This is a genomic window from Bradyrhizobium sp. USDA 4504 (assembly GCF_054063995.1).
Genome location: NZ_JBSSGV010000001.1, coordinates 6,257,700 through 6,314,494, shown reverse-complemented (window position 1 = coordinate 6,314,494; position 56,795 = coordinate 6,257,700). Strand labels below are relative to the sequence as shown.

52 protein-coding genes and 1 pseudogene (1 of these 53 only partly in view) are annotated in these 56,795 nt (G+C 60.5%); 22 read left to right on the top strand and 31 right to left on the bottom strand.

The features are described 5' to 3' along the window. Both ACVMB1_RS29780 and ACVMB1_RS29775 read left to right on the top strand, forming a co-directional pair. Positions 1 to 699 carry the 3' portion of an IS110 family RNA-guided transposase gene (locus tag ACVMB1_RS29780; protein WP_456849499.1) on the top strand. 366 nt of this gene lie to the left of the window's left edge, so 699 of the gene's 1,065 nt are visible here — the last part of the coding sequence; the start codon falls outside the window, past its left edge; it ends in the stop codon at positions 697 to 699. An 853-nt stretch (positions 700 to 1,552) separates the two neighbouring features. After that, positions 1,553 to 2,935 carry a serine hydrolase domain-containing protein gene (locus tag ACVMB1_RS29775; RefSeq protein WP_456849497.1) on the top strand — a complete coding sequence of 461 codons (1,383 nt, stop codon included), beginning with the start codon at positions 1,553 to 1,555 and terminating at the stop codon, positions 2,933 to 2,935. Positions 2,936 to 2,985: 50 nt separating this feature from the next. On the opposite strand, the gene ACVMB1_RS29770 is transcribed toward ACVMB1_RS29775, so the two are convergent. Next, positions 2,986 to 3,390, bottom strand: coding sequence for a hypothetical protein (locus tag ACVMB1_RS29770; protein ID WP_456849495.1), 405 nt, complete (start codon positions 3,388 to 3,390; stop codon positions 2,986 to 2,988). 79 nt (positions 3,391 to 3,469) lie between these two features. Here ACVMB1_RS29770 and ACVMB1_RS29765 point away from each other — a divergent pair, with 79 nt between their 5' ends. Further along, positions 3,470 to 3,700, top strand: a complete 231-nt coding sequence (locus tag ACVMB1_RS29765; RefSeq protein WP_063709270.1) for a helix-turn-helix domain-containing protein — start codon at positions 3,470 to 3,472, stop codon at positions 3,698 to 3,700. A 448-nt stretch (positions 3,701 to 4,148) separates the two neighbouring features. On the opposite strand, the gene ACVMB1_RS29760 is transcribed toward ACVMB1_RS29765, so the two are convergent. The 6 genes and pseudogenes from ACVMB1_RS29760 to ACVMB1_RS29735 form a co-directional block, all read right to left on the bottom strand. After that, positions 4,149 to 4,619: a hypothetical protein gene (locus tag ACVMB1_RS29760; protein WP_316398240.1), complete on the bottom strand. Its 471-nt coding sequence runs from the start codon at positions 4,617 to 4,619 to the stop codon at positions 4,149 to 4,151. Positions 4,620 to 4,634: 15 nt separating this feature from the next. Beyond that, positions 4,635 to 5,297 carry a hypothetical protein gene (locus tag ACVMB1_RS29755; RefSeq protein WP_456849492.1) on the bottom strand — a complete coding sequence of 221 codons (663 nt, stop codon included), beginning with the start codon at positions 5,295 to 5,297 and terminating at the stop codon, positions 4,635 to 4,637. Between the two features lie 79 nt (positions 5,298 to 5,376). Continuing rightward, a complete protein-coding gene (locus tag ACVMB1_RS29750) occupies positions 5,377 to 6,837 on the bottom strand; it encodes an ATP-dependent nuclease (protein ID WP_456849490.1) in 1,461 nt (486 codons plus the stop codon). A 183-nt stretch (positions 6,838 to 7,020) separates the two neighbouring features. Beyond that, positions 7,021 to 7,684 (bottom strand): annotated as a pseudogene (locus tag ACVMB1_RS29745) (SOS response-associated peptidase). Between the two features lies 1 nt (position 7,685). Continuing rightward, a complete protein-coding gene (locus ACVMB1_RS29740) occupies positions 7,686 to 8,333 on the bottom strand; it encodes a hypothetical protein (protein WP_456849488.1) in 648 nt (215 codons plus the stop codon). Positions 8,334 to 8,365: 32 nt separating this feature from the next. After that, positions 8,366 to 8,725: a hypothetical protein gene (locus ACVMB1_RS29735; RefSeq protein ID WP_456849486.1), complete on the bottom strand. Its 360-nt coding sequence runs from the start codon at positions 8,723 to 8,725 to the stop codon at positions 8,366 to 8,368. A 169-nt stretch (positions 8,726 to 8,894) separates the two neighbouring features. Between ACVMB1_RS29735 and ACVMB1_RS29730 the strand changes: the two genes are divergently transcribed. Further along, positions 8,895 to 9,647, top strand: a complete 753-nt coding sequence (locus tag ACVMB1_RS29730; protein ID WP_456849484.1) for a hypothetical protein — start codon at positions 8,895 to 8,897, stop codon at positions 9,645 to 9,647. Positions 9,648 to 10,121: 474 nt separating this feature from the next. Here the strand turns inward: ACVMB1_RS29730 and cydB are convergent, their stop codons facing one another. The 14 genes from cydB to pqqA form a co-directional block, all read right to left on the bottom strand. Next, a complete protein-coding gene (gene cydB / locus ACVMB1_RS29725; RefSeq protein ID WP_456849482.1) occupies positions 10,122 to 11,132 on the bottom strand; it encodes a cytochrome d ubiquinol oxidase subunit II in 1,011 nt (336 codons plus the stop codon). Then, positions 11,132 to 12,532, bottom strand: a complete 1,401-nt coding sequence (locus ACVMB1_RS29720; RefSeq protein ID WP_456849480.1) for a cytochrome ubiquinol oxidase subunit I — start codon at positions 12,530 to 12,532, stop codon at positions 11,132 to 11,134. The genes cydB and ACVMB1_RS29720 overlap by 1 nt, the downstream gene beginning before the upstream one ends. A gap of 256 nt (positions 12,533 to 12,788) precedes the next feature. Continuing rightward, entirely contained in the window at positions 12,789 to 13,217 is a 429-nt protein-coding gene (locus tag ACVMB1_RS29715) for a hypothetical protein (protein WP_456849478.1), read from the bottom strand. A gap of 55 nt (positions 13,218 to 13,272) precedes the next feature. Beyond that, positions 13,273 to 14,634: an NAD(P)/FAD-dependent oxidoreductase gene (locus tag ACVMB1_RS29710; protein ID WP_456849476.1), complete on the bottom strand. Its 1,362-nt coding sequence runs from the start codon at positions 14,632 to 14,634 to the stop codon at positions 13,273 to 13,275. Positions 14,635 to 14,955: 321 nt separating this feature from the next. Continuing rightward, positions 14,956 to 15,741, bottom strand: a complete 786-nt coding sequence (locus ACVMB1_RS29705) for an enoyl-CoA hydratase (protein WP_456849474.1) — start codon at positions 15,739 to 15,741, stop codon at positions 14,956 to 14,958. A gap of 31 nt (positions 15,742 to 15,772) precedes the next feature. Next, positions 15,773 to 16,996, bottom strand: a complete 1,224-nt coding sequence (locus ACVMB1_RS29700; RefSeq protein WP_456849472.1) for a CaiB/BaiF CoA transferase family protein — start codon at positions 16,994 to 16,996, stop codon at positions 15,773 to 15,775. 27 nt (positions 16,997 to 17,023) lie between these two features. Then, complete coding sequence (locus ACVMB1_RS29695; RefSeq protein ID WP_456849470.1) at positions 17,024 to 17,791, bottom strand: enoyl-CoA hydratase-related protein; 768 nt, start codon at positions 17,789 to 17,791, stop codon at positions 17,024 to 17,026. 92 nt (positions 17,792 to 17,883) lie between these two features. Next, the gene (locus ACVMB1_RS29690; RefSeq protein WP_456849468.1) at positions 17,884 to 19,086 is read right to left on the bottom strand and encodes an acyl-CoA dehydrogenase family protein; all 1,203 of its coding nucleotides are present in this window, start codon (positions 19,084 to 19,086) and stop codon (positions 17,884 to 17,886) included. 55 nt (positions 19,087 to 19,141) lie between these two features. Continuing rightward, positions 19,142 to 20,344 (bottom strand): acyl-CoA dehydrogenase family protein, encoded by a 1,203-nt coding sequence (locus tag ACVMB1_RS29685; RefSeq protein WP_456849465.1) that lies wholly within the window; start codon positions 20,342 to 20,344, stop codon positions 19,142 to 19,144. 55 nt (positions 20,345 to 20,399) lie between these two features. Next, entirely contained in the window at positions 20,400 to 21,371 is a 972-nt protein-coding gene (locus ACVMB1_RS29680; RefSeq protein WP_456849463.1) for a 3-hydroxyacyl-CoA dehydrogenase NAD-binding domain-containing protein, read from the bottom strand. Positions 21,372 to 21,392: 21 nt separating this feature from the next. Continuing rightward, a complete protein-coding gene (locus ACVMB1_RS29675; RefSeq protein ID WP_456849461.1) occupies positions 21,393 to 22,307 on the bottom strand; it encodes a 3-hydroxyacyl-CoA dehydrogenase in 915 nt (304 codons plus the stop codon). Between the two features lie 36 nt (positions 22,308 to 22,343). Further along, entirely contained in the window at positions 22,344 to 22,661 is a 318-nt protein-coding gene (locus ACVMB1_RS29670; protein ID WP_456849459.1) for a DUF3551 domain-containing protein, read from the bottom strand. Positions 22,662 to 22,858: 197 nt separating this feature from the next. Then, positions 22,859 to 25,324: a membrane-bound PQQ-dependent dehydrogenase, glucose/quinate/shikimate family gene (locus ACVMB1_RS29665; protein WP_456849457.1), complete on the bottom strand. Its 2,466-nt coding sequence runs from the start codon at positions 25,322 to 25,324 to the stop codon at positions 22,859 to 22,861. 96 nt (positions 25,325 to 25,420) lie between these two features. After that, a complete protein-coding gene (pqqA, locus tag ACVMB1_RS29660) occupies positions 25,421 to 25,573 on the bottom strand; it encodes a pyrroloquinoline quinone precursor peptide PqqA (protein WP_456849455.1) in 153 nt (50 codons plus the stop codon). 259 nt (positions 25,574 to 25,832) lie between these two features. On the opposite strand from pqqA, the gene ACVMB1_RS29655 reads away from it, so the two are divergent. Beyond that, positions 25,833 to 32,162: an AAA family ATPase gene (locus ACVMB1_RS29655; RefSeq protein WP_456849453.1), complete on the top strand. Its 6,330-nt coding sequence runs from the start codon at positions 25,833 to 25,835 to the stop codon at positions 32,160 to 32,162. Here the strand turns inward: ACVMB1_RS29655 and ACVMB1_RS29650 are convergent. Continuing rightward, positions 32,128 to 32,520 carry a response regulator transcription factor gene (locus ACVMB1_RS29650; RefSeq protein ID WP_456849450.1) on the bottom strand — a complete coding sequence of 131 codons (393 nt, stop codon included), beginning with the start codon at positions 32,518 to 32,520 and terminating at the stop codon, positions 32,128 to 32,130. The two genes, ACVMB1_RS29655 and ACVMB1_RS29650, sit on opposite strands and share 35 nt — an antisense overlap. A 583-nt stretch (positions 32,521 to 33,103) precedes the next feature. Here ACVMB1_RS29650 and ACVMB1_RS29645 point away from each other — a divergent pair. Both ACVMB1_RS29645 and ACVMB1_RS29640 read left to right on the top strand, forming a co-directional pair. Then, positions 33,104 to 33,319: a hypothetical protein gene (locus ACVMB1_RS29645; RefSeq protein WP_456849448.1), complete on the top strand. Its 216-nt coding sequence runs from the start codon at positions 33,104 to 33,106 to the stop codon at positions 33,317 to 33,319. 232 nt (positions 33,320 to 33,551) lie between these two features. Further along, the gene (locus ACVMB1_RS29640; protein WP_456849446.1) at positions 33,552 to 34,187 is read left to right on the top strand and encodes a response regulator transcription factor; all 636 of its coding nucleotides are present in this window, start codon (positions 33,552 to 33,554) and stop codon (positions 34,185 to 34,187) included. Between the two features lie 255 nt (positions 34,188 to 34,442). Here ACVMB1_RS29640 and ACVMB1_RS29635 read toward each other — a convergent pair whose 3' ends face one another. Continuing rightward, the gene (locus tag ACVMB1_RS29635) at positions 34,443 to 34,595 is read right to left on the bottom strand and encodes a DUF1127 domain-containing protein (protein ID WP_456849444.1); all 153 of its coding nucleotides are present in this window, start codon (positions 34,593 to 34,595) and stop codon (positions 34,443 to 34,445) included. A gap of 243 nt (positions 34,596 to 34,838) precedes the next feature. Beyond that, positions 34,839 to 35,000, bottom strand: a complete 162-nt coding sequence (locus ACVMB1_RS29630) for a hypothetical protein (protein ID WP_456849442.1) — start codon at positions 34,998 to 35,000, stop codon at positions 34,839 to 34,841. 576 nt (positions 35,001 to 35,576) lie between these two features. Between ACVMB1_RS29630 and ACVMB1_RS29625 the strand changes: the two genes are divergently transcribed. The 15 genes from ACVMB1_RS29625 (at position 35,577) to tnpC (ACVMB1_RS29555) (ending at position 49,850) form a co-directional block, all read left to right on the top strand. Further along, positions 35,577 to 36,047: a winged helix-turn-helix domain-containing protein gene (locus ACVMB1_RS29625; protein WP_456849440.1), complete on the top strand. Its 471-nt coding sequence runs from the start codon at positions 35,577 to 35,579 to the stop codon at positions 36,045 to 36,047. After that, positions 36,025 to 37,911 (top strand): FUSC family protein, encoded by a 1,887-nt coding sequence (locus ACVMB1_RS29620; protein WP_456849438.1) that lies wholly within the window; start codon positions 36,025 to 36,027, stop codon positions 37,909 to 37,911. The genes ACVMB1_RS29625 and ACVMB1_RS29620 overlap by 23 nt, the downstream gene beginning before the upstream one ends. Beyond that, positions 37,911 to 38,117: a DUF1656 domain-containing protein gene (locus ACVMB1_RS29615; protein WP_456849437.1), complete on the top strand. Its 207-nt coding sequence runs from the start codon at positions 37,911 to 37,913 to the stop codon at positions 38,115 to 38,117. The genes ACVMB1_RS29620 and ACVMB1_RS29615 overlap by 1 nt, the downstream gene beginning before the upstream one ends. A gap of 11 nt (positions 38,118 to 38,128) precedes the next feature. Then, positions 38,129 to 39,313 (top strand): biotin/lipoyl-binding protein, encoded by a 1,185-nt coding sequence (locus ACVMB1_RS29610; protein ID WP_456849435.1) that lies wholly within the window; start codon positions 38,129 to 38,131, stop codon positions 39,311 to 39,313. 241 nt (positions 39,314 to 39,554) lie between these two features. Continuing rightward, positions 39,555 to 39,863, top strand: a complete 309-nt coding sequence (locus tag ACVMB1_RS29605; RefSeq protein WP_456849433.1) for a hypothetical protein — start codon at positions 39,555 to 39,557, stop codon at positions 39,861 to 39,863. Between the two features lie 218 nt (positions 39,864 to 40,081). Then, positions 40,082 to 40,315, top strand: a complete 234-nt coding sequence (locus tag ACVMB1_RS29600; RefSeq protein WP_456849431.1) for a DUF6894 family protein — start codon at positions 40,082 to 40,084, stop codon at positions 40,313 to 40,315. Positions 40,316 to 40,444: 129 nt separating this feature from the next. Next, entirely contained in the window at positions 40,445 to 40,627 is a 183-nt protein-coding gene (locus ACVMB1_RS29595; protein WP_456849429.1) for a hypothetical protein, read from the top strand. Further along, positions 40,624 to 40,833, top strand: a complete 210-nt coding sequence (locus ACVMB1_RS29590) for a hypothetical protein (protein ID WP_163160724.1) — start codon at positions 40,624 to 40,626, stop codon at positions 40,831 to 40,833. Before ACVMB1_RS29595 ends, ACVMB1_RS29590 begins: the two co-directional genes overlap by 4 nt. Before the next feature lie 320 nt (positions 40,834 to 41,153). Beyond that, the gene (gene hemA / locus ACVMB1_RS29585; RefSeq protein WP_456849426.1) at positions 41,154 to 42,383 is read left to right on the top strand and encodes a 5-aminolevulinate synthase; all 1,230 of its coding nucleotides are present in this window, start codon (positions 41,154 to 41,156) and stop codon (positions 42,381 to 42,383) included. 102 nt (positions 42,384 to 42,485) lie between these two features. Continuing rightward, complete coding sequence (locus tag ACVMB1_RS29580) at positions 42,486 to 42,845, top strand: hypothetical protein (protein ID WP_456849424.1); 360 nt, start codon at positions 42,486 to 42,488, stop codon at positions 42,843 to 42,845. A gap of 611 nt (positions 42,846 to 43,456) precedes the next feature. Beyond that, complete coding sequence (locus tag ACVMB1_RS29575; protein ID WP_456849422.1) at positions 43,457 to 44,917, top strand: hypothetical protein; 1,461 nt, start codon at positions 43,457 to 43,459, stop codon at positions 44,915 to 44,917. A 10-nt stretch (positions 44,918 to 44,927) separates the two neighbouring features. Further along, the gene (locus ACVMB1_RS29570) at positions 44,928 to 46,142 is read left to right on the top strand and encodes a phospholipase effector Tle1 domain-containing protein (RefSeq protein WP_456849420.1); all 1,215 of its coding nucleotides are present in this window, start codon (positions 44,928 to 44,930) and stop codon (positions 46,140 to 46,142) included. A 1,276-nt stretch (positions 46,143 to 47,418) separates the two neighbouring features. Beyond that, complete coding sequence (gene tnpA, locus ACVMB1_RS29565) at positions 47,419 to 47,892, top strand: IS66-like element accessory protein TnpA (RefSeq protein ID WP_253625971.1); 474 nt, start codon at positions 47,419 to 47,421, stop codon at positions 47,890 to 47,892. Next, positions 47,873 to 48,226: an IS66 family insertion sequence element accessory protein TnpB gene (gene tnpB / locus ACVMB1_RS29560; RefSeq protein WP_076834308.1), complete on the top strand. Its 354-nt coding sequence runs from the start codon at positions 47,873 to 47,875 to the stop codon at positions 48,224 to 48,226. Before tnpA (ACVMB1_RS29565) ends, tnpB (ACVMB1_RS29560) begins: the two co-directional genes overlap by 20 nt. Positions 48,227 to 48,278: 52 nt before the next feature. Continuing rightward, positions 48,279 to 49,850: an IS66 family transposase gene (gene tnpC, locus ACVMB1_RS29555; protein WP_310885563.1), complete on the top strand. Its 1,572-nt coding sequence runs from the start codon at positions 48,279 to 48,281 to the stop codon at positions 49,848 to 49,850. A 687-nt stretch (positions 49,851 to 50,537) separates the two neighbouring features. On the opposite strand, the gene tnpC (ACVMB1_RS29550) is transcribed toward tnpC (ACVMB1_RS29555), so the two are convergent. From tnpC (ACVMB1_RS29550) to thpD, 7 genes are all read right to left on the bottom strand, one after another. Then, entirely contained in the window at positions 50,538 to 52,073 is a 1,536-nt protein-coding gene (gene tnpC, locus ACVMB1_RS29550) for an IS66 family transposase (RefSeq protein WP_456849417.1), read from the bottom strand. 121 nt (positions 52,074 to 52,194) lie between these two features. Then, a complete protein-coding gene (tnpB, locus tag ACVMB1_RS29545; RefSeq protein ID WP_038975078.1) occupies positions 52,195 to 52,542 on the bottom strand; it encodes an IS66 family insertion sequence element accessory protein TnpB in 348 nt (115 codons plus the stop codon). Further along, positions 52,539 to 52,919 carry an IS66-like element accessory protein TnpA gene (gene tnpA, locus ACVMB1_RS29540; protein WP_456849415.1) on the bottom strand — a complete coding sequence of 127 codons (381 nt, stop codon included), beginning with the start codon at positions 52,917 to 52,919 and terminating at the stop codon, positions 52,539 to 52,541. The genes tnpB (ACVMB1_RS29545) and tnpA (ACVMB1_RS29540) overlap by 4 nt, the downstream gene beginning before the upstream one ends. A gap of 45 nt (positions 52,920 to 52,964) precedes the next feature. Further along, complete coding sequence (locus ACVMB1_RS29535; RefSeq protein ID WP_456849413.1) at positions 52,965 to 54,176, bottom strand: MFS transporter; 1,212 nt, start codon at positions 54,174 to 54,176, stop codon at positions 52,965 to 52,967. Further along, complete coding sequence (locus ACVMB1_RS29530) at positions 54,173 to 55,423, bottom strand: MFS transporter (protein ID WP_141342790.1); 1,251 nt, start codon at positions 55,421 to 55,423, stop codon at positions 54,173 to 54,175. The genes ACVMB1_RS29535 and ACVMB1_RS29530 overlap by 4 nt, the downstream gene beginning before the upstream one ends. Before the next feature lie 20 nt (positions 55,424 to 55,443). Beyond that, entirely contained in the window at positions 55,444 to 55,896 is a 453-nt protein-coding gene (locus tag ACVMB1_RS29525; RefSeq protein ID WP_057017674.1) for a hypothetical protein, read from the bottom strand. Further along, positions 55,893 to 56,771: an ectoine hydroxylase gene (thpD, locus tag ACVMB1_RS29520; protein WP_283812345.1), complete on the bottom strand. Its 879-nt coding sequence runs from the start codon at positions 56,769 to 56,771 to the stop codon at positions 55,893 to 55,895. Before thpD ends, ACVMB1_RS29525 begins: the two co-directional genes overlap by 4 nt. Positions 56,772 to 56,795: the final 24 nt, after the last annotated feature.

The window sequence follows — 56,795 nt, the reverse complement described above, 5'->3', positions numbered from 1 at the left end:
ATGCGCACGTTGCTGACCAACCGGAAGCTGCTCAAGCGCAAATTGGTCGACCTCGAGAACCATGTTCGCGGGGCACTGCGGGCCTATGGATTGCTCGTCGGAGCGGTCGCCCGGGGGGCTTACGAAGCTCGGATCCGCGAGCTGATCGAGCACTGCGGCCCGGTCTTTGCGATGTCCATTGAGGTCATGCTGGACGTGCGCCGCGCGCTTCTCGAGGGCTACGAACGGCTGCATCGCGTGCTGCTGCAGGTGGTCCAGCATGATCCCGTTTGCCGCCGTCTGATGACGGTTCCAGGCGTCGGTCCGGTCGTCGCCTTGTCCTTCAAAGTTGGCGTTGATGACCCTCATCGCTTTGCCCGATCACGCACGGTGGGCGCCCATTTTGGCCTGACGCCGAAGCGCCACCAATCTGGAACATCGATCGATTTTGAGGGCCATATCAGCAAACAAGGCGATATCTCCGTGCGAGAGGCGCTCTGTGAGGCGGCTGCCAGCCTGCTGCTCCGGGTCAGAAAATGGTCGGCACTGCGGGCATGGGGCCTGCGGATCGCCAGGCGGTCGAGCATGCTGTGCGCGATTGCCGCGGTGGCGCGGAAACTCGCATGCATTCTGCATCGGATGTGGGTTAGCGAGACCGATTTCCACGTCGGATTCGGTGCCAAGATCACGCAACGGCTGCGCTTAAAGCCTGCGCAATAGCCTCCGCGCCGGCGAGCCAGGAAAGCGCTGGGGACACGCCCCAGCATTGTTGAGGAGGAACGAAGCTAGAGATCCGCGCGCGCGGTGAGCGTCCCCTGGCGGGGCCGCGAAACGGGGAATGTCCGCTATCTCTTGCCTGCTGCCGCCCTTCGGGGACGAGAGCGCAAAACTGCTTGGACGGCCCTGTTTACGAACCTGGTGAAGAGCATGCGACGGCCCAAGTGCTGAACGCGAAGGAACGCATGGACCCCGCCTGGTGAATGCCACTGCAACGCGGTGTGGTGACGTTTGTGCGTCGTGGATGGAGGGAAGCAGCGATGCTTATTCTGCGAGGAGTCGAAGAAAAGCGTAGGAATGAGTTGACTTTGAACGCCCGATTAGGAAGGCAAGATAAAAGCACTGTCGCCGAAGGGCGGCCAAGTGGTTGTCTGCACATCCAAGATTTGTCGCCAAGGGCGCGCTACGTATCACCATAACGTATCCAAGTGGCTCAGTCTCCGTGTGAAAATCGTCGGCATGCTCCGTTGGGGTTTGTTGTTCGGAGAATTCCGGAATCTCGTCGGCGGCAGCGCAAGCGAATATCTCGGAATAGGCCTTCATGTCGACGGAGCCCACCGCGCAACGGTTGCTTCCAAGCCACGTCCAACTGTTCTCAGGACCGTTCGATCGGTCGCTACTGTATGGCCCGCCTCGAGCTTCTCGGAGTTGGCGTGCCGGCGCTCTTTGAAGGGCCGAGCAAAGTACGATGATGAAGCGCGGGCTTGAATCGAGGGCTTGACGGCGCGTTCGATCCAGCCTGCAGTATGTTGTAGAATGGCTCGAAGGCTTCACTTTCTATAGGTTCTAAGCATCCATGTCAGACTGGCTCTCTTCTGCTCTCGACTACATCCCCACATGGATCGACTATCAGCGGGAACTATTCGATCAGCCCGGTGTGTCGCTGGCGATCGCTCACAAAGGCCAGGTGCTGCTCGAACACGCGAGCGGCATGGCCGATCTCGCAACCCGCGAACCGCTCACCCCCCGTCATCGCTTTCGTGTCGCCTCGCACTCGAAGACGTTCACGGCGGCTGGGATCATGTTGTTGCGCGAGCGCAATAAGATCCGGCTTGACGACCGCCTGGGTGAGTATCTGGCAGATCTTACGCCGCAGGTTTCCGACGTCACCATTTCGCAGCTGCTTTCGCATGCGGCCGGCCTGACCCGCGACGGGCCTGACGGCGGTCAGTTTTCGGACCGCCGTCCCTTCCTGAGCGAGGCGGAGTTTCGTGCCGATCTCTCCGCGCCACAGCCGCTCGGGCCCGGCGTTACGTTCAAATACTCCAATCACGGTTTCGCGTTGCTAGGCAAAGTCATCGAGAAGGTGACCGGTGAGCCCTATGGCCGCTGGACCTATGATCACGTCGTCGCCCCAGCGGGCCTGACAGAGACGACGCCCGATTTCGATCCGACCGTCTGTCGTCCATTCGCCCGTGGCCACTCGACGCGCCAACCCTATGGTCGGCGCTTCGTCATCCCCGGGGACAATGTGACGAACGATTTGGCCTCGGCGACAGGCTTTACGGCTACCGCCGGCGACCTCGCGCGGTTTTTCGGCCAGCTTTCTCCCGGCGCCCAATCGAGCATATTGACGGCGGCAAGCCGCCGCGAGATGACGCGACGCCATTGGCGCGATGCCCACTCACAGCTGGAGCGTTACTACGGTCTAGGCACGATTTCAGGTCCGCCAGGTCCGTGGGGTTGGGTTGGTCATGCCGGTGGCTTCCAGGGAACGCTGACGCGCTCGGTGGTTCTGCCGGAGCAGGATATCGCGATCAGCATCCTCACCAACGCCATAGACGGTCTCGCGAATGTCTGGTTCGAGGGCGTGATCCACATACTAAAGACCATCCACGATGTCGGTGCCCCGGGACCCGAGACCGCTCACTGGCGCGGCCGCTGGTGGACCCTGTGGGGTCCGTTGGATCTTGTGCCCGGCAAAGACAGGGTGTTAGTTGCGACGCCGAGCCAGCTGTCCCCTCTCTTGGACGCGACCGAACTAAGTCCGTCCGGTATCGACAAGGCAGTCGTGACGTCGGCGCAGGCATTCGGGGATCTCGGTGAGGCCTGTCGCCTTTTCCGTGGCCCTGCCGGCATGGTCGAAGAGGTCAGGATCGGCGGCAAACACTTGGTGACTGAAGACGCGATCCGGTCCGAAATACGACACCGGTACCAGCCGAGCTCAGGCGCAGTTTAGACGACGTTCTGTCTCGATAGATGTTAACGCGTCTTGAAGGCCAAGTTGGGTCAACTATTTGATGCCCGATCTATGGCGGTTCTTACCAAGGCGATCGCGCGTTCGAGCCGGCTGGACAGAAGTGCGAGGTCTTCCGGGGTTGCCTCCTCCATTCGTAGCGTTTCCGCGCTCAATGTGTCGCTCATAAGGTCATCAATCGAAAAGACGATCTCCGCTGCGTGGCCAACTTCACCAAGAACATTCGATAGTCCTGGGACAATCTCGCCACATGGCGTGATGCGCACCGACAGCCTCGTTTTCGAGATTAAGAGGTTCTCGACCGTCTCTGCCGGCAGATCGACGGCCGAAACGATTGCCCCGTCCAACCGATACCCAAACCGGTACACGCCGGCGTGGGGCGAGGCCACACCGGGTGCTTCAATGAACGGCTCTAGGTCTGACGCTTGAGACTTCATGAGTTTTCGATAGCTGCGCGCTGTCCATATCGCAAAAAAGAGGCGATATGGACTATATTCCCTAGAGACTATATGCCCCATGGTGCCCGATCCTGCAATGCAGGATTGGTGCAGCATCGTAGGGGGAAACGTGCGACGGCTGCGGCAATCGAGGCGCATGACGCAAGAGGAGCTCGCATTCGAGGCGCAAATAGATCTAACTTACGTCGGTGGCATTGAGCGGGGCCGTCGAAATCCCAGTTTGTTAGTCATGGCGAGAATCGCACGGGCGCTTTCCGTGCCCATCACTAAACTATTTGTGGAATCCTGAAATCGGCAAAGGCGACGAGGCTACGTGCCCCTCCGCCAGACCTTGGTTAGCGCGCGCGCTTCTCGAAGGGCCAAGGGAGGCCTCCGAAAGCGCGGGAGCTCTATTGGGAGGTTTGGTAGGGACGGCCTGTCGCAGAACGCCTCACTCGTGCCAGCGCTGGCCCCTGGCTACGCCTCCTTGGCAGCGATAGCCTATCGGCGGCGCAACGGTTGACGCGGGTGAGGGTTACGATGGTCTGGTTTGGGGGCTCATTGTCTGTGGCGACTCGATCTGCGGCCCTTGGGCATGGTCGATCAGCCACAATGGTGCGGGCGCGCGAGAAGCTTTTCGGCGCGCCGCTCCTACCGCCGCGCCCTAAATATCGCGAGGGAAAGCCGGCGAAGATCGTTTACATCCGAGGACCGATGTTCCCGAGATAGGCGAGAGTAGTGCGATGGCTGCGTCGATCCTAGTTGGGCGCCGGCGGCAGGCACTTGTTAATGCGGGCATCCTGTCTCGTCTTCACGAAGCGGCAGACACCGAGCAAGGATTCCTCGAAGAGCTGATCGACCGATGGCGTGACGCCGGTCGTATCGTACATCATGCCGAGGGGAATCCCTCGACTGCATTCATTCGCGTTGCGGGTCCGATAGACGAGGTCGTCGCAGCGCTGTTGGTGTGCACCAATATCCTGCAGCGCCTTAGCGCGCAGCTCTTTGTCGTAACGTTTTAGGTTTTCCTGTTCTGCGAGCGCATCAGCACGCAATTTTCGAATCTCTTCGTCCGACATCTGCGAGACGCGGTAGGCCCGCATCTCTGAGAGATCGGCAGCGGCCCAATCGTCGCGCTTTGCTTGATAGACGATGCCACCGCCAATGAAGCCAACGAGCGCGACCGCGACGGCAATTCCGAGAGCTGGCCAACTGATCAAACGGGCCATTGGTGGATTCCCCGGCTACGGTAGAAAAGCGCCGACCAAAGCTTTCATGAATCCCTCGAGCGATGTTCGGGCAAGAATGAGCGCTAGAAGCGCGAACGCAGCTGGAACGCAGACCTCCGCACCCTTGCGCACCTGCCTTAGAACGCGAGGTAATTGTCTGACCCCGATGCGGCGCTCCGCCTTTTTTACGGCAGCATTTGCGGCATCTTCCACCTTGCCATACGCATCCCACCAAGGTTCAGGGTCCGGTTCATAGTGGCCGTCGCGTATCTCGCGTTCCTGTTGGACCATGTCGTCATCGGCGGACTGAGCGGAGGCGAGAGCGGCCTTTGTGCGCTCTCCTTCGATATATCGAGTCACTAGCACGCCGGTCTCACGATCACGCATCAAGTCGGTCGATGCACGGAGCATGAAACTAACCAGCAGCAAGAGGACGCCGAGTGCTAGCAGCATCGATAGCACGTCAGAGCGTCCTCCGAAGTCTAACGGGATAAGGCTCGTAGGTAGAAGACGGACATTGAAGAGAACAGCCGTCATGCAGATTGCCGATGTTACGACCAGATGTCGAGCCGTGCGCATGGTTTCTTCGCTGAGCGGGTCTCCGTAGAGGTTCTCCAAGAAAGTGCTCGCGGACACTGCGTCGGCGTTCGCATCGTTGTTATTTTTTTCGTCGGCCACTTAATGCAAAATTCCGAATAATGGGTCTGAGTCTTAAGATTGAGGATAGGTTGGCATCGCGGGATGACGACCTGCAGCATCACTTTCGCAGTGGCTCCTCTTCGGCCTTGCCGGCAATAAAATCAGCTATTCGGCGTGCCTCGGCTGGATTGCCAGCCATCCAGAGACCGATGAAGGCTGACGAGACTATCGCGACCGGGATCAATCCTGCCTTTTGCCCGACTTGGCTGAACAGCAAGTGAGGATCGCGATTTGTTTGATTTACCTCGATAACGATTCTCCGTACCTTTTCTTCCTGATCGGGCTGGAGATGCAGGGCAACGGCGAGCTTCATCGATAGCGTGTCGAGGTTTGAGGCTACGTAGTTGAAAACCTCGGCCTCGGGAGCTTGGCCCGGCAACTTGATGACGCCAGCGGCTTCATCGGCGGGCTTTGGGCTGTCACCGTCTAGGATGCAGGCCGATTTCAACTTCCCTGAAACTGCCGGATTGCGCTGGTGCGAGGTGTGGATGCCATAGGCCTGCCCATCGCCACTGACGGCATAAACTCCGATCTCGTCGATGTGCTCTGGGACGAGATTTCGGATTATGCTTTCGACCCATTCCTTGGCGAAGGAGTCCTCTACAAAGATCGCGAGCGACTCGTCGATCCGGCCCGTGATCGCGCGGAGAGCTTGGATTGAAATCCGTCCCTGTCGTACCTTGCCGTCAATCGATGACCAAATCGCTTCGGGTGGTAGCGGCAACAGAGCATCTTCCGAATGCGTCGTAAAAATTGACTGCGTCGATTTGCGTCCCGCCACGTCGATTAAGTATTCGACCATTCGGCGAACGGCCACAGGATGCAAGCCGTTCTCGATTTCTTCGATCAGGATGAGGGTATTGTCGGGCGCGGACTCGATTTCGCTCACCATGCGGATGACAGACGACTCTCCGGCACCAAAGTGGAATTCGGAATACGTGATCGTTCCGTCACCGCCAACGTAGAAGCTCTGCGAGTTGGATATCGCCGCATGCTCGAATCTCGAAACATCTTTGCCGAGTATTTTTGCGACCTGTTTTTGGACCTCTGCCGTCAGTTGGCTGCGTTTGCCAGAGAACTTGTAGTTCACAGTAGCCAGCTTCTTAAACTCCCGCCGTTCGCCAGCTGGAACTGTTCGTTGGATACCGAAGTACAAGACCGGCCTTTCAATCAGGTCGTCTCTCACCCACTTTGATCGCTTGAACTTTGCGCTGCGTTGAATGAGCTGAGTGGGGTTTTTGCTCTTTTGGACAATGTCGAAGCTGATGCCCCAATCCGACATGGTCTCGTCGCCTATGAAGCTTTTGGGAAAGAATAGTGCGGGGCGAATAGATTTATGAGCGATCGCCGCAGCGCCGAGGATCGTCGACTTTCCGCCTCCATTAGTGCCGATCAATGCAGTAACGGGGAACTCGAAATCGACGACCTCGCCCGCGAATGCCCTCGCTTTCGCGAGCTTCATCCGCCTAAGATACGAACCGTAGCTGTTTGATTTGACCTTTTGCAGCAGGGCGCGCACCTCGCTGTCTCGGATTTCTGATTGATATGGCCCCATTATTCCTCCAAACCCCGGCAGCCCGGCGCGTTCCACCTAGCTTTGGCACAATAGTGTCAGGGTGCAATCGGGGATAGGTCGGACTGACCGATGACGCTTTTGGCGGGTAAGAAATCCACAAGCCTAAAGTAGTGGGGCGGAATGCCGTCACACGGCCAACTTGTCCTCTTTGTCCGCGCCGCGCATCACGATCTTGAGCGCGTCATCCGGCAATGACCGCTGCAGCGCCTTGGCCTCATCCCAAGGCGCGCGCATCCACACGTCGCGCTCCTCATCGGTCGTCAGGATCACCGGCATGGCCTTCTCATGGATCGGGGCGACCACCGCGTTGGGCACGGTGGTCAGGAAGCCGTAGACCAGATGAGGCCCGGGGATGGGTTTGGATTTGGTGCCCCGGTCGCCCTTGAAATCGGTCCAGATGCCGGCGAACGCGGTGAGGGGCCGATCGTCCGCGAGCGCGAACCAAACGACATCCTTCTTTTTTGTCTCCAGGTTCGGCTCCGGCGCATACTCGGCGAAGCTGTTGAACGGGACAAGGCAACGGTTCTCCGGCTTGAGCCAGCCGCGCCAGTGCGGTGACGAGGTGTTGCGGATGTTCGTGACCGGTGGCCCGCCTGTGCGCGGCGGGGGGCATGCCCCAGCGCATCATGATCATCTCGCGCTCTTCGGCGGCGGCATTCCGGATCACGGGGGCAGGGTAGTCAGGAAACACGCCGGGCATCGGCGCGAGGTTACCGACGTAACGGTTGACCACGCGGAAGAGGTTGAGGATCGCGGCTTGGTTTGTAGTTATTGAATATAGATTGCACATGTCATCGAAAGACCCGGAACAACGCTGCGATGCTCTCCCAAATGGTCGCACGCACGACCGTTTCGGCGGCCACTTGAGCTAATCGACCGGTGGATCTCGATGAAGCGAGCTGAACGGTGGCGTGCGACGAGGGAGGCAGACCCAATCTGACTTTCAACGCTCCTCGGTCTAGCTCCGCGAGTTTGGTGTACTCTTCGTTTTTTGCGTAGACCAGCCAAAGCAGCGCGTCTTGTTCCGCTTTTGGCAGGTGGGAAACCTGATCGTGCATCCTCTTGATGAACGCGGTGTATCTCGTCTCGATGAACTTCCTATCGCGCCCGAGGATTTCGCGCCAGAACTCATCCACCTGCGGCGTAACGTCGATAGTTTCGACGGCAGCTTGAGCAAGACGATCAGCCGAGCCTGCGGTGGTGGGAGGACTCAAACCCAGCCTGACCTTCAGTCCTTCCGGGTCATTCTGCTGCAAACTTTCATAGATGGCCATCTGTCGCATGATCGGCTGAGGTGCCTCTGCCTGTTGCGCCGCTGGTAGGCGCGCAACCTGAGGTTCCAGCCTATCCATGAACTCTCCGAATTTCCTTTTCTTGGTTTCGGGATCGTCCTCCAGACTATCGCGCCAGACCTCATCCAGTTGCTCCAAAAAATTCATAGGTGATGCTCCAAAGTAAAAATCTGAAATTTCTATCTCTCTCCCAGCCACCACGTCGAAGGTGGGTCATTGGCGGAAATCGTCGTGGCCCGCAGCGCCACGAGGTGGCTGCGCTTGTAGGGATAGCCCTGGACCGCCGAGCAATCCTTGCAGCGCATGCGGCGCTCCAGCTCGTGCACGGCTGTCGATTTTGGTTTGCGGACGATGGTGAAGCCCGCATTGAGCGCGTCGCCGAGGGCAGGGGACGGCTGCGCCGGTCCCTGAAAGCCGAGCACGCGCGCGTTCCACGCCTCGCAGGCCAGTCGGTCGGCTTTCCGGCGCGCCTCGGCGGCTTGCTCGGCCGCCGCGCGGACGGAGGCGCCGTAGATTCGTTCCCGGGATTTGCTGCCCATGCAGAGAACAATGCGCCGGGAGGAGCAGTGAGAGCAAGCCGCCAGCGGTTGGGGCCGTGCGTGCGGCTTGGCACACGGGCTTGGTCAACGGAGCAAAGCTAAGAGCCAGCTCACCACGTCGTCGCTTTTTGGTGTTACAACAATGCCTTGAGGAGCGCTGGAGGGGGCGATGCCAAAGCAATGGGGGGCCGTGCTTCAAGGGCACGAGTTCGATCTGCAAGACTGGCGTGACATGCTCAAGCCGCCGTTTGATCCGTGGGTCGAGGTGCATGGAGCCGATACAGTATTGCGATCAAACTCGTTTGGTGACCTCACATCTGCGAATGAGGTGCGCGACCGGGCAGTCACTCACATCGAGCGGTTGAACGGGGCTATGTTTGTCGCGATGCAGGGGCAGCCGCTTCAATTCGGCGGGGTTATCGAATTTGCATCCGATGGCAAGCATAGTAGGACGCTGTTCGCTGAGGGGTTTGTTGAGCGCGCTCGGTTGAGAATGCACGCAGTGGCCGTCGTGATAGGGCCGGACGACGTGCCGAAGCCGAACCCGCCTCCTAAAGAGAGCGACGTCCAAAGATGGGCGGCCATCGCTGACACGGACGATCTCTTGGAAGATGCGTTGATCTTTTTCGGCCGGGCTTCTCCGTCCGATCACGGTTCTCCACCGACCTTTTGGTTCGACATTTACAAAGCCCTCGAATGCCTGATCGAGAAATTCGGCGGCGCGCACAAATTCTGCACTCTCAATTGGGCTCCCAAGGCACAGATTGAGAACCTAAAACGGACCGCCGATTGGGGCAGGCACGCCAGCCGGAGCCGGAGGCATCCCCCGCCGCCCAATCCGACAACCAAGCAAGAAGCCTACGAACTGATGGCAAAGCTGCTGCGAAAAGTGTTTGAGGCTGGCGACGCCTCACGGCCTTGAAAGCTGGGATGCGATACTCGACGAGCAGGCGTGCAGCTTACCGGGCCACGGTGGCAGTTAGGGTGCTGGCGCGCTCGGAGAGATTCCAACTCCCGACCCGCGGAATCGAAATCCATGAGTCAGCTGGCAGCCAGATCGCGTCAGGTCGTTGGGAAGACTGTCCAAAGGCATTTAGACGCCGGAAATGCACCCAAGCTCGTCATCTACCTCCGCAACCCGTTGAAATCACATATAATGCGAACTCCCTCCGAGCGCACCATAAACCCAAATCATCATCGGGCGAGGGCCACTTGGGTGATCGATGTACTGATCCCTGACACCAGGTCTCGCTAGTTCGTCGGAGCTGTCGAGCTTTGCTATCGCGCCATCCGATAGAACGAAACCAAATTGCGGTGCGCTGCTGACCCATCACGGTGTACGTAGGCCAATGATGGGTCGATCATCACTCGACGTCACAAAGCTGGCGAGAGCCGATCATTCATAACCGACCTCGGACCGCACCTTTCCGCGGAACACCCAATACGACCAGCTCGAATAGGTCAGGATGACCGGGAGCAGGAATAGCGTTCCGACCAGAAGGAAAGCTTGGGTGCGCGGCGAGGAGGCGGCCTCCCACAGCGTCAGCTGATAGGGCACTATCATCGGATACAGGCTGATGGCCATGCCAATGTAGGTCAGGACGAACAGCCCCACCGAAGCAAAGAATGGCGTCGCCTCGGCCTCGCTGTTGAGCGACCGCCATATCCTGAGCGCGATCACGCCGGACAACACCGGCACTGGGGCGAACAGCGCGATGTTGGGCCAGCTGAACCAGCGCGCCGCCACTGCGGGGCTCATGATGGGCGTCCAGATACTCACGATCGCGATTGCGCCCACAACTCCGATGAGGCAGACGCTGCCCTGGCGACGAGCGGCGGCTTGAACGTCACCTTCGGTCTTCAGGATGAGCCAGCCGGCGCCGAGCAGGCCGTAGCCGAACATCAGGGCGACGCCAGTCAGAACGGAAAAGGCCGTGAGAAACGCAAAGGACGTTCCCGCGAATTGCCCGTTCTGAACCGGAAAACCCTGGACGAATGCGCCAAGCACGACGCCTTGCGCGAAGGTAGCGATGGCAGATCCGTAGCAGAATGCGCAGTCCCAGAACGTCTTGTTCTCGGCGTCGCGAACGCGAAATTCGAACGCAACGCCGCGGAACACCAGTCCAAGCAGCATAACCAGGATGGGGAAATACACGGCCGGTATGATGACCGCAAAGGCCTTGGGGAACGCGGCGAGGAGCCCAAGGCCGCCAAGCACCAGCCAGGTCTCGTTGCCATCCCAGATGGGGGCGATCGAGTTCATGATAGTGTTGCGGGAGCGCTTGTCGCCCGCCAGGCCATAGAGCATCCCGACGCCGAGATCGAAGCCGTCCAGCAGCACGTAGAAGAACACGGCCGCGGCCAGGATCACTGTCCAGATCGGGACCAAATCGAGGACCTGGGTCATTACACTTCTCCTTTGACGACGTTGATGGCCGGGGTGAGGACCGGCGCGGAGGCAATACCAGCCTCGATGGCCGAAGCCGTTTCATTGATCTCGACCGGGCCCTTGCGAATGAGCCGGGCAATCAGCATGACCCCGCAGGGATAGATCATCAGGTAGACCGCCATGTAAGCCAACAACGAGAGCGTCACGTCGGAGCTCGTCAGGGATGGCGACACCGAGGCTGCCGTGCGGAGGAGCCCATAGACCGTCCAGGGCTGCCGGCCGACCTCGGTCACGAACCATCCGGCGACGACGGCGATGAAGCCGAGCGGAAGCGCACACTGACATGCCAACAGGTACAACCGCGTGTCGTAGAGTTGTCCGCGCCACCGCAACCAGCCGCCCAGCAGCACTAGCCCCAACATCAGGCCCGCGCATCCCACCATCGCGCGGAAGGCGAAGAAGGGGATCGCCACCGGCGGCCGCTGATCGGCGGGGAAGTCCTTCAGACCCTTGACCTCGCCATGGAGATCGTGTGTCAGGATCAGGCTTCCGAGGAATGGAATTTCGATCGCGAACTTGTTCTGCTCGGCCTTGTCATCGGGAATCGCAAAGACCGTCAGCGGCACGCCCTTGCCGGTCTCCCAGCGAGATTCGATGGCCGCCAGCTTTGCAGGCTGATATTTGCGGGTGTTAAGGCCGTGCATATCGCCGATCAGCATCTGCATCGGCACCAGCACGGTCAGCGCCCACAGCGCCATCGAGAACATGATGCGCGCTTCCCGAACCGAGCGGTTGCGCCTCAGTAGGTATGCGCCGACACCAAGGATCACGAAGCCGGTGGTGGTGAAGAATGCGAATGCAGTGTGCGCCAGCCGATAAGGAAAGGACGGATTGAAGATCACCTTGATCCAGTCTATCGGAATGAACTGGCCATTGACGATCTCGTAGCCGGCTGGCGTCTGCATCCAGCTGTTGGCGGACAGGATCCAGAACGTGGAAAACAACGTCCCGATTGCCACCATGAGAGCGGCGAACAAGTGCGCCCACGGCGGCACCAGCTTGCGGCCGAACAAGAGGACGCCGAGGAAGCCGGCTTCCAGGAAGAAGGCAGTAAGGCCCTCATATGCAAACAGCGGCGAGAGGACGTCGCCGGCGGCGGCCGCATAGCGGCTCCAGTTGGTGCCGAACTGGAACGGCATGACGAGCCCGGTCACGACGCCCATGCCGAAGGCGATGGCGAAAATCTTGGTCCAGAATGTCGAGATGCGGGCATATTCTTCGCGCCCGGTCGCGAAACTCAAGCCCTCGACGACCGCGATGAAGGAGGCACATCCCACGGTGAACGCTGGCAGCAGGATGTGCCAGGCGACGACCCAGGCGAACTGGATGCGTGATAACAGGACTGGATCGAAGTGCATCGCTGAACCTCTTTTGTTGCGGTGGTGTCGAGAGAGCAGCCGAGGGGCTCTCTAAAAGCCGTCTGCAGCATGCAGGCTCGCTCAAAAATAGCTGGCGAGGTTCAGATGCATGAGTAAACGCTGCCAAATCCCGGCAAATTCTTCGAAAGCCGCGGAAGCAACGATGTTGAGTACACGCTCAACGGTGATCGACCGTATGCAATTCGGCCCGGCGTTGCTCTCTGAAGTCCTCAGATTTGATTGCTCGTAAGCCGGCCTATCCTCGCCTGAGCTGTTCGAGCCAGCTCGCAAAACGTGGGTGCCTGGTAAATCGACCCTCTAAAGCAGCTAACTCTTGTCGAAAAAGCGGAAGAGAAAGAGTCCTTTCAATATCGGGCTCTCTTATCTTCCAGATCGCCGATGGAAGGAAGCCATGCACTTTAAGCTCATAAAGCTCGTAGATTGAGTAAATGATTTCATGTGCTGCTCGACGCTCTTCTGGCGTCATGTCCAGGTTGCAAGGTGCGTCTCTTTCAACAAAAGCAGCTATCGGGAGGTCGCGCCTCAGGTTGGAGATCCGGTCGGAATACTTGAGGAAAATGTCAGCTCCTACACGCCTGTTGTTGGTGTGCAGCGCGGCGTAGATGGCAATACTGCTAACTATGACGGTGCCAAGCGTCATAAATCTCAAAATGTGGTCGAGCACTTGTATCGTCCATCAACTCAAGAATCCCAATCATCGATCGCAAGCATGCCGCCGTTTACGATGCCGGCTGGTGGCCCTCACGCGAGTCCCGCGCGGGAGCAGGGGCCCTCGGCGGCTCCGGGATCAATCGCGAGCTGCGCTGGCCGGTGAAATACGACCAGAGCCACTGGTGCTGCACGCGCCAACGGTTCTGCAACTGCGGCAGGGCGAGGATGTGAACGAACGCCCACACCAGCCAGGTCAGGGCACCACTCGTGCGTATCCAGCCGCGCTCCAGCACAGCGTAATTCTTGCCGACGATCGCCATATTGCCCTTGTCGAAATAGCTGAACGGACGCTTGACCCTCCGTCCCTTCAGCTCGTTGGCGATCAGCCGCCCGACATAGTGTCCTTCCTGGATTGCCGCCTGCGCCACGCCTGGCACCGGGTGTTCGTTTTTTTGCATGACCGACGCCGCATCGCCGACGACGAAGACGCCGGGCGCCTCCGCGACTTTCAGGAAGGGATCAACCAGCGCGCGCCCTGCGCGGTCGGTCCTGGTGCCGAGCATCTTTGGGACCGGCGATGCCGCAACCCCCGCGGTCCACAGCACCGTGGCGCTGGGGATCCGGTTTCCGCCGGCGACCACGCCCTGCGCGTCGACGGTCTCGACTTTCACTTCGGTCAAGATCTTCACGCCGAGCTTTTCGAGCCGTCGGGTCGCCCTGCGGGACAGTGACTCGGCAAAGGTCGACAGAACCCGCTTGCCAGCGTCGAGCAGAATGATGTTCGCCTGTGCCGGATCGATGTAGCGGAAGTTGCCGCGCAACGTGACCGTCACCATTTGCGCGAGGGATGCTGCGAGTTCCACACCCGTTGGGCCTGCGCCGACCAGCACGAATGTCATCTGACGCGCGCGTTCAGCCTCGTCCTCAGTCGTTGCGGCCAGTTCAAACGCGCCGAGGATTTTGGCTCGGATCGTCTCGGCATCACTGAGGTTCTTGAGGCCCGGCGCATATTGAGCGAACTCGTCGTGCCCGAAGTAGCTCGGACGCATGCCGGTCGCGACCACCAGGTAGTCGTAGGCGATCTCAAGCGCGCCCGCGCCGGGCGAAGACGCCTCGATCGTGCGGGAAGCCACGTCGATGCCGGTGACCTCTGCCAGGAGCACGCTGAGGTTTTTCTGCTTCGCTTCGAGCTGACGGATCGGCGCGGCAATCTCCGCAGGCGAGAGCACCGCCGTCGCCACCTGGTAAAGCAGCGGCTGAAAGATATGATGATTGCGGCGGTCGATCAGTATGACATCGACATCGGCGCGCCGGAGCGCACGCGCGGCTGCGATTCCTGCGAAGCCGCCTCCGATGATGACGACGCGCTGTCGCTTCTGCTGGGGTGTCTCAACAACGGCGGTTGCCTCGCCAGGTCGGATCTCCTCCAATGTTGCACCCATAGGTTCACCTCGTTCGTGCTCTTGGCAGCTTCAGGTAGTTTCGTCGCAGCGTGATGCTCTCAAGGCTGCATCCATTCGGGTCCGCTACGGTAACCCGACGCACCAGAAAGCGGCCAGTCTGCAATACGCGGGCCTGTCCGGTTGCGTAACCGCGCCGGTCGGTTGCGGCCTCAACATGGTCAGGAACACCGCGAAGCACAGAGCTCCTATGGAGAACGTGACCACGCTCAGAACGTTTTTCATATCGGCTCCACGCGTTTCCGGACGGCGCCGCTGTGACGGGACGCGCCCGGTTGATACGAATGCGGACTACTCGGTCGCCGCGTGCGTCGGGCTCTTCGTAAAATCGGGCGGACGCTTCTCGAGGAAAGCCGAGAGCGCTTCCTTGGCCTCTGGCCCGCTCACCCGTTCCATGAACTCCTTGCTTTCGCTTTCGATCGCCGCTTTGAGCTGGCGTATCGAAGGCTCCTTGAGGAGTCGCTTGCTCGCCAGCAACGCGCCGCTCGGTTTTGCCGCCAGCTTCTGCGCCGTTGCGGTGGCGGTTGTGAGCAGGTCGGCGTCGGACACCACGCGGGTCACGAGGCCCAGCTCCGCTGCCCGCGCGGCCGTGAAGGGCTCTCCCAGCAAGTACAATTCCGCCGCCCGGAGATGGCCCACGCGCGCCGGTATCGAAAAGCTCGATCCGAACTCCGGTACCAAGGCCAGGTTGATGAACGGCAGCTGGAATTTCGCGCTCTCGACCGCGTAAACGAAATCGCAGTGCGTCAGCATCGTCGTTCCACCGCCGATCGCCGCGCCTTGCACGGCCGCGACGATCGGCTTTTCGAACTTGACGAACGCCTCCATCAGATCGCCCTGCGGAAATGCACCCGGTCTGGGCGGATTCTTGAGGAAATCCACGACGTCATTGCCGGCGCAGAATACGTTTCCGGTGCTGTGCCAGAGCACGACACGGATCGCATCGTCCTTGTCAGCTTCGTTGAGGATGTCGGCCAGGTTCGTATACATGGCAGACGTCATCGCGTTCTTCTGGACCGGGCGATTAAGCTGGACCCGCAGGGTGCCGTCGGCACGCTCGGTGAGAATGTCGTTCATGGGCTTGTTCCTTTTCTCTGTCCGTCCTGTGTCAGGCGTGTTCCTTGACTTTCGGCACGGCGTCGCTCGCGCGCAGGTCATCGATGCCTTTCGCGTCGAATCCCAGGTCGTGCAGGATCTCCTCGGTGTGCTCGCCGAGATCGGGTCCGCGCCGGGCAGGGACCTTGGCGACACCGTGCACCTGTATCGGACTGCTGATCGTCGTGCTGAGTTTGCCACCGGCGCCTTCGAGCGGAACGATGATGTCGTTCGCCCGCAACTGCGGATCGTCGACGACCTCTAGCGGTCCGCGCACGGCGCCGAACGTGACGTGCACGCCGCTAAAGACCTCATTCCAATGTGCCATGGGCTGCGCTGCGAAGACATCGTCGAGGATGGCCGTGAGCTGTGGCATGCTTGCGATCAGCTTCGCCGGATCGGAGAACCGGTCATCCGTTAGAAGGTCCGGGCGACCGATGGCGTTCGCGACGGCGGCCAACCTGTCCGCGGTGACGATGAGAACGAACCAGGTGCCGTCTGAGGAGCGATACACGTTGAACGCCGCATTGGCCGGATGCATGCGATCGTGCAGCCCGTAGAACTTCGCGCCGGACAAGGCGGCCTGGATCGAAACGCTCGCCGACCAGACGCCTTCGGCGAGCAGCGAGGTCGTGACATACGCCCCCTTGCCGGTGCGCTCGCGGCGGTAGAGCGCCGTGACGATCGCCGAATAGATTCCGACAGCAGTCGCATTGTCGCCGCTGCCGCCCACCGGTAAGGTCGGGGGCGCCCCAGCATCGCGGGTCATGGACAGCAGGCCGCTGCGCGCCCAGTATGACGTGATGTCGAAGCCTGGCAGATTGGCATCTGGCCCCTTTTCTCCGAAGCCGGTGAGGTCCGCATAGATCAGGCGTGGATTCCACGGCACTACATCGTCGTATTCGAGCCTCAATTTCTTGCGCGCGGGGTGCGGCGTGTTGACGATGAATACGTCGGCCCATTTGACAAGCTGCTTGAGAACCTGCTGGGCGCTAGGCGATTTCAGGTTAAGCGTGATGCTGCGCTTGTTGCGGTTGGCCAGATGCCACTGGTAGGGATCATCTGCCGCCGGTTGCGGTGGGATCCTGTGCCCCTGCCTCCAGGGGTCGCCGCTCGGCGGCTCGACCTTGATGACGTCTGCGCCGAAGTCGGACAGAATCACGGCGGCGCCGGGAGCCGCAACGTAGGTCGAGAAGTCGACGACCTTCAGTCCGGAAAAGATGTTGTCGTTTGCCATTGGGTCTCTCCTAATCGTCGTTCTGCTTCAGCGGCCCAGGAACTGCGGGGCGCGCTTTTCGAGGAAGGCGGCCGTGCCCTCTTTCTTGTCCTCCGTCCCGGCGCACAGGCCGAAGTAGGAGGCTTCGAGGAAGAAGCCCTCGCTCTGGCTCGTATCCATTCCCTTGTTCACCGCTTCGAGCGATTGCTTCACAGCGATCGGAGCGTTCGAAGCGATCATCTTCAGGATGGCTTCGGCACGCGCCATGAGATCGGCTGCCCGTACGACCTCGTTGACGAGCCCGATGCGATAAGCCTCCTGTGCGCTGATTGTCTCTCCGGATAGAATGAGCTGGAGCGCGCGACCCTTTCCGACCAGGCGCGGCAGCCGCTGCGTGCCGCCGCCGCCGGGAAGCAATCCCAGCTTGACCTCGGGCTGGCCGAACTTCGCGTGCTCGACGGCGATGCGGATGGTGCACGCCATGGCCGTCTCGCAGCCGCCGCCCAGCGCAAAGCCGTTGATTGCCGCAATCACTGGCTTGCCGAGATTCTCGATGAGATCGAGAACCTCCTGTCCGTAGCGGCTGGACCGTTCGGCGTCGATCGCACTCGCATGCGCGAGCTCGCTGATGTCGGCGCCGGCGATGAATGCCTTGTCGCCCGCGCCGGTGAGAATGACGCCGCGCACCGCAGCGTCCTCTCGTGCATCCTCGAACGCTGCCCGCAGGTCCTTCCATGTCGCCGTGTTCAGGGCGTTGAGCACCTTTGGCCGGCTTATGGTCACATAGGCGGTCGCGCCGCGCTTTTCGTAGAGCACGTTTGCGAGTGTCGGTGTTGTCGATGACATGTTGATCTCTCTTTCTTGGAGTTGCGAGCCGACGCAAAGGCACGCCGGCGCGCTTTGGGGTCTCAGACGAAAGCGCTGAATCCGGTGATCGCCTTGCCGACGATCAGGTTCTGCATCTGGTAGGTGCCCTCGTAGGAATAGAGCGCCTCGGCATCAGCAAAGAAGCGCGCGATGTTGTAGTCGACGATAATGCCGTTGCCGCCGAGAACCTCTCGCGCCCAGGAGACCGTCTCACGCGCCTTGGCCGTGCAGAACGCTTTCGAAAGCGCGGCTTGCTGGTCAGTCAGCTTGCCTTCGTCCGCGAGCTGGGCCGTGCGAACCACCATGCCCTGGCAGGCGGTGATGTTCGCGAGCATCTTCGCAAGGAGGTCCTGAATGAGCTGGAACGAGGCGATCGGCTTTCCGAACTGCAATCGCTCCTGAGTGTATTTGAGCGCGTGCTCGTAGGCACCCATCGCGCATCCCGTTGATTCCCACCCCACGTAATACCGCGTCCCCCGCAGCACGCGCGCGGTGTCGCGGAAGGACTGGGCGCCCGATGCGAGGTGATTTGCGTCCGGCACCCGACAGTCCTTCATCGTGATCTGACCGTTCTGGACCACCTTGAGCGCCATCTTGTTCTGCATCTTCTCGACGCTGAAGCCGGGTGTGTTCTTGTTCTCGACGATAAAGCCCTTGACCTGGTCGTCGTCGATGTCTTTCGCCCAGATGATCGAGATATCGCACCAGGGTGCATTGCCGATCCATCGCTTCTGGCCGTTCAGGACCCAGGTGTCGCCCTCGCGCTTAGCGGTCGTGGTCAGGCCGCCACCCGCTCCCGAGCCGACCAGCGGCTCGGTTAGGCCGAAGCAGCCGATCTTTTCCATGCGCGCCATCGGCGGCAGCCATTTTTGTTTCTGTTCCTCCGATCCAGCGACCGCGATTGAACCCATCGCCAGGAAGTTGTGGACGCCGAAGAAGGTCGCGAACGAAGCATCGACCCGCGCCATTTCCACTCCAATGAGGCCGACCAGCAATTGATTGCCGCCGGCGCAGCCATACCCCTGGATGCCGAGGCCGCCGAGGTTCAGCTCTTTGACGAGGGGCACCAGCTCGAACGGGAATGCGTCCTCGACCCAGTACTTGTTGATGATCGGCGCGACGTTGGACTCCATGAACGTGCGCACCTTCTGATGGATCGCGCGTTCCTCAGGGGTCAGGAGGTCGGCGTAGTTATAGAAATCGCTGTTCGGAGCCGGTAGCGGCTTCGAGGTTTTGGTGAGCATTTTCGACTCCTGTTGCTGTGTTTGAAAGCGTGGGGCACCGGCGCAGTTGCAAATCTCACACGAAGGCGCTGAAACCGGTGATCGCCTTGCCGACGATCAGGTTCTGCATCTGGTAGGTGCCTTCATAGGAGTAGATCGCTTCGGTATCGGCAAAGAAGCGCGCGACGTTGTAGTCAACGAGGATCCCGTTGCCGCCCAGCACCTCGCGGGCCCACGCGACCGTTTCCCGCGCTTTGGACGTGCAGAACGCCTTGACAATTGCTGCCTGCGCATCAGTCAGCTTGCCTTCAGTCTCCAGCTGCACCGAGCGAACCAACATAGATTGACAGGCCACGATGTTAGCCAGCATCTTCGCCAGCAGCTCCTGAATGAGCTGGAACGACCCGATCGGTTTGCCAAACTGCAAGCGCTCCTGGGAGTATTTCAGGGCATTTTCGTAGGCTCCCATCTGGGCACCGGTGATTTCCCAGCCGACGCCATGCCGAGTACCGCGCAGCACCAGCGCAGGGTCACGAAATGTTCCTTTGCCTCCCTGAAGACGATTCGCATCGGGAACGTGGCAGTCGGTCATCGTGATCTGGCCGTTCTGCACCACCTTCAGCGCGATCTTGTTCTGCATCTTGTCGATGCTGAACCCGGGGGTCACCTTGTTCTCGACGATGAAGCCCTTGACCTGGTTGTCGGTCACGTCGCGCGCCCAGACGATCGAGATGTCGCACCACGGCGCGTTGCCGATCCAGCGCTTCTGGCCGTTGAGGATCCAGCTGTCGCCTTCGCGTTTCGCCGTGGTCATGAGACCAGCACCGGTCCCTGAGCCCACCAGCGGCTCGGTCAGCGCGAAGCAACCGACCTTTTCCATGCGCGCCATCGGCGGCAGCCACTTCTGCTTTTGCTCCTCGGTGCCCGAGAGGTAGATGGAATTCATCGCGAGACCGGTGTGCACACCATGGAAGGTGCAGAACGAAACATCGGTCCGCGCGATCTCGAGGGCGACCAGGCCGAACAGCAAGGGGCTTCCGCCCGGGCAGCCGTAACCATTAATGCCGAGACCGGCGATGTTTAGCTCCTTGTACGACGGCAGCAGCTCGAACGGGAACGAGTCCTCGACCCAGTGTTTGTTGATGATGGGTGCGACCTTCGTCTCCATGTAGGCGCGCACCTTCCTTACGATCCCCTGTTCCTCGTCGCCCAGCGTTTCAGCGAATTGAAAGAAGTCGCTATTTGGCAGCGGAAGCTGTTTTGGGGCTTTGGTGAGCATTTTGGGTCTCCTATTGTGGGCTTGAAAGCCGGGAACCTGCGCCTGCAGCGGATCGTCACTCGGCTGCGACTTCGCGCGGAGCAACTGTCTCCGACCGCTTGCGCAGTTCGATGAGGCCGAGCAAAATCTCGTCGCGCGCATGCTCCAGCTCCTGGACGGAGCGGGATCCGACTTCGGCATGGACGCTGTCGATGAGCTTTTTCTGCACTTCCGGGCTCAGCACGGGCGAACCGAGGGTCTTCCACCAGGCCGACATCGGACCGGTGAACTGGTGGAAGAAGTGCTCGATGCCGCCCGGGCCGCCGCCGAGGTGGTTAAGCATCATGTTGCCCATGATGCCCCAGCGCAGGCCCGGCCCCCAGGAGAGGGCGGTGTCGACGTCGGCGGCGCTGACAATTCCCTCGGAGACGAGGTAATAGACCTCGCGGCCCAACGCGGCCTGCAAGCGATTGGCGACGTGGCCAGGCAGCTCCTTGTTGATGCGCACCGTCTTTTGTCCGATCGACGTGTAGAACTCCGACGCGCGCTGGATTGTCGCTTCCGAGGTCTTGGCGCCGCCGACGATCTCGGTCAGCGGGATCAGGTGCGGTGGATTGAAGGGATGACCGATGACGCAACGCTCGGGATGCGTCGGGGCGCCCTTCTGGATCTCGCTCATGGTGAGCCCGGACGAGCTCGATGCGATGATCACGTCGGGTGGTAGCAGCTCATCGAGCTGGCCGTAGAGTTTCTGCTTGAAATCGATCCGCTCGGGGCCGTTCTCCTGGACGAGGTCGACGCCGGCGACCGCCTGCGCGAGATCTGCCGTGAACTTGAGGTTCGACTGCGACGCTCCCGCCGACAGGCCCAAGCGCTTGAGCGCCGGCCAGGCCGTCTCCACGAACTTGCGGAGCGAGGCCTCTGCGTTCGGCGCCGGGTCGGTTGCGACAACCTGCAGTCCTTTGGCGAGGAACAGCGAGGCCCAGCTCGCGCCGATCACGCCGGTGCCGATGATGGCGATGCGGTGAATGGGTTTGGCGTTGGTCATGTCATGTCTCCGAATAGTTCGTCAGATTTCGGCGTAGGCGATGCCGGTGAGGTTGCCCTGGGCGTAAAGGAAGTTGCGCTGGTTCTTGCCGTCGAGATCGGCGGAATAGACCGAGCCAGCGAAGTCGGTGACGAACATCCGGTTGCCAGGCACGTCGAGCGCGATGCCGATGGCTTCCATCAAGTGCGTGACGACGATCTCCGGTGTCGCCTTCGTGTCGATCGGCGCGCGATTCACCGTGTTGCCGCGCGGCGGATCGCCACGATCGGTCCAGTAGAGCACACGGTTCGCCACATCGAGCTCGAGGTCGATCGGCTCCGGCAGACGGTCGAACAGCACCTCGATGTCGGAACGGTTCGTCGGGGTCTCGCCCTTCGGGATCTCGATGTTGGCGCGGAAGATGCGGCCCTGCTCGCCATTGTCGGGGCCCTTCTGCGTCCAGTAGATTTTCTTGAACTTCGGATCGATGGTGATCCCGACGCACCACCGGTTTTGGTCGCGCGCATCCGCGTCGCCGCGTCCGGTCTCGACCAGCGTTTCGACCTGCGAGCCATCGAGATTGGCGCGCATCACGCGCATGCCCTCGCGGTCGCACCAATAGAGCTTGCTGTTCGCCTTATCGAGGTGGATCTGCTTCGGCGTGTGGGTGATGCCCTGCGGGACGATGACCTTGCGATTCCCGCCGTCGAGGTCGGCGCGCTCGATGGACCCGTCGTTGAGCGGGGGAGCGCCCATATTGGTCCAATAGATGTGACCCGCCTGAACATCCACGACGATGCCGTCGGGGAGGCGGCCATCGGTGACGATGACCTTGCGGTCGGAACCATCGGGATTCATCGAGTGAACGCGGTCGCCGCTCAGTTCGAGAACGAAGAGTCGGCCGGTGCGGGTAACATTCGACGAGTTCTTCGACTTGGTGGTTTCGAGTGACGTCATGGTCTGTCCTTCTGTGCGGAGTATCAAATGCGTTGCCTACTTGTTGAGGCTGGCCGTTCTTCCTGTGTGCCCGTGATGGTTTGGACGGGGTACATAGGCGTAGGTGCTGCGATTGATCGTCGCGATGCCGCTGTCTGTGTTCGTTGGATTCAGGAAGCACTCTCCGCCGATGCCGGAACGCGTTGCCTGGCATTGCTCCATGGAGTTGAAGCCGCAGTCTTTGGTGAAATCACCGTCCAGGCTGCAATAGTCGCCGGCGCGCGCTGCAGACGGGGCGAACATTGCGCCGAGCGCAATTGCCACGGCCAAGGTCGCGGCGGGAATGGTCGTTGTTCTCAATGCGGCTGCGGTCATCTGGATCTCTTTCGTTGCCTGCGCTGGGCGTTATTTGATCCGGATGTGACGTGGACGCGAGTAAAGCGCAGCAAATCGCGCCAAATCGTTGCGAGTGCGTAAGCCGGTGTTGGTCGGATCCGCCAACTGTCTCTAATCTGCTGACAGCACAACGCGCGGCATCGGGTGATGCCGCGCGTTGCGAGGATCGTGGACTGCTACTTCTTGTCCGGCAGAGCGTAGGCGATCAGGGAGTCGCCCCCCGGCGTCATCATGAAGTGATGGCCGCCCGCCATGATGACAACGTACTCCTTGCCGTCCTGCTCGTAGACGATCGGCGTGGCCTGGCCGCCGGCGGGGAGCACGTCGCTCCAGACGATCTCACCGGTCTTGATGTCGATCGCCTTGATCAGATCGTCGGTTGCTGCCGAGATGAAGATCAGACCACCGGCCGTCACGACCGATCCGCCATTGTTCGGCGTGCCGATCTCGAGCGGAATGAAGGTCGGCATTCCGAACGGGCCATTGCGGCGAGCCGAACCGAACGGGCGATCCCACAGCGTCTTGCCGGTGGCGAGATCGATCGCACGGATGCCACCATAGGGAGGCCGCGTGCAGAGCACGCCAGTCGGCATCTGCCAGCCCGCGTTGACGAGGATGCCATAGGGCGTTCCCGTCTGCGCGCCGGCGCCTTCAGCGCTTGAGGCGCTTCCGGCCGCACGCGGATCACCGGCGGGGAACAGTCCCATCGCGTCCGCGTCCTTGCGAGTGACAAGCTTGTCGTAGTTGGGCATGTCGTTGTAGTTCGCGATGATCACCCCGCGCTGCGGATCGACGGCGACGCTGCCCCAGTCCGACCCGCCGTTGTAGCCGGGATATTCGAGATTGTGGCGGTCGAGCTCCGGCGGAGTGAACGGGCCCTCATAGCGAGCACGCTTGAAGTTGATCCGGCAGATCATCTGGTCGATCGGCGAGATGCCCCACATGTCGTGCTCGACCAGATCGGGCTTACGCAGCGTGTGGTAACGCGAGAACGGCTGCGTTGGAGAGCGCTGGTCGGGCTCGGCGCCGCCCTGCGGGACGGCAACTTCGTCGACCTGGTGCAGCGGCTTGCCGGTGGCGCGGTCGAGCACGAACATGTCGCCTTGCTTGGTCGGCAGCAGCACTGCTGGCACCTTGCCGCCGGCGGTGGGGAATTCGACCAGGGTCGGCTGGGAGCCGAGGTCGTAGTCCCACACGTCGTTATGCACGGTCTGGTACACCCAGCGCGGCTTGCCCGTCTCCACATCGAGCGCGACCAGTGCGGAGCTGTACTTCTTCTCCTCATCCGAGCGCAGCGAGGTGTAGTAGTCGCCCGCCGAATTACCCATCGGGAGGTAGACGAGCCCGAGCTTCTCGTCGCAGACGGCGGTCGTCCACATGTTCGGCGTGCCCAACGAGTACGGCTTGCCGTCCGGCGGCAGCTTCGTCACCTCCGGCTGGTTGATGTCCCAGGCAAAGCGCAATTCACCCGTGACAGCATCGTAGCCGCGGATGACGCCCGATGCTGCCCAGCGGCGTTGACCATCGAGCACCTGATGTCCGGTGACGACGACCCCGTGCACGATGACAGGAACGCCAGTGATGGCCGCTGTGCCCGGAACGACGGGCGTGATGGCGCCCGTGGCGCTATCCTTCTGCGCAAGTCCGACCTTGAGATCGGCGGCGCCGTTCTTGCCAAAATCCTGGCACGGCTGGCCCGTCTTGGCGTCCACCGCGATCAGGCGCATGTCGAGCGTTCCCTCGATGATGCGGGCCGCGCAGGCCTCGCCGGGCGTCGCCTTGGGATTCTCATAGTATGCCACGCCGCGGCAGGCCGCCGTGTAGGGCACCCAGGATGCCGGAACCTCGGGATCGTACATCCACTGCTTCTCGCCTGTCGCGGCGTTCAGCTTGAACAACTTGTTCATCGGGGTGCAGCCGTAGATCGCATTGTCGATCTTGAGCGGCGTCAATTCCGATCCGTATTTCTTCGGAATGTCGCCCGTGTGGAAGGTCCATACGCGCTTGAGGTCCTTGGCATTCGCGGGCGTGATCTGCGCAAGGTCCGAAAAGCGCTGTGCGCTCTGACCGCCGCCATAGGCGTTCCACTCACCCTTCTTGGGCGCATAGGCGGAATCCGCGAAGGGAGCGTTTGCGCGCGCCTCAGGGAGCTGGTTCGGTGCCGCCTGCTGATTGAAGATCGGGATGAGAACCGCGAGGGCCGCGACGAAGAAGCCGGAGCCCGCGAGGCCCAAATTGCGTGCCCGCCGCCCCACCGCCCGGTCGAGTACCGGAGCCACCAGGATTGCCAGCACGAGCAGGACGAAAGGTCCGACAAGCCGCGGGATCAGCTCCCAGCCAGACAGGCCGACCTCCCAAAAGCTCCAGACAGCCGTAAAGGCGACCGCGCCGATATAGATGTAGACGCCTGCGATTTTGCCCTTGATCATGAGCAGGCCCGCAGCGATCAGCATCGCGCCGGCCACAACGTAGTAGAGGCTGCCCCCGAGCGAGGCGAGGTAAGCACCGCCGCCCGCGAGGATGCAACCGAGCAGGGCGATCACGCCGCCCAACAGCGCAGGCGTCCATGCGAGGTATCTCTGCAATTCCGAGGTCCGGTCTCGTGTTGGTGCAGCCGGGCCTGTATGGACTGTCGAAGACATGTGGTTCTCCTTTTTCCGATGTTTCGAGACGCCGCCGAGCCGCCGAGGCGACCCGGCGTTGATGCGCCGTGAGAGCTCGGCGATTGGTCGCCGCTGCTAATTGAGCTCGGCGCGGGCGTATGAGTTGATTTCGAGGCCGACCGCGATCTCGACTACGCGCGGGCTGGTCCACTTCTGTGCCGGGGCCACCCGTTCCGATGCAGGAAGTTGCTTCGTCAGTGACGGGTTGAGGCCAAGGGTGGTGGTCATGCGGATCTCCATTGTTTCGCAGTGCGTGATTTGACGCGCATTTGCCGCCATCGCGAGTAAAGGCCGGCAAATCGCGCCAAATCGCTGCTAACCAGAAGGTGGGTTCCACGTAGTTCGGATCAGGACGACCACGGACGGCTGGCATTTCTCAGCCGATCGGGTACGATTTCTGCAGGCCGGAGAGGCGCCTGCGCGCATGACGCACGTAAAGCTTGGCTAGCCGAACTCAATGGGGAGTTCGAATGCCGGAGGCTGATGGATGGTGTCGCATTCGCTGAACGTTGCGCACTCCGACGATCACTCTCAGGTCTTGTGGAAAGACAGCGATCGCGTCTTTCACCGCGGCTGGAGATTGGACGATGACGGCACGCGCCGCAGTGTGTTGTTCGTCGCCCCCGCCGCCGAGCATCCGTCCCGCTCTTGCCTCGATCGTCTCACGCACGAATACGAACTAAGGGATGAACTCGAGGCCACGTGGGCGGTGCGTCCGCTGGAGCTCGTGCGCGAAGCCAATCGAGTCAAGCTGGTGCTCGATGACGCGGGCGGCGAGCCGCTCGAGACGTTGCTCGGCATGCCCATCAAGGTGGAACGTTTCCTGGGCCTCGCCATCGCTGTTACCTCGGCCGTCGGCAAGCTTCACCAACGTGGCCTCATTCATAAAGACATCAAGCCGGCCAACATCCTACTCAACGACGCGACCGGCGAGGTGAGGCTGACGGGGTTCGGCATCGCCTCGCGTTTCGCGCGCGAACGTCAGTTGCCTCATCCTCCCGAGACGATCGCCGGCACACTCGCCTACATGGCGCCGGAGCAGACCGGACGGATGAATCGGTCGATCGATTCCCGCAGTGACCTCTATGCGCTTGGCGTCACCTTCTACCAAATGCTCACCGGTGGACTTCCGTTTGCCGCTGCGGAGCCAATGGAATTGGTGCATTGCCATCTCGCCAAGCTACCGGTGCCGCCTGCCGAGCGGCTGAAAGAGATTCCGGTCGCTGTCTCAGCCATCGTCATGAAGCTGCTCGCGAAGCGGGCGGAAGATCGCTATCAAACGGCGGCCGGCCTCGAAAGCGATCTTCGCTACTGTCAGACCGAGTGGGCAGCGCAGCGCCAGATCGATGATTTTCTCCTCGGCAAACACGACACATCCGACCGCCTCCTGATCCCAGAAAAACTCTACGGGCGGCGACGCGAGGTCGACATTTTGCTCGCAGCCTTCGATCGTGTCGTTAAGGGCGGCGCGCCCGAACTGGTCCTGGTCTCCGGCTATTCCGGCATTGGCAAATCCTCCGTGGTCAACGAGCTGCAGCCGGTGCTGGTGCCGCCGCGCGGCCTGTTCGCTTCCGGCAAATTCGATCAGCTCAAACGGGATGTTCCCTACGCAACGCTGGCACAGGCGCTTCAGAGCCTGGTCCGGCCGCTGCTCGGCAAGAGTGACGCCGACCTTGCGCCATGGCGTGACGCGCTGCAGGAGGCACTGGGGTCCAACGCGCGACTGATGGTGGATCTCGTTCCTGAGCTGAGGGTTCTCGTCGGCGAGCCGCCGCCGGTCCCCGAGCTTCCGCCTCAGGACGCGCAGCGGCGCTTCCAAATGGTGCTTCGGCAATTGATTGGTATCTTTGCCCGGCCGGAACATCCCCTGGCAGTGTTCCTCGATGACTTGCAGTGGCTCGACGCAGCGACGCTCGACCTTTTGGAAGACCTGTTGAGCCGGTCCGAACTCCGCAATATTTTCCTCATCGGCGCTTTTCGCGACAACGAGGTCACGGCGGCACATCCGCTCATGCGCAAGCTGGAGGCGATCCGGGCAACCGGAAGAGTGCAGGACATCAAACTTGCTCCGCTCACAACCGAACATCTGTACGAACTCGTCGCGGACACGCTCCGCTGCGACGCGGAGCAGGCCGGTTCGCTTGCAAGTCTCGTGCACGCGAAGACCGACGGCAATCCGTTCTTCGTCATCCAGTTTCTTCACGTGCTCGCCGACGAGGGGCTGCTGGCCCTTGATCATGCGCGGGGGCGATGGTGTTGGGATATCGGCGGCATCCATGCCAAAGGGTACACGGATAATGTGGTGGAGCTTCTGGCCGGGAAGCTGACGCGGCTACCGCTCGACACGAAAGACGCGTTGCGACAACTCGCGTGCCTCGGCAACGTTGCCGATTTCAATATCCTTTCGGTCGTTCTCAGAACGGCCGAGGAACAGGTGCACGCGGCTCTCTCGGAAGCCATGCGTCAACAACTGATCGATCGCCTCGTGTGCTCATACAAGTTCATTCACGACCGGGTGCAGGAAGCGTCCTATGCGCTGATTCCGGAAAAGTCGCGCGCGGAGTCGCATTTGACTATCGGCCGCCTACTGCTGGCGCGGGCTTCACCGGAAAAGCGCGACGAGGCGATCTTCGAGATCGTCAACCAGCTCAACCGCGGCGCAACGCTGATCACGTCCCACGAGGAACGCGAACAGCTGGCAGAGCTGAACCTGGCCGCCGGCAAGCGCGCCAAGGCGTCGTCGGCCTATGCCTCCGCACTGACCTATCTCACCGCCGGTGCGGCTCTGTTGCCCGGGGATACATGGGAGCGCCGGCCTGACCTCGCCTTTGAACTGGAGCTGCATTCGGCCGACTGTGAGGTTTATGCGGGCGCGGCGCAGTCTGCCGACCAACGTCTGGCGGCACTGGCACAGCGCGCGCTCGGCACAGTCCAAAAATGCCTCGTGGCCTATCGGCGGGTGGATCTATGCGCAATGCTTGGGGCGGGCGAAAGGGCCGTGACAATTGCCCTGGATTGTTTGCGGCATGTAGGCATCGATTGGTCAGCGCATCCCACCGAGGCGGACGCGCGTCGCGAGTATGAGCGCATTTGGTCATTGCTCGGAGATCGCTCGATCGAGGATATCGTTGACCTGCCGCTGATCCAGGATCAGGAGGCAAGAGCAACGCTCGATCTGCTCAGCAGCCTCGCTCTGCCGGCCATGTACACCGACAAGAACTTGCACGCCCTCAGCGTCTGCGCGGCCACAAATCTCAGCCTGGAGCACGGCATCAGCGAAGCGGCGCCGTTTAACTACGTGGCAGTGGCGATGCTCGCCGGCCCCCGCTTCGGCCAGTACGTTGAAGGCTATCGATTTGGAAAGTCGGCCTGCGATCTGCTTGAACGCCGCGGATTGACAGACTTTGGGGCGAAGACCTACGTCGCCTTTGCGATTGTGGTCCCGTGGACACGACCGCTAAGAGAGGGCATTGAACCGTCACGTCGCGCCTTCCAGTTGGCGAAGGATCACGGCGATCCGACATATGCCTCACTTGCCTCCCGTGGTCTCAGCAGCATCCTTCTTGCGTCGGGTCATCCACTCGACCAATTCGAGCGTGAAGCCCAAGACGCATTGGCGTTCGTGCAGAGGTATGGACTCTTCCTCGACAGACTTTCCGCGCCGATCGCGCTTGCCCGGACCCTGCGCGGGAAAATCGCGAAGTTCGGTTCCCTCGACGATGGTAAATTCACGGAGCGCTCCTTCGAGGACCGCATCACGGGTCAACCCGCTCGCGCCTTTTTGGAATGTTACTACTGGATCCGGAAGCTCCAGGCGCGCTACTTCGCCGGCGACTATGTTTCGGCCTTCGAGGCAGCGGAGAAGGCGGGGACATGGTACGCAACTTCCCGGGCGCTGTCGCTCTTTCCGGCGGAGAAAGCCGAATGGCATTTCTATGCCGGCCTGTGCCGGGCAGCTCGGTGTGAGCCCTTCGGCCCCGAGCCGTACGCCAAGCATCGAGACGCGCTTGGCGACCACGAGCGGGAGCTACGGGCCTGGGCGGCGACTTGTCCTGAGAATTTCGAGAATCGTGCAACGCTGGTCGCTGCCGAGATTGCCCGGATTGAGGGGCGTCCGCTCGAGGCCATGGACCTTTACGAGCGCGCCATCGTGTTGGCGCGGACAAACGGTTTCGTCCACGATGAAGCGATTGCTTACGAGCTCGCGGCCCGCTTTTACGAGGCGCGAGGCCTCGAGGAAATTGCGCATCTCTACTTGGGAAACGCCCGGTGCGGTTATCAGCAATGGGGCGCCGACGGAAAGGTACGACAACTTGAGCAGCTTCATCCGCGGCTAAGGCGGGACGAGCGCGCGCGGGGTCAAACGGGTACGATCGAGGCGCCGGTGGAACATCTCGATCTCGCAACGATGATCGAAGTCTCGCAGGCGCTCTCTGGCGAGATGGTTCTCGAAAAGCTTATCGATAGGCTGCTGCGAGCGGCCATCGGGCACGCCGGCGCCGAGCGAGGTCTCTTGATCGTTCCGCAAGGAGATGTGCTGCAGATAGAAGCGGAAGCAATCGCTGGTGGAGACAATGTAATCGTGCGTCTGCGGGACGGATCCTACAGCACGGCCGCGTTGCCGGAGTCGTTGGTGCGTTATGGAACGCGCACCCATGAGACTGTGATTCTCGACGATGCGTCATCTCAGAATGAATTTTCTGCCGATCGCTATATTCTTCAGAGTCGCGTCCGTTCTATTCTCTGCTTGCCGCTGATCAATCAGGGAAAGCTCACAGCGGTACTCTACCTTGAGAACAGTCTAACGCCGAACGTTTTCACGCCAAACCGTGTTGCTCTATTGAAGGTACTGGCGTCGCAGGCGGCAATCTCGCTCGAAAACGCGCGGCTCTACCATGACCTTGCGAATCGCGAACAGAAGATTCGGAGTCTTGTCGACTCCAACATCATCGGGATAATCATTGTTGACCGTGAACGTCGAATTATTGAAGCCAATGACGCATTTCTACGTATGCTAGGATATGATCGTGTAGACTTGGCCTTGGGCAGAGCGAGCTTGACCGAGCTGACCCCGCCGGAATGGCGCGAAGTCGATAAACGTCGCTGGGCAGAATTGGTCTCGACCGGGCTCGCTCAGCCCTTCGAGAAAGAATATTTCCGGAAGGATGGCAGCCGCGTTCCCGTGCTTGTTGGTGCTGCCACGATGCTCAAGGAAGGAGGCAACGAGGGCGTTGCGTTCGTACTCGATCTGACTGAGCGCAAGCGGGCGGAGGAGGCGCTGCGACGCAGCGAAGCCTATTTGGCTGAAGCCCAACGCTTGAGTCATACCAGCAGCTGGGCCTTGGATGTGCGCCGTCGAGAGTTCGTGTATTTATCGTCCGAAGCATACCGCCTTTTTGGGTTCGATCCGAAGAAGGACATAAGATCACCCCAGCATTTCTATGATCGTATCCTTCCCGAGGACCGAGAGCGGGTCATCGAAACGGCGCAACAGGCGGTTCAAGAGAAAGCAGGTCGCGAAGTCGATTTTCGCATTGCACTTCCAGACGGATCGATCAAGTACGTACATTCCGTGGGGCATCCCTTGCTCGGAACGGATGGCGAGGTAGTCGAAGTGGTTAGTACGCATATCGATGTTACCGAGCAGCACCTCGCAAACGAGGCGCTGCAAAAGGCCTTCGACGATATCAAGAAGTCAGAAGATCGCCTTCGACTGGTCGTCGACACAATTCCAGCGTTGGTCTGGCGCGCCAACCCGGATGGGATTCCCGACTTCCTCAATCAGCCGGCCCTCGACTACACCGGCCTCAAATTGGACCAGGCCGAAACCGGCTGGCCTCGCGCCTTTCATCCGGAAGACAAGAAGGGCATGTTGCAAAAATGGACTGCAATACGGGAGTCGGGCATGCCCGGCGAGCTCGAAGCCCGACTTCGCCGCTTCGATGGTGAATATCGCCGGTTTTTGTTCCGCGGCGTGCCGCTGCGCGATGAGTTGGGCAATATTGTCAAATGGTACGGGTCGTCTACTGACATTGAGGATCGGACACAGGCGCTGGCGCGGTTGCAGCAGATGCAGTCGGATCTCGCGCACATGAACCGCGTGAGCGTGATGGGAGAACTGGCGGCTTCGCTCTCTCACGAGATCGCACAACCGATCGCCAGCGCGCGCAACAACGCTCGGGCGGCCCAGAATTTCATGAAGATGCAGCCGCCGGAGCTGGGCGAGGTCCGGGAAGCGCTCTCCTGTGTGGTTGCGGACGCGGATCGATCCGCGGAGATCATCGATCGCATCCGAGAGCAAATCAAGAAAGCCCCGCCGCGAAAGGAGCGGTTTGATCTCAACGCCGCGATTAGGGAGGTGATCACACTAGGGCAAAGCGTAACCGTCAGGAATGGCGTTTCGGTCCAGGCTCGGCTTGCGGAGGGGCTGGTCCCGGTTCTGGGGGATCGTATTCAGCTGCAACAAGTCATGCTGAATCTGATTCTGAATGCGGCTGAAGCAATGAGCTCAATTGAAGAGGGAGCAAGAGAGCTGTTGATCAGCACCGAGCAGGACCGAGCAGGCGCCCTTGTGGGCGTACGCGATTCCGGGCCTGGCATTGATCCGGCGCATCTCGATCGGGTCTTCGAGGCCTTCTACACCACCAAGTTCAGTGGAACTGGCATGGGGCTGTCGATCTGCCGGTCCATCATCGATGCTCATGGGGGCAAGCTTTGGGCTGAAGCGAATGAGCCTCGCGGTGCTGTGTTTCAGTTTACCTTACCAGCTGCCGAATTAGAGCTCACGATCCCCGGTCAGGCGAGCTCGCGATCGTGAGAGCCTCACGAACGCATCGTGTGAGTTGCTCTTCGTCTAGGGGCTTACGCAGGTAACACATGACGCCGCCTTCCAGCGCGCGAGCCCGGTCGACGTCATTGGGAAACGCCGTCACGAGGATCGTCGGAATCGCGTGCCCCCTATCGACAAGGTGCCGGCGGAGCTCGAGCCCGGTCATGGCGGGCATATGAATGTCGGCGATAAGGCAGGCTGTATCGGGCAGGTACGGGGATGCAAGAAATTCGGCTGCAGAAGAGAAAATTTCGGCCGCATAACCCAGCGATCTCATGAGCCTGCTCATCGACTCACGAAAATACCGATCATCATCGACGACCGAAACCAACAGCTTCTTCATCATGTCCCTATGGAAGTACGTTTGACCCCGTCTCGCGGGCGACCAGCTATGCCGACGCTCCTCACGGAATTACTCGATGTGTAGAAGAATGCCACCAGTGCAACGTCGGCACCCCATAAACTTTGGCTTAGCTCGACGACAACCGAGAAGCCGAGCTGCCACCGCTCGTTATCGAAGGCTTGGCTGGCCAAGCGCGGTCACCAGGATCATCGGCAACCGCAGAGCCAGATCCGAGCGTCGTAAGCCTTCGTATCGCCGGTCCGCTTCCTTTGGGTGTTCGGCGTCGACCTGCGCTCAATTGAGGAGCTGCTGGCGATCCTCCTAGTCTGCACGCATCCGAAATGCGCTCAGGCCAAAAGGAGAGAACAATGCCTTACCGCTCGGAAAGTAACCGGCCTGAAAAGGCTATGCGATGTGCAATCTGTGAAGGCAAGTTCGGTCTCGTCCGCCACTATTCGTGGCGAACCCAGCTTTGCTCCCGGAAGTGCGTTGATCACTTCAGGGCTCGTCGCCAAATTGACGGCAATTGGTTGGGCTGGCTCCCGATCGCCTTCGACCAGTCATTCGAACGCCGCGCGAGAGCATCATGACGCTGCAGATCTCGCAACGAGGCAAGCAGTATCTGAAGACGGCAGAGACATTGCTCCGCAGCGCAAAAGCCGCGACGGATCAGGCGATCGCGGATCAGCTCAAGGCCCTTGCCGACAACTACGAGCGGCGAGCTGAGGAGGCTTCACGCGATGATGCCGCCAAAGCATTTGCTCGAGCGGCCGCGAGAGCTGATAGCGAGCGGCTTGCATGAGCTGACGGGCGGCGTCGCTCAGTCTCTGTCCGGCGAACAGAAGATCGTCCGGCCGAACTCGATCGGCGCGTCGGAGGGGCGCGCTGCATCAGCACTGCATAAACTTTGGTGTACCCCCCGGGCGCAGCCTCCGCCAAAAATGGGGCTGTTCAGGTTCCAGGATTGGGACTAAAAATGAACGATCTTGCCAGATTCTGGGGCGGATTTTTGCAAACTCTTTCGAGTGGCAGCGATGTCTGACTCAACCTCCACCGTGTTGGTCATCGACGACGATCCGGACCTCCGCGCTTCCGTCGGACGCCTACTGCGATCACTCGGCATAAATGTTCAGCTATTTGCTTCCATTTCCGACTTCCTCGCGTCCGATCTCCCGGATGGCCCCACCTGTCTGGTGCTCGACATCAGATTGCCCGGCCAAAGCGGCCTCGATCTCCAGCGCGAGCTCGCTGCGGCGAATCGGGAAATCCCGATCATCTTCGTCACCGGGCACGGCGACATCCCGATGTCGGTGCAGGCCATGAAAAGGGGCGCCATCGAGTTTCTGACCAAGCCGTTCCGCGATCAGGATCTCCTCGACGCCATTCAGCTTGGGCTCTCTCGCGATCGTGCACGGCGGGAAAATGACAAGGACCTGGCGGCTCTCAGGGAGCGCTTCGGATCGCTGAGCCCAAGGGAGCGCGAGATCGTAATTCAGGTTGCGCGCGGTCGCCTGAGCAAACAGATTGCCCACGATATCGGCATCGCCGAAGCCACGGTGAAAGTGCATCGTAGCAGGGCGATGCACAAGATGCAGGCCGGTTCGCTTCCCGAACTCGGCCGGATGGCCGACAGGCTCAAGCTGGTGCCCGACGCGCCGCAACGTTCCTAAGCTTCCGACGCAGACCGGATCGGGTTTTCGGGCTAGGCTTCTCATGCGAGCTGTCCGGCTAGCGCTGGAGCGACACCATCTCCGCCCGTGGATCGGGAAGGACCAACTCGAAACCCCGAAGCGTCCGAAACTGCTCACTGCAATTCAGGTTTGAGGAGGGGCTGGCCTAAGTTCTTCGGCGACGATCGTCCATCTCAGGCTCGATGCCGATCAGGCCGCGGGTCAGCTCCACTCAACTGTGGATGAGCAATGGCATTAGCCACTATAGCTGCCGGCTGCTACGCGCAGAATATCCGAGCGATGAAGGCCCATGTCGGCCAGTTCGCGATCGCTGAGCTGGGATAGCTCGGCGATATTGCGCCGACGGTCCCGGAACGCCTTGATCATGTGGATGAGCGAAAGCAACATTGGTAAGTCTCCTTGTCTTCGATTCAGCGTTCCGACGTATGCAGCTTAAAGACGTCGCGATCAGTCGCTCAATTGGGCGTGGGCCATCGTCGGGCACCCTAAGGAGGCACGGAACGATACAAGGGTTTATGGCGCTCGCTCCTGGTCTTGGGTGCTCTTGGCGCATCAATGCCATCACTGATGTCACATCGAGCTAGAACGACCACCCGACAAGGCCACGGCGCTCGTGCGACGCGGTTGCCCTTAACGGCTGCCATGTTGATGTTGATCGCAAGCCTGCAGTATGCGGACAAAATCGGCCATGCTGGATCGATCCCGATCTTCGACGATAGCCGCAACCTGAATCTCTTGCGCGGGCTGGCTCTCTCGCCAGAACCGCGTGATGAGATCGGTGATGTTTCTCATGGCGTGCGCTCCGCAGCCAATTGTGGCGGTAGATTGCTGGAACGGCACCGAGCGGTTCAATCAGGAGAAAGGCCGGCGGGCGCTACGCCGCCGACCTTGTCCTGCAACTGCCGGCTCGCGGGCCAGTTCCGTTGCTATCACTCTGCATTGGTAGATAGCGCCGAGCATTTGGGTGACGCTATTGCGCGCGGGTATGGTGTGATCGGACTTAGGAACGCTCGGGCTAGTTAGCCGGTGTAAGTCGACGACGCATTGGTTTAGTCCCAGGCTCAGCTGGCTTGCTCGGCCGCGATTGTCTGCTTCCATCGACTTCCAGCGAGGTTCGCTATTGCTCGGCCATTGGTTGGCGAGCAGACATCGGGCCCCGATTTATGATGACGACCTGATCTGCGGCCTCTTTGATCCCGCTACAGCACGCAGCCTTCACCCGGCTTGTAAATCTAGGTTTAGGCAACGCAACCAAATCTGTCATTGCGCGCCACCGGCGTGGAATAGCTTGAAGCACTCCAAACCATCAAGCTGCGCCTCACCAGCATCTCCTCCGGGAGTAGCCCTGCAAAAGCACGCGAGGTCATAATGCGCGCATCAGAATCGACTGCAGCTATTGGAAGCTTGGCGCGATTTGAGTCCGAATCGGGACTGGACTTGAGACGCGCCATTCCCGTTCCGGATGCGGATAACCCGCTCTCCGAGAAACGGGTTGCAGTGGCTGGCGCCGCTCCAGCCAAAGTTTCGTTCGGACCGTTCTGCCTGCTTCCAACGCAGTTTCTTTTGCGCGAGGGCGACAAGCCCGTAGCGCTTGGGAGCCGGGCTCTGGAGATTCTGATCGCTTTGCTCGAACGCCGCGGTGAACTGGTCAGCAAACGGGACTTGATGGCCCGGGTCTGGCCCAATGTCTTTGTCGAGCCCGCCAACCTCACGGTCCATATGTCTGCGCTGCGTCGCGCGCTGCGTGACGGCCAGGACGGGCATCGGTTCATCGTCAACATTCCCGGACGGGGCTACTGCTTCGTCGCAGCAGTGCATGTATCGGGGCAAGAGAGCTGAGCGCGCGTGGCGCAGCATCCGCAGAGGCAGTGCCGTGGTCGCGATAACAACAGAGCAGCCGTTCACAATCGCGAAGATTCCCATCGGCTCCTGGAGCTTCGCCATCCGGGTCTGGCTGGCTACCATCCTGGCCTTGTTCGTAAGCTTTTGGCTGCAGCTTGAAGTACCGACCACGGCGGCGCTTACTGTTGCCATTCTTGCCGAACCGACCCGCGGCCAAGCACTGGACAAGGCCGCTTTTCGACTGCTCGCCACTGTTGTGGGCCTGACAGCGTCGATCGTAATTACTGGCCTGTTCTCGCAAGCGAGAGATCTGATCCTGGCGGCGTTTGCCGTGTGGCTTGGACTTAGCGTCTTTGCGGCGAAGCTTTTGGACGGCTACCGCGCCTATGCCGCGGTGTTGTCGGGTTATACGGTCGCGCTTGTTGCCACACAGCAGATCGACACTCCGCAGCATGTGTTTGAATCCGGCATGGCGCGCGGCGCCGCGATCGCGGTCGGCGTTCTGTCGATTGCAGTGGTCAATACGTTGGCGTTTGCCCCCGATCGCCATCCGCAGCTCGTAGCGCAGCTCGCGGCGATCCATCGCCGCATTCGCGATTATGCGATGGCAGCGTTCCGCGGCGAACCAGATGACCTGACGGCATTCGCGACGCTGCTCCGGGACATCGTAACGCTCCGTCCCGAAATAGCGAGCGTGACTCTCGAATCGAGTAGCAGCCCCGTCATGAGCGCAGCCGCCCGCAGCGTGGCCGTTGGTCTCATTGCTGAATTGCAGGCGGCTCGCGTCCTTAGCGAGGATGGTGCCGACGGCCGCGGTGTCGAGAGCAAAGCCGAGGCGCAGAACGAGCTGCTTCGCCTGGACCAACAGGTTCGCGAGGATCTGCTGGCCTTGAGATCAGTCAGGTGGCCATCGCGATTATGGCGCGCGCCCTTGTATCGTTCTTATCGAATTGCCGCCGGAAGCGGTATCCGCGCCATTCTATGGCTTGCAATTGCTTCGATTTCCTACGTCTGGGCTGGGTGGCCCGCGGCGAGCGTATCAATGTCATTTGTTGCCCTTATCGCCGGATTGGGAGCCACGACCCCGAATCCACGCGGCTTCACAGTCATCGCGCTGGTTGGTACGCCGATCGCTGTTGTTCTGACCGGCGTTCTCGAGTTCATCATCCTTAATGGCGGCGACGAATTTCCCCTGTTGGCCATCGGTCTTGCTCCCTTTACGGTCGGTGCAGCACTCCTGATGACCTCCAAGAATCCGCTGTGGTCGGCACTCGGCCGCGTCAATTTGCTTTTCATTCCGGCCATCCTGGCGCCGAGCAATCCACAGACCTACAATCCGCAGACCTTCCTGTATACGTCACTATTTCTCGCCGTGGCAGCCGCCCTCCTGCTGACGGCACAGACGCTGATCCCTCCCGTCTCCGAGGACCAGCGCAGGATGCAGCTGCTCGCTGAGGCTCGAAACGAGCTGAGGGATCGGGTCCACCCGGATGGAGAGAGTCCGGAGGAAGCAACGTTCCGCGACGCGTCGCGGATCGGGCAATTTCTCGCTGCTGGAGGCGCGCAGGACAGTCGCGCTCTTGCTGAAATGCTCTCTTGCTTCGACCAATCGGTAATGCTGCGGCTTTGCGATGCCAAGCTGACGCAGTTCACCGATGGGCCGCTCGCACAACTCGCAGCTAAGGCCCGCGAGGCGATTGTCGAGCGCGATACGGTCATCTTGCGCGCCATTGCAAATCAGTTGCGCGAGGTGACCTCGCAGAATGGCTCCATCGAAGAGGAAGCCGCTGCTTGCCTGATCTTGACATGCAAGGCAGTTGATCGGGGTAACGAGACCAAGTCTGCCGGGGAGATGGTCTGATGGCGCACACGTTTCCGGAACTGGTGATCGGGGGCGTTCTGTTGGCGCCGTTTGTAACGTATTTGCTGATCACTCTTGTCGTCGCCATCGTTCTGCGACCCCTTCTTCATGTCGTCGGCTTTGCGAAGCTGTTCAGCCACGCCCCGGTTGCAGAGCTGAGCCTGCTCGTAACGGTTCTTTGCTTGTTGATTCTGCTGTTGTTCTAGAGGAGATCGCCATGGGTGAGACCATTGATGATGAGGTCTATCAGCAAGACGAGGTGAAGGCAGCGGTCGAGTGCTTCCCGCCGCGTTTCGGCGACGCATCAGCTCGTCAAGGCGGTGAATCTGACGAGATCGCACCAAGAATACCGGAACGCGATCCAGGCGACGAACCGGCGGTCTCTCCGTCGCGAAGGTCCACGGCCCGATGGCGAAGCGACGCCTTGCGATCCGCACGGCTTCTGTTGCGCAAGGTGGCAACAGCTGGGATCGCCATCGTCGCGGCGCTGATCGCACTCGTGACTTGGGACCACTACAACGCCGGGCCCTGGACCCGCGATGGGCGCGTGCGCGTGCAGGTGGCGAGCGTTGCGCCGGAGATCTCAGGCAAGATCAAGGAACTCAGAATCGTCGACAATCAGTTCGTTCATAAGGGTGACGTCCTGTATGTGATCGATCCATTCGACTTCGAGGTTGCACTGCGAACGAACAAGGCAGCCCTGCAGCAAAAGTCGGCTGACTTGAACGTTAAGCAGTTGCAGGCAGAGCGCCGCCGCCGCTTGTCGGACCTGGCGAGCAGCACCGAAGAGAAGCAGGTTTACGAGGGAAATGCGCTCCAGGCAAAAGCGGCCGTCGAGTCGGCTCAACAGCAGGTGGCGCAGGCGGATATCAATCTGCAGCGCACCGAAGTGCGCAGTCCGGTGAATGGAATCGTCACCAATCTCCTGCTCCGGGAGGGTGACTACGCGCATCTTGGTGCTGCAAACGTCTCCATCATCGACACGGATAGCTATTGGGTCGACGGCTATTTCGAGGAAACAAAGCTGGCCCGGTTATGCGTAGGTGATCGCGCCGAGGCAAAGCTAATGGGTTACGCAATGCCTATAATTGGACACATCGCGACGGTGACGCGTGGCGTCAGCGTATCCAACGCAGCGGCCGCGACACAGGGATTACCCAATGTCGATCCAGTCTACACCTGGGTGCGGTTGGCGCAGCGAGTGCCGATCCGGATCGCGATCGACCAGGTGCCAGCCGGCGTGCCGCTGGTGTCGGGCTTGACCGCAACCGTCACGATCCGGGACGGCGAGAACAAACCGCTGTTGCAAAAAGCCCGCTCCGAGCTCGAAACGAGCTTTTTCGGATTGATCGGCGGAACTTCGGCTCGGCCGGACTGCATCCCTGGCCCCTCGTCGCCTTAGCCATGGAAGGCCGCTATTCGCTGGGCATACTGCTGTCTCTGCTGTCGACAGGGCGTGATGCCGCCATGCTCACGGGGAGGCAGTGGATTTTCTGGCGCATCCGAATCCGACGCGCGCCATTCCTAAGCCAAGGTTTATGAGGAGCAACCAGGGGCCGTACTCGGAACGACCCGCGTGCAATAGAACGAGGTCCGTCGAACTGCAATTCTCTTCCTGATAATTCGTCTTGCGGAGTTAGGTCATGAGGAGAATAGCCGTGGTCGTCGCGTCCGCTGCGCTCAATGCGTTCACGATTCCCGCGGTTGCGACGGAATGTACGTCGATCAGGGATATCGATGCGTCGCGGTCACGCTGGGAATTGTTGCGCAGCCAGCCTGCCAGGGACGCCGACAAGGAAAAGATCTGCCGTGCCTACGCCACCTCGTTTTATGAGTCGGTGACACTTCGGCAGGTCGAGGCGAGGTGCGCCGGCGGCGGACGAAATCTCGTTGTGCTCGACTCAGAGATCAACGCGTTCAACGACCTGCTGGCGACGAAGTGCGGCGGTTGAGCCCCACCGCCGAGCGGCTGGCCGCAATCCTCGAGGTGCTCAGATGATCCTGTTTCCGCTCATGACCACGTGGATGTGGTTCCAAATCTGACCCCTTCAACCGAACCTCGTGGAATGTGGTTCAATTGATGACGTCACCGCTGTTGGTGCCTGTTCCGCATCGTCGAGCTCAGCGGCAACGCTGAGGTGGCGATTTGTCTCAGCTGAAGGAGGTGAACATGACCCAGGTATTCTTCCACTGCTCCAATACGAAGAAGGTTTTCCTCGATCACCGCGGCGCCGTGGTGGACGACCTCGCTGAGGCGCGCGACCTCGCGACCCGCGTCGTGCAGTCGGTCACGAACGAGAGCAGCCGCGAGGACTGGCGCGACTGGGTCGTGCATGTCAGCGACGATCAGGGCGATGAATTGTTCGTCGTGCCCTTCACATTGATCATCGGCAAGTCGCATTGATGGTCGTCCAGGCCTGCCGGTCCGTGTCACGCACTTTTTATTGCTCGTGACCATCCGCGAGCTTCAAAGCCGCGCCAGGGCACCCAGATCAACATTAGGAATGATGGTCATAATTCAACAGGAGCCGCTATGGGTGAGGTCATTCGATTTGTCTCGAAATCAGAGCGCGAGCGCATCCGCCTGATCCTGGAAGCCCGCGCCATATATGACAGCGTCTTCCCGCCGGCCAATCCGGACAGCGAGCGGAACACGGCGCCGGCAATCGGAGCCAGTGGCCTCATGGCCCAACGCGGTGAAGGGGCTTCGTCGTGATTGCGGTCATTGCTCTGCTGTGCAGCCTGTCTTCCCCGACGAACTGCCACGAGCAGACCGTCACCACGTCTGACTTTGCTAGCGTCTCTGTGCAGTCATGCTTGATGGGCGCGCCGCAGCTTGCCGACTGGATGAAGGAGCATCCCGCCGAGCGTCTCGCAGCATGGCGCTGCGTGATCGGCAAGCAGGGCGGCAGGGGAGCTTAGTTTGAAAAGCGGATCATTTCTCCTGGCGAATGTGGTCGGTACACGAGATGCACATTCGCGACGATTTGCGGGGATTTGGTCTGCTTTACTCGCACCGGCGTTCCGCGTCGGGTACGAGTTTGCCTCGCGAAAGTAGACAGCTTTGCAGATGCTCGGCGCCGGGCCCCCCTGTCCCTTCGCCGTAGCCCGCGGCGGCCGGTCCTTCCCCTCCCGAGGACCGGCCGCCCCTTTAAGGCTTGACGGCGGCAACGCCGGATCGAATGCGCGTCGGATCACTTGGGCGCAATCGTTGAGCACAAACCCGATGGAGATGTGCTTCTATGACGTACGATCATTTCTTCACCGCAGCGCTTGCTCGTCTCCACGCCGAACGGCGCTACCGCGTGTTTGCGGACCTCGAGCGCATCGCTGGGCGTTTCCCGCACGCAATATGGCATTCGCCGGATGGTCCGCGTCCGGTCGTGATCTGGTGCTCGAACGATTACCTCGGCATGGGCCAGCATCCGAAGGTGATAGGTGCCATGGTCGAGACCGCGACCCGCATGGGTGCCGGCGCGGGCGGTACCCGCAACATCTCCGGCACCAATCATCCTCTGGTCGAGCTGGAGCGGGAGCTCGCCGATTTGCATGGCAAGGAAGCCGGGCTGGTCTTCACCTCGGGCTACGTCTCCAACGAGACCGGCATCCCGACCATCGCGAAAATGCTGCCGAACTGTGTGATCCTGTCGGACGCCTGGAACCATAATTCGATGATCGAGGGTGTGCGGCGTGGCGGCGTGGAGAAGAAGATCTGGCGCCATAACGACGTCGGCCACCTCGAAGCTCTGCTGGCGGCCGAGGCACCCGAGCGGCCGAAGCTGATCGTGTTCGAGGCGCTGTACTCGATGGACGGGGACGTCGCGCCGGTAAACCGAATCTGCGATCTCGCCGAGCGCTACAGCGCCATGACCTATATTGACGAGGTCCATTCGGCTGGCATGTATGGCCCGGCCGGCGCCGGCATCGCGGCGCGGGAAGGGGCCCTGCACCGTATCGACGTCGTCGAGGGCACGCTTGCGAAGGCCTTCGGCTGCCTCGGCGGCTACATCGCGGCCAATGCCGACGTCATCGACGCGGTGCGCTCCTACGCGCCGGGATTCATTTTCACCACCGCGCTGCCGCCGGCTGTCTGCGCCGCAGCCACCGCGGCGATCCGGCATCTCAAGGCTTCGCAATGGGAGCGCGACCGCCATCAGGACCGCGCTGCGCGGGTAAAGTCCGTACTGAATGCCGCCGGCCTGCCGGTCATGCCCAGCGAAACCCACATTGTGCCTGTCGTGGTGGGTAATCCGGAGAGATGCAAGGAGGCGAGCGATCTCCTGCTCGCCGAGCACGGCATCTATGCTCAGCCGATCAACTATCCGACCGTCCCGCGCGGCACCGAACGGCTGCGCATCACACCGACGCCTTATCACGAGGACGCATTGATAGACCAGCTTGCTGAAGCGCTGGTCGATGTGTGGGACCGGGTCGGACTGCCGCTGCGACAACGCGCGCTCGCAGCAGAATAATCAGAATGCATACTGCATTGGAGTCTGCCGCAGCGAAATGGGTAAACCGCCTCGAGGAACGTTTCCAACGAAGCGAGTGGACCGAAACCATTGGAGCAAACAATGAAGAATCTTCTCACATATGCGATTGCCGCCGGTTGCCTGATCGCTTTCGGATCCGTCTCACATGCCAACTCAGCGTACGACGGATCTTGGGACCTCCTCTTCGTGACGCAAAGAGGTGCTTGTGATCCTACATACAATTTCTCCGTCAACATCACCGACGGCTTCGTCACGCATCCCAATCTCGTGAAGTTTAGGGGTCATGTGGCGCGCTCGGGCGCGGTCCGCGCTTCGGTGAGCGTTCCAGACAAGTATGCGTCGGGTTCAGGTCGGCTCTCGGGTAATTCCGGTCGCGGGACGTGGAGCGGCTTTTCGGGAAACGCGCGTTGCTCAGGCTACTGGACCGCCCAGCGAAACTGACGAATCTTCCTCCTCTGATTGCTTACTCGGCCGAGCCGGCGGAGCTGAATCCGCGGGCATCTGGTGCGGGCGTCGAGCTAGGGGCAACGAGAACCCAGTAAGATACGCCTCATGCGAAAGAATGGATGATGAGGTATCGCAGGTTCGGTTGGTGTGCGGAAAGGCGGTAGCGTTCCCCCGACTTGAGCCGTCGACGGACCGGCAAATGCCAACGGATCGATATGCCTGCCTTCGGCTTCGTTGGTCGCCGATTTGACAAATAACACTCGCGCCTCGGAAACAGACTTCGCCAACCACCGATTGACCACCAAAACCCCGTGAACAAACAGCGATAACGGTGGTCAATCAGGATCGAGCTTCATTGTTTTTGTTGATTTTTTCGACCGCTATTTACGTTCGGGACGCTGTGCACCGGGTCGGTAACGGGAGCTGAAAAGCTCTTTGAGGTTGATATGAACCTTTTGATTCTCATCATTGGGATAAGCGATTGAGAGCAGCAAATGCGAACGCCCTCCGAGCGTGCCAGGCAGGGGACAACACTAAGGGTTGGCTTGCAGGGTGATGCAACCCTCGGTAATTAGCACTGCCGCGATTGGCTTTGGGGAACGGGAATGGCCAAATCGTTTTTCTTCGCCTTGTTCGCCTTCGTCTTGGCGAGTGCCGCTCTTTCGACGCCGAGCGCCGCTCAACAGCAGGCGGCTCCAGCTAGCAGTCCGACGCTGGCGTTCGAAGGCTCACCGCCAGGGCAGCGAGCAGATCAACCAGTACAGGGGCCTGCGGCCCCACCCGTAAGAGTCGAGGCGTCCGGACCCAGCGATCCCCAAAAGCAATGCGTCAAGCCCAACGAGTTCGCCGTGGAGCTTCGGTCGGGCCGCAATCCCGTTGGTGCCGCAATCGTGCTCGCGACGAACTTCCTGCCGACGAACCAGCGCGTGGACGTGGGCGTGCGCGCACCTTTCGTTGATGGCGTTCGATACTTCGCCGGGATCGACTATGGGGACGATTCCTATCTCTTCAAGCGTCAGGACGTTGTCACGCATCGCGCGACCGAGTCCGACCCGCTGGTGCAGAAGCATCTGCTGGAAGCCGATCAAACTATCGTCACGCTCAACATGGGTGATGATCTGGCTTGGTACTGGAGCCGCGTCGACCTGTATCTTTACACGTGCAACAGCCCGGTTGGCCAATCTCCTTGGCGGGTGTCCTCGGTCAGCGTTCGTCTCAGTCCTTACTGGCTTAGTCTCTTTGTTGTCCTGGTTGGCGTTCTTGCCCTTTACCTCTGGATCGGATGGGCCCTACGCAAGCAAGACCACACATTCGCGTCATTCCTTCGCGCCCTGAATCCCGCCAAAGTCTCTGTCGGGCCTGACGGGAAGGGCAGTCTCTCGACATTTCAGACGCTTGCCTTCTCACTAGCCGTGGCTGCACTCATCACGTTGCTCTTGTTACAGACCGGGACGCTCGTGGATTTGTCGGGCTCTATCCTGACGCTCCTCGGCATCAGCGGCATTGGAGCGACGATTGCCAAAGGCACGGATAGCCAACGTAACAGCCTGTCCGCCGACAACCGGGCGTGGCTTCTTAGGCACGGATGGATTCCCATGGCGAAGGCGGTAGCGGACCCATCGAATGCGACATGGCGCGACTTCTTCACGACGGACGGCGTGTTCGATGTGTATCGGTACCAGAGCTTCATCTTCGGTCTGGTCGTTATCGGTGGCTTGATCGCGGCCGGCGTCAGTCAACTGTCAACGTTCGTCGTCCCGAATACAATTCTTGGAATCGTGGGACTGAGCCAGGTTGTCTACATTGGTGGCAAGCTCGTGACGCCGACCAATATCTCCGACCTGAACGCCGCAATCGCCGGCCTTCGCACGGACGAGCAAAAGCTGAAGGCCGCAGCCGTGGCGAAAAAGCAAGGGCAGCTTGCCAGTCTAGCTGAAGCAATTCCGCTCATGGGGCAGGACGCCTACGACGCGTATCGACAGAAGGCCAGGGATGTCGCGGCCATCTTCGCGGACGCAACAGGTATCATCATTGCCGATGCGTCGATCGAGCCGATTGTTACGTGAAGGAGCCGCCATGCCTAAGAATATCCTTGTTTTCGCTGACGGCACGGGGAACGAGGGCGGTCTCCTACCAGACGAGAGCCGAACAAACGTTTACAAGCTGTATCGCGCGACTCGGACCGGTCCTGACTCGACCATCGATCCCAAGAAACAGCTGGCCTTGTATGTTCCTGGTATCGGGACGCCGACACCTGGACGTAGCAGCAGTTGGAGCCGTCTCAAGGAGGCTGTCCAGCAAATGTTTGGCTTTGGCATCACAAAGAAGATCATCGATTGCTATGTTGCCATCGTCGGGGTGTGGGAGCCCGGAGACCGCATCTATTTGTTCGGGTTCAGCCGTGGCGCCTACACCGCTCGGTGCCTCTCTCACGTCCTAGAACTCTGTGGTGTTCCAAGGAGCGCGCCTGTGGGCGGTGCGATTAGCCTCGACCCTGCATCGCTGCGAAGAATCGCCAAGCAAGCGGTCTCGTGCGTCTATTGGTTGGGAATGCCGAGGGAAGGCGCGGAGATGGACAAGCGAGCGTCGCGCTTCCGGTCGTCTTACAAATCGGAGGTCGGACGAACTACGGGTGCTTCTGCCTACTTCATCGGGATTTGGGACGCAGTTGCTGCAATCGGCTGGCAGCGCTTCTTTCCTGACTGGACCTACGACCGGCATTTTGCCGCGGATGTCCAATATGCGCGGCATCTACAATCGATCGACGAGGGTCGGAAGGACTTTAAGCGAGTGCCGTGGGGCGGCAGCGGCACTGTGAAGTGGCCCGACAGGCAAGGCGAACCCGAACAGTTCGATCAAATATGGTTCGCCGGCAATCACGCGGACATAGGTGGTAGCTATCCTGAAAACGAGTCGAGGCTTTCTGATATTACGCTGTCATGGATGGTCGAATTCATCGCCGAGAAGATTCCTGCACCAGAGCGAGTCATCGTCGACAGGAATCTGCTGCAGTTGTTCCCATCTGCCGACGGGATGATGCACGATGAGTGCATGGTCGGCATCGGCGGAACGTCACTTAATTGGTCGAAGGCGGTCCGGGAGATTCCAGACGCCGCGCAGCTTCATGAGACGGTCTACGAGCGCCTTGCGATGACATCGGTGCGCAACTACACTAGCTTTGGCCCATATAGGCCCATAGCCTTGCAGAACCATCAGAAAGCTAAGAAGTACTTTAGTCCTGTAGCCAATGGTGTTGGTGGAGAGTCACCAACGGCGGGCACTCGCCTCTAAGCCACGATTCACGATGCGTCAGTTTGGCGCGTCGAATGACTGCGCGAAGCTACCCACGAACGAAGGCGCCCATATCTGGTGCGGTCATTCCGACCAGACGAAACGGATCCTAACAAGTTGCTGATTCCATTGGTGGGCCCGGCAGGACTCGAACCTGCAACCAGACCGTTATGAGCGGTTCGACGGGTCGATCTGAACCCAACTTCATTCTGACCGCTCACGCTTTATTGTAGTGCTTCGCCATGTGCGTCCAAACTTGCCAGTGCTTGACGTGGATATGGGAGGATTGGCTTGAGATAGCCGTAGCTTATCTTCATGATGTTTCGAGGCTCTTGAAGTGCTTTCATTGTTGCGCTTTGTACCATTCGATCTGTCTCCAGCATGCTGTAACCAAGCGACTGTATTCGCGACGAGGAGAGACCATGACGGGTGGCCAGTTGGAGAATGGTGGAATAAGACAGCCTAGAAGCGAATTGTCGCCCACAAGTGGTGGCGATGCGAAAGTGGTCCCGTTTGGTGAACGGCTCAGCTGCACCGTCGACGAAGCTTGCTTGGCAACTGGCTTGGGACGTACCAAGCTTTACGAGTTGATAGGATCTGGCCAACTTATCACAACAACGATTGGACGCCGGCGCTTGGTGATGGTGCGATCACTTCTCGCACTTTTGGACACGACAAATTCAGTGTGACCAATTGTTGGTTTTTCGTCCGGCGTACAGCTCGCTAGTTGAATAAGGTTGCTTCGTAAGAGCGTTCATTGCTGCGCCGCATTCCCCAGTTCGATGCGTCGCCCGAGTAGTATTTCGTCGTTAGGTGGCTACTGGCGCAGGCCTGACGTGGCGCGGATAGTGGCGTACCGTGATGATATCGCGTCGCATTGATCGGCATCGGAAGTCTTGCCGTCGGTCGCCGAGCTTCGAGAGAATCGTCTCGAAAATTTAGCAGCTCAACGTTCAAAATTAGCGTAAACAGACTAACAAATCAGGGCGCACCTACCCACGTCGGGATGGCGCCGTTGTTGTCTGTTGGTGGCGTCCGCCGGGCATTCATTGTCCCCAACTACCAACATTCGCAAAATTGTTGGTAGAGACGTTGGTAGTCTCTCCGACGGATAAAAAAATACATTAGTCTTATCAATGCATTATCTCCGCAGTGCGGAGCCGCCCCTGGGCACCACTCCTGAACAGATTTATGGTAAGCGCGAATTTCCCCGCACCTTTTGGTTTTGAGTGCTCTGATGCATGAGGTGTCCACTTAAATAGGTGGACACCTCATGATGAGCGACGATGGTCAGAAACTGCGTGTCAGGCTTGTTGGTCGGAACGGTCGCCGGCGCTTTGAGACGACATCGAAGGAGCGTCTTGTGGCGGCCTGCCTTGAGCCTGGCGTTTCGGTCTCGAGACTTGCACTCGAACATGGGGTCAACGCGAACCTGCTTCGGAAGTGGATCAAGAAGGACGCCGCGGCCAGGTCGGCGCCGTCGTCGTCACCCTCGGCGTTCATCCCGGTTCACCCTGAGGGGGCCGCCGAGCGGGGTTTGTCGCGGCAAGGCAGTGTGGAGGCGGTGGATTTGCCGGCGACCTGCGATGAAGTGGGTGGGTCGGAATCCAAGGGGTCTCCAGCTTTTTGTTCTCCGGCCAAGGTGAGCGCGTCGCTGCCGAATGGCGTGAAGCTCGCGCTGGAATGCGGGGATGTGGATGCATTGACGGCGATCATTGGAGCCCTGGGCCATGTTCAGACTGGGCGGTGACCTGCAGGTCTATCTGCACCGTGAGCCGATCGACTTCCGAGCTGGCATCAACAGCCTTGCGGTTCTGGTTCAGGAGACGATGGCGCTCGATCCGTTTGTGCCGGCGGTTTTTGCGTTCTGCAATCGCCGTTGCGACCGGATGAAGTTGCTGTTCTTCGACCGGTCCGGCTTTGTGCTGGTCCTGAAGCGGCTGACCGAGGACAAGTTCCGATGGCCGCGCCGCCAGGAGGCGGTCGTCCGGCTTACGACCGAGCAGTTGCACTGGATCCTCGACGGCATCGATATCGATGCGATGGTCCGTCATCCGGTGCGGCAATATCAGGTTGCCGGCTGAGCTCTTGAGTTGAGCGGTTGACGCGTCGGAACGGTTCAGATTCAAGAATCCGATGAATCGAACCGGCAATCCGAGTGTCGAGGTGCTGTTGGCGCGCATTGCCGCGCTGGAGGCGGAGAATCGTCAGCTCACGGAGCGCGTCGTCAAGCTGGAGGAAGAACTGGCGCTGGCACGCCTGCATCGTTTTGCGCCGCGCAGCGAAAAGCACGTCGACCGTCTCTTCAATGAAGCCGAGCAGGCCGCCGATGAGGATGACGCCGGCAGCGAAACGAACGATACCGCCGAACTTCCGGACACGGGTCTGCCATCGGTCGAAAGCACGACGGGAAAGAAGCGCGGCCGCAGGCCGCTGCCGGCAAACCTGCCGCGCGAGCGCGTCGAGTATGACCTGCCCGACGATCAGAAGGCGTGTCCTTGCTGCCGTGGCCAGATGCATCGCATGGGCGAGGCTGTCACCGAGCAACTTCATATCGAGGTGAAGGCGAAGGTTTTACAGAATGTGCGCTTCAAATATGCCTGCCGCCATTGCGATCGCACCGGGATCAACGCCCCTGTCGTGACCGCGCCGATGCCGACGCAGCCGTTGCCGGGCAGCGTTGCCACGGCCTCGACGCTGGCGTTCGCGCTGGTTCACAAATATGTCGACGGCACGCCGCTCTACCGCTTGGCGCAGGCCTTCGAACGCGCAGGCGTTCCTGTCAGCCGCGGCGCTTTGGGCCACTGGGTGATCGGCTCGAGCGAAAAGCATCTGTATCGCATCTACGACGCCCTGAAGCTGCGGCTCAGATCGCAGCCTCTCATCCATGGCGACGAGACGACGGTTCAGGTCCTCAAGGAGAAGGACAAAGCGGCCACCAGCACATCGTACATGTGGGCTTATCGCAGCGGCAAGGGCAGTCGCGAGCCGATCGTTCTTCTGGATTATCAGCCGGGCCGCGGCCAAATCCACCCGCAGGCCTTCCTCGGCGATTACCGTGGCATCGTGATGAGTGACGGCTATAGCGCATGGCGCACGCTGGAAGGGGCCACCCACATTGGATGCATGGCCCACTCCCGGCGGCGTTTTGTCGACGCCCTCAAAGCGAGAAAGAAGGGCGGCGGGCCGCCCGAGCAGGCGCTGCGGTTCTTCGAGCAGCTCTACCGGGTTGAAAGGCAGGCGCGGGACGAGAAACCGGACAGAGACGAAACGCCGGATCAATGCATCCGTCGCTTCCGCCAGCAACACAGCATTCCTGTCCTGAACGCCCTCAAGGAATGGCTCGATCAAATCGCCCCGAAGGTCCTGCCGGACAGCAAGCTTGGCGACGCCGTATCTTACACCCGGAACCAATGGGACTATCTGACGCGTTACACCGAAGATGGCAGGATGCCGATCGACAACAATCTTCTGGAGCGCGACATCAGGGTTTTTGCCACCGGCCGAAAAAGCTGGCTGTTCAGCGACACCGTCGACGGAGCCAGGGCCAGCGCCGTCGTCTACAGCCTAATGCTGACCTGCCGCGCCTCACGTGTCGAGCCGTTAACATGGCTGCGCCATGTGCTCACCGAGTTGCCTCAGCGCGTGGACAACGCCGATATCGCTGACCTGTTGCCCTTCAACTTCCCCAAAGCGGCCACTGCCTGAACGGCTCAGCATCGCCCCGATACGAAGGCCATCCGTCAAATCGCGGCCGACAACGTGCGCGGAAAATCGCGCTTACGATTTATGAAACCAAGGTTTGGGTTGACCCTTTCGGCCGAAAACGGACCGGATGCTGTCATTTGAGCCGACGGTCCTCCGACGCGATGATCGCGTCGACCACGCTTGCGGGATAGGCCTTCCGAGCAGCGACGTCGCCCGACACGAGTTGCTGACGCATCAGGCGGGTGAACCGATCGATAGCGATCGGGTCAATCTGGATGGGGGGTGCACTCGACTTCTTCGCATAATGGAGAGCCACAACGGCCCTACCCCGGCTTGCCATCAACGCGGCGATCCGGTTCTTGAGGGATCCGGATCCATCGGTACCATCGATAGCGCCGCTCTCAATGGCCGCATAAAGGCGCTCCAGCCGTTCCTCGGCCTCGGAAGCTTGGCGTGCTAGCTAGGCCTATCGCGCGAAAGGATCTTCATAAAGAGTCCGTCCAGCTGTCTCCGGCATGAAGCGCAGCGCGATCAGCCCAACAACGCATGTAGCCATCATGTAATAGGCCGGCATCAGCTCGTTCCCGGTAACAGAGATAAGGCCGCTGTTGATTGCCGGCGCCGTGCCGCCAAAAAGTACGCATCCGGCCAGCACCCCGGGCAGTCGCGCCGGTCTGCCGCGGCGCCTCAGGCAGCAGCCGCTTTGGACTGTTGGGTCGCCTTCCAATTCCACGGGAGCAGGTCGGCGACTCTGTTGAGGGGGTGATCTGGAAGCCTGGCCAACACGTCAGCGAGCCAGGCTTGCGGATCAACGTCGTTCATCTTGCAGGTTTCGATCAGGGTATAGACAGCGGCGGCACGATTGCCGCCAGCATCTGAACCGGCGAAGGTCCAATTTCGTCTTCCGACAGCCACACCGCGTAACGCTCGTTCGGCAGCGTTGTTCGAGAGGCAGATGCGGCCATCGTCCAGGAAGCGGGTGAACGCCGCCCAGCGGTTGAGCAGGTAGTTGATCGCCTTTGCAGTATCGTTGCCTGATGAGAGCAAGGTTCGCTGCTGGCGCATCCAGATTTCGAGATCGGCGACGATCGGCCTCGACTTATCACGACGTGCCGCAAGCCGCTGTTCCGGCGTTTTGGCGTTGATGGTGCGCTCGATCTCGAACAGGATATCGATGCGCCGCACCGCCTCGCTGGCAATCGGCGCCTCTCCAGATTTCGCCAGGTCGAAGAACTTTCTGCGGCCGTGGCTCCAACACGCCGCTTCCAGGATCGGAGCCGGCTTCCTTTGGGCCTTGTAGAGCTGGTTATATCCATCAAAGGCGTCGGCCTGCATAAGGCCGACGTAGCCGGCAAGATGGCTTTGCGGATGCTCTCCAGCCCGGTTGCGTGAGTAGTAGAACAGGGCCGCCGGCGGATCCGTGCCGCCAAACGGCCGGTCATCGCGAACATAGGTCCAGATCCGGCCGATAACCGTCTTAAGCTTGGCCAGTACCGGCACCGTCGTATCGTCGGCGTGGATGCGTTCCGCGCTCATGACGTGGATCCGGATGGCCTCAATAATGGGAGCGAGTGCTACCACGCAGGCGCCGACCCGATCCGCCAGGGTCGAGACATCGATCTCGATCCCTTCGCGGGCATAGGTCTTGCTCTGCCGGTTCAATGGCTGGTGCAGCAGGAACTTGTTGACCAGCACCATCGCCAGCAGGTTCGGCCCGGCAAAGCCTCGCGGGATCGGATGGGAGGGTGCCGGCGCCTCTGTGATCGCCTCGCAATCTCGGCAGGAGAACTTTTCGCGGACATGCTCGATAATCTTCCAGCGCCGCGGCTCGCATTCCAGGGTCTTCGAGACCACCTCGCTGAGCTTATGCAGCCGCTCGCTGCCGCACTTACCACATGCGCAAGGCGCGGGTTCGACGACGCGCTCGACCGGCAGATTGTCCGGCAACGGACGTCGCGGCGGCCGTGGATTTTGCGCGCGCTTCTCCTTGGCGGCCCCTGGCGCGGCGAGTTCGGCCTTGGTTTCCTGTTCGGCCTGCGTCTCTTCGAGATCCTCGATGGCAAGCTCGAGCTGTTCGACCAGCAACTTGCCGCGTTCGGAGGATTGCCCGAACTGTTCGCGCCGTGCCTTGGCCAGCATCAGCTTCAGCCGCTCGATTTCCAGCCGGCCGACCGTCACTTCGCTCTTCGCCAGTGTCAGCTGTTCGCGCTGCGCAATGATCATCGCATGCGCAGCCGCAAGGTCGGCGGGAAGCGGATCGGTGGGCGTCGTCACGAGGACGAATCAACCATATTCGCCGCAAAAAATCCCGCTGGATTCCTGCCGTGAGTCAAAGAGCCACAGCTTAACCGGAAGCCTGTGGACGCCAGGTTGCCTGCGGCATCCGCCAGTCAATTCCGGACAGGAGATAGGATAGTTGTGCAACGCTGATCGTCACAACGCCGTCCGCCAGCGATGGCCACAAAAAGCGCCCGCGCTCCAACCGCTTCGTGAACAGACATGCGCCCTGGCCATCATGCCAAATGATCTTGATCAGGTCGCCGCGGCGGCCCCTAAAAACGTAGAGATCGCCAGCGTGAGGGTCCCGCTTCAAACCCTCCTGAACCAGACGCGCAAGGCTCGGGAAGCCTCGGCGCATATCGGTATGACCGGTCGCGAGCCAAACCCGTACATTGCCCGGTATGGCGATCATCGGCGCTCAAGCACCTCGAGGACCCGCGCCAGCGCCTCCGGGTCGACATGCGCGTCCACTCGGATGCGTCGTCGGTTGCCAAGATCGATCTCGATCAATCCAGTACGCGCGGCTGCCACGGAGCGCACTCGGCCGTCACCCGCAGGCAAAAGCTTCGCAGTTTCCTCCACCTCCGTAGCGACGATCTGCACCGGCGCAAAAGATGGTACGACCTGCTCTGATGTCCGTGCTTGTCGACGCCAGGTAAACACCAGGCTGGCCGCGACTCCGTTGCGGCGCGCAACCTCAGTCACCTTCGCGCCCGGCACCAACGTCTCCTCGACAATCCGTGCCTTGTCGTCCTGCGACCAGCGCCGCCGCCGCTCCAGCCCGCCCAAAACCTCGACCCGCTTCGCCTGATGACCTTAAAGCTAGACTTAAGGCTACACGCTTCGCGAATTACCTCGCGTCACGCAAGACGGCGCCCGTCGGATGCGTACGCCAAAAATGGATGTCGAAATGTTGTAAGCGCCGGCGAAGCCGGCGAAACGCACATGGGTGGGAAACATGGCCGGGAAGGTCGCCGAAATGGTCGCGAGTTGCGGTACGTAGAGCAGCCCGAGCAGAATGAAGCCGACACAGGCGCCGACGAGGCCCGTGCCCATGAGCATGTAGAGAGGGGCCACCAGCAGAAACAACCCGATCAGGGAGAAGCTCCACATCGGACGGCGCCCGATTCGGTCCGAGAGCCGGCCAGCAAATGGCAGGAACAGCATCATGAACAGCATGCCGAGGAGCGGCACCGCAAGCGCCTCATCCGGCGACAGGCCGATGCGGCTCTGAAGATAGGTTGGCATGTAGCTGAGCAGCGTATAATTGACGACATTGAGCGCAACCACCAGGCCGCCGACGACGAGCATAGGACGCCGGTGACGTGCCAGAAGGGCGATCAGGCCTGGTGAGGATCGTGCCTGGCTTGCGGTTTCGTGGGCACGGAAGACCGGCGTATCTTCCATTCTCGCGCGCAGATACGCGCCGACGAGGCCCATTGGCGCGGCGACCAGAAACGGAACGCGCCATCCCCAGTCGTGCATCGCCTGATCACCCAGAAAGAGCGAGAAGGATAACATCAGGAATGCGCCCAGCGAGAAGCCGGCCAGCGTTCCGAACTCCAGGAAACTCCCATAAAAGCCGCGTCGGTCATCGGGAGCGTACTCGGCCATGAACGTCGCGGCGCCGCCGTATTCGCCACCGGTCGAAAAGCCCTGTACGATGCGGAGAAGAACGAGCGACAGTGGCGCCCAGAAGCCGACGCTGTTGTAGGGGGGAATAAGCCCGACGCACAGCGTCGCGCCCGACATCAGCAGTATCGTTAGCGCCAACACGGATTTTCGGCCCACCCGGTCTCCCAGCGATCCCCAGAATATCCCGCCTAGCGGCCGTATGAGGAAGGAGATCGCGAACGTGGCCAACGCAAAAAGCACCGCTTCCCCGACGTCGCCGGGAAACAGTGCCGCGGAAATGTACGTCACGCCATACGCATAAATGCCGTAGTCGAACCATTCCGTCGCATTGCCGACGGCAGAGGCGGCAATCGCACGGCGCAACGTGGCGCGATCAGCAGTTGGATCAGGTGCGGAAACGGGGGCATTCACGATTGCTGTTCTCCGATCACCGCTGCGTCGGGCGTATTGGGGTCAAGCAGCGATGCAATCGGCGTCGTGCGTGGAAGAATCTGAAAGTCCTGCTGCTCGGGTGCAGGAACAGGCGGGGTTGCCGTCTGCCGCCACATGCCGAACGCGGCCGCGCCGCCGGCGCAAAGGGCGATGAAAAGGAAAAGCCCGCCGCTGCTCCAGCCTGTCATGAATATCGCTCCACCGATCGGCCCGAGCGCGGCGCCGACGGAATACAGCAGCACCAGCCGTCCACTTGCGGCGATACGTTGTGCGGCGTGCAGACGGTCGTTGCAATGGGCCACGCAGAGTGGATAGAGCGCAAAGCTGAGGCCACCAAACATTGTTCCGAGAATCAGCAGCCACGGGCCGACCGACGAGAGAAAGGAGATGACCAAGCTGATACACAGGGTTGCCGCGAAACTGAGCACGATGACCTGGCGACGATCATAGCGGTCGGAAATGCGTCCGAGCGGCCATTGCAGGATCACGCCGCCAAGAATCACGATCATCATGAAGTGGGCTGTCTGCGATAAATCGAACCCTAGGCGTCGAACCTGCACTGCGGCCAATCCGTAAAATGCCCCTAACATCAAGCCGGTCGTCATTACTCCGACAGCACCGAGGGGAGATGCGGCAAAGAGTGTTCGGGTTCCGAACGCCGCGGCTTCGGCAGGCGGCGGCGCCGAGTTGCGTGTGAGACAAAGTGGAATGATCGCGAGCGAGATTAGCATTGAGGCTAGTTGAAACGGAACAGCAGGCAAATCACCGCTGGCTCCTAGCAGCAACTGTCCCACCGCCTGTCCGCAATATAGTGCAACCATGTAGGCCGCTAGAATGCTGCCGCGCGAGGCCGCGTCAGCGCGTTCGTTTAGCCAGCTCTCGAGACAGACGAAGACGCCGGCGACGCAGAAGCCGTCGATCAGCCGCAGTCCCGACCAGAGCAGAGGGTGGATGATTTGCGCGTAGCCGAGCGTGCTCGCGGAGAGAAGCGCAACGAACGCCGCAAAGGCGCGGATATGTCCCACGCGCCGGACGATACGTCCCGAGCGCAGGGCTCCGACGACCAGCCCGGCAAAATAGGCGGTCGCCACCGCGCCGATCACGATCGTGCCCTGTCCCGCCCGCTCGAGCCGCAAACTCAGGAGCGTCGCCATAAACCCGCTTCCCGCCATGAGCATAAAGATGGCGAGCAGCAGGCTACGAACCGGGGAGATTGCCGCAAGCATGACGATTGCGACGCGCGCCGTCAGGCCGCGCGCCGGCCTTCCGCTTCCCCGTCGGCCTCCACCGGGACACGATGCAGAACCCTAGCGCTAGCATCGAAGTGGCAAACGGTCACGACGAACTGAACGTCAGCATTGCGAATCTGATGCCGCGTCGCAATCACGTCGATTCGTGCGTTATCGAGGGCTCGCAGCGCATCGAACACCAAGCCTGGCCAAGCGATGTCGCTGTCGGCCATCGCTTGACGCCATCCGTCCGCGCCGTCATCGGCAACAAAGCGTGCATAGATACCAGGCTCGTAGGTCTTCTTGTGCTCCAGCAGCAGGTCAGTCATCCCGGCATAGGCGGAGACGACAAAGGCGCGATTGTAAAGGTCCTCGCCCTTGCGCTCCGCGATCGGAACGTCGTCGAATAGCGTGCCAGTCGCGGCCATCGATGTGCCGCCGATCTTCTCGACACTATGAAAACCGCTCATGCGAGAGCATCCTCCATCAACGGGCCGTGCTGAGGCACGAGAGCTTTCGGGTCGCTGCGCGCGGCAACGAAGCTCGGCCGCGGTTTTTTGACGCCGAATGGCGCCTGCAGCCGGTTGCTCACGGCGTTATAGACGAAGAACGCGTTAGCGCGTGGAAATGGCGTGATGTTGCCGTTCGATCCGTGCATCGTGTTGCAATCGAAGATCACCACCGTGCCCGCCTTACCGGTCGGCGCCACGATGCCGTGGCGGTGCGCCAACTCGGTCAGACTTTGCCGGTCGGGCACGCCATACTCCTGCTTCTTCAGTGACGTGCGATAGTGGTCTTCCGGCGTCGCCCCAATACAGGTCAGGAAGACGCGGTGCGATCCGGGCATCAGCATCAGGGGGCCATTGTCCGGCGTATTTTCCGCCAGCAGGACTGACATGGAGAGTGCTCGCATGCGCGGCATGCCGTCTTCCACGTGCCAAGTCTCGAAGTCGGAGTGCCAGTAGAACTCCTTGCCTTCGAAGCCGGGCTTGTAGTTCAGGCGTGACTGATGGATGTAGACCTTGTCGTTCAGCAGGAACTGAGCGATGCCTGACAAGCGTGCGTCGGCGGCGAGGCGCCCGATCACTCTACTCTGAGAGTGGATCTCGAAGACCGAACGGATTTCTTGGCTGTCCGGCTCGGCGATGATCGTTTCCGGATTGAGGCCGTTAGGGCTCGATAGCAGTTTCTTTGCCTGCGTCTGCAGGTGGTCGACTTCCTCGGGAGAGAGGACATCCTTGAGCACGAGGAAGCCATCGCGATCGAACTGCTCGGCCTGCTGCCGCGTTAGCGGTGCGCTCTCGCTCCAGTCGCTATGAATAACGGGATCGAGACGCGGAAGCATCTGGGCCTCCGAGGTGAGACGGGA

Excerpts from the sequence above, each read along its gene's own strand:
- ACVMB1_RS29775 (WP_456849497.1), top strand. The coding sequence starts at position 1,553 with ATGTCAGACTGGCTCTCTTCTGCTCTCGACTACATCCCCACATGGATC.
- ACVMB1_RS29770 (WP_456849495.1), bottom strand. The coding sequence starts at position 3,390 with ATGAAGTCTCAAGCGTCAGACCTAGAGCCGTTCATTGAAGCACCCGGT.
- ACVMB1_RS29765 (WP_063709270.1), top strand. The coding sequence starts at position 3,470 with ATGGTGCCCGATCCTGCAATGCAGGATTGGTGCAGCATCGTAGGGGGA.
- ACVMB1_RS29760 (WP_316398240.1), bottom strand. The coding sequence starts at position 4,619 with ATGGCCCGTTTGATCAGTTGGCCAGCTCTCGGAATTGCCGTCGCGGTC.
- ACVMB1_RS29740 (WP_456849488.1), bottom strand. The coding sequence starts at position 8,333 with ATGAATTTTTTGGAGCAACTGGATGAGGTCTGGCGCGATAGTCTGGAG.
- ACVMB1_RS29735 (WP_456849486.1), bottom strand. The coding sequence starts at position 8,725 with ATGGGCAGCAAATCCCGGGAACGAATCTACGGCGCCTCCGTCCGCGCG.
- ACVMB1_RS29730 (WP_456849484.1), top strand. The coding sequence starts at position 8,895 with ATGCCAAAGCAATGGGGGGCCGTGCTTCAAGGGCACGAGTTCGATCTG.
- cydB (WP_456849482.1), bottom strand. The coding sequence starts at position 11,132 with ATGACCCAGGTCCTCGATTTGGTCCCGATCTGGACAGTGATCCTGGCC.
- ACVMB1_RS29720 (WP_456849480.1), bottom strand. The coding sequence starts at position 12,532 with ATGCACTTCGATCCAGTCCTGTTATCACGCATCCAGTTCGCCTGGGTC.
- ACVMB1_RS29705 (WP_456849474.1), bottom strand. The coding sequence starts at position 15,741 with ATGAACGACATTCTCACCGAGCGTGCCGACGGCACCCTGCGGGTCCAG.
- ACVMB1_RS29700 (WP_456849472.1), bottom strand. The coding sequence starts at position 16,996 with ATGGCAAACGACAACATCTTTTCCGGACTGAAGGTCGTCGACTTCTCG.
- ACVMB1_RS29690 (WP_456849468.1), bottom strand. The coding sequence starts at position 19,086 with ATGCTCACCAAAACCTCGAAGCCGCTACCGGCTCCGAACAGCGATTTC.
- ACVMB1_RS29685 (WP_456849465.1), bottom strand. The coding sequence starts at position 20,344 with ATGCTCACCAAAGCCCCAAAACAGCTTCCGCTGCCAAATAGCGACTTC.
- ACVMB1_RS29680 (WP_456849463.1), bottom strand. The coding sequence starts at position 21,371 with ATGACCAACGCCAAACCCATTCACCGCATCGCCATCATCGGCACCGGC.
- ACVMB1_RS29675 (WP_456849461.1), bottom strand. The coding sequence starts at position 22,307 with ATGACGTCACTCGAAACCACCAAGTCGAAGAACTCGTCGAATGTTACC.
- ACVMB1_RS29670 (WP_456849459.1), bottom strand. The coding sequence starts at position 22,661 with ATGACCGCAGCCGCATTGAGAACAACGACCATTCCCGCCGCGACCTTG.
- ACVMB1_RS29665 (WP_456849457.1), bottom strand. The coding sequence starts at position 25,324 with ATGTCTTCGACAGTCCATACAGGCCCGGCTGCACCAACACGAGACCGG.
- pqqA (WP_456849455.1), bottom strand. The coding sequence starts at position 25,573 with ATGACCACCACCCTTGGCCTCAACCCGTCACTGACGAAGCAACTTCCT.
- ACVMB1_RS29655 (WP_456849453.1), top strand. The coding sequence starts at position 25,833 with ATGGTGTCGCATTCGCTGAACGTTGCGCACTCCGACGATCACTCTCAG.
- ACVMB1_RS29650 (WP_456849450.1), bottom strand. The coding sequence starts at position 32,520 with ATGATGAAGAAGCTGTTGGTTTCGGTCGTCGATGATGATCGGTATTTT.
- ACVMB1_RS29645 (WP_456849448.1), top strand. The coding sequence starts at position 33,104 with ATGACGCTGCAGATCTCGCAACGAGGCAAGCAGTATCTGAAGACGGCA.
- ACVMB1_RS29640 (WP_456849446.1), top strand. The coding sequence starts at position 33,552 with ATGTCTGACTCAACCTCCACCGTGTTGGTCATCGACGACGATCCGGAC.
- ACVMB1_RS29635 (WP_456849444.1), bottom strand. The coding sequence starts at position 34,595 with ATGTTGCTTTCGCTCATCCACATGATCAAGGCGTTCCGGGACCGTCGG.
- ACVMB1_RS29630 (WP_456849442.1), bottom strand. The coding sequence starts at position 35,000 with ATGAGAAACATCACCGATCTCATCACGCGGTTCTGGCGAGAGAGCCAG.
- ACVMB1_RS29625 (WP_456849440.1), top strand. The coding sequence starts at position 35,577 with ATGCGCGCATCAGAATCGACTGCAGCTATTGGAAGCTTGGCGCGATTT.
- ACVMB1_RS29620 (WP_456849438.1), top strand. The coding sequence starts at position 36,025 with ATGTATCGGGGCAAGAGAGCTGAGCGCGCGTGGCGCAGCATCCGCAGA.
- ACVMB1_RS29615 (WP_456849437.1), top strand. The coding sequence starts at position 37,911 with ATGGCGCACACGTTTCCGGAACTGGTGATCGGGGGCGTTCTGTTGGCG.
- ACVMB1_RS29610 (WP_456849435.1), top strand. The coding sequence starts at position 38,129 with ATGGGTGAGACCATTGATGATGAGGTCTATCAGCAAGACGAGGTGAAG.
- ACVMB1_RS29605 (WP_456849433.1), top strand. The coding sequence starts at position 39,555 with ATGAGGAGAATAGCCGTGGTCGTCGCGTCCGCTGCGCTCAATGCGTTC.
- ACVMB1_RS29600 (WP_456849431.1), top strand. The coding sequence starts at position 40,082 with ATGACCCAGGTATTCTTCCACTGCTCCAATACGAAGAAGGTTTTCCTC.
- ACVMB1_RS29595 (WP_456849429.1), top strand. The coding sequence starts at position 40,445 with ATGGGTGAGGTCATTCGATTTGTCTCGAAATCAGAGCGCGAGCGCATC.
- hemA (WP_456849426.1), top strand. The coding sequence starts at position 41,154 with ATGACGTACGATCATTTCTTCACCGCAGCGCTTGCTCGTCTCCACGCC.
- ACVMB1_RS29580 (WP_456849424.1), top strand. The coding sequence starts at position 42,486 with ATGAAGAATCTTCTCACATATGCGATTGCCGCCGGTTGCCTGATCGCT.
- ACVMB1_RS29575 (WP_456849422.1), top strand. The coding sequence starts at position 43,457 with ATGGCCAAATCGTTTTTCTTCGCCTTGTTCGCCTTCGTCTTGGCGAGT.
- ACVMB1_RS29570 (WP_456849420.1), top strand. The coding sequence starts at position 44,928 with ATGCCTAAGAATATCCTTGTTTTCGCTGACGGCACGGGGAACGAGGGC.
- tnpA (WP_253625971.1), top strand. The coding sequence starts at position 47,419 with ATGAGCGACGATGGTCAGAAACTGCGTGTCAGGCTTGTTGGTCGGAAC.
- tnpB (WP_076834308.1), top strand. The coding sequence starts at position 47,873 with ATGTTCAGACTGGGCGGTGACCTGCAGGTCTATCTGCACCGTGAGCCG.
- tnpC (WP_310885563.1), top strand. The coding sequence starts at position 48,279 with ATGAATCGAACCGGCAATCCGAGTGTCGAGGTGCTGTTGGCGCGCATT.
- tnpC (WP_456849417.1), bottom strand. The coding sequence starts at position 52,073 with ATGATCATTGCGCAGCGCGAACAGCTGACACTGGCGAAGAGCGAAGTG.
- tnpB (WP_038975078.1), bottom strand. The coding sequence starts at position 52,542 with ATGATCGCCATACCGGGCAATGTACGGGTTTGGCTCGCGACCGGTCAT.
- ACVMB1_RS29530 (WP_141342790.1), bottom strand. The coding sequence starts at position 55,423 with ATGCTTGCGGCAATCTCCCCGGTTCGTAGCCTGCTGCTCGCCATCTTT.
- ACVMB1_RS29525 (WP_057017674.1), bottom strand. The coding sequence starts at position 55,896 with ATGAGCGGTTTTCATAGTGTCGAGAAGATCGGCGGCACATCGATGGCC.
- thpD (WP_283812345.1), bottom strand. The coding sequence starts at position 56,771 with ATGCTTCCGCGTCTCGATCCCGTTATTCATAGCGACTGGAGCGAGAGC.